46 protein-coding genes and 1 tRNA gene (1 of these 47 cut by a window edge) are annotated in these 51,774 nt (G+C 40.5%); 23 read left to right on the plus strand and 24 right to left on the minus strand.

Translation table 11 applies throughout. From position 1 onward, the window contains the following. Positions 1-486 carry the 5' portion of an aspartate kinase gene (locus BFP77_RS05170; RefSeq protein ID WP_099572987.1) on the minus strand. The gene continues 174 nt to the left of window position 1, outside the view, so 486 of the gene's 660 nt are visible here — the first part of the coding sequence; its start codon is at positions 484-486; the stop codon falls past the left edge of the window. Between the two features lie 85 nt (positions 487-571). After that, positions 572-931 (minus strand): YraN family protein, encoded by a 360-nt coding sequence (locus BFP77_RS05175; protein ID WP_099572988.1) that lies wholly within the window; start codon positions 929-931, stop codon positions 572-574. A 189-nt stretch (positions 932-1,120) separates the two neighbouring features. Here BFP77_RS05175 and BFP77_RS05180 point away from each other — a divergent pair, with 189 nt between their 5' ends. The 5 genes from BFP77_RS05180 to BFP77_RS05200 all read left to right on the plus strand — a co-directional run bounded on the left by BFP77_RS05180 (position 1,121) and on the right by BFP77_RS05200 (position 10,991). After that, complete coding sequence (locus tag BFP77_RS05180) at positions 1,121-2,614, plus strand: DUF1800 domain-containing protein (RefSeq protein WP_099572989.1); 1,494 nt, start codon at positions 1,121-1,123, stop codon at positions 2,612-2,614. An 11-nt stretch (positions 2,615-2,625) separates the two neighbouring features. After that, positions 2,626-4,335, plus strand: a complete 1,710-nt coding sequence (locus tag BFP77_RS05185; protein WP_099572990.1) for a DUF1501 domain-containing protein — start codon at positions 2,626-2,628, stop codon at positions 4,333-4,335. A gap of 177 nt (positions 4,336-4,512) precedes the next feature. Beyond that, complete coding sequence (gene metG / locus BFP77_RS05190) at positions 4,513-6,651, plus strand: methionine--tRNA ligase (RefSeq protein WP_099572991.1); 2,139 nt, start codon at positions 4,513-4,515, stop codon at positions 6,649-6,651. A gap of 225 nt (positions 6,652-6,876) precedes the next feature. After that, a complete protein-coding gene (locus BFP77_RS05195; protein WP_099572992.1) occupies positions 6,877-8,826 on the plus strand; it encodes an ATP-binding protein in 1,950 nt (649 codons plus the stop codon). A gap of 32 nt (positions 8,827-8,858) precedes the next feature. Then, positions 8,859-10,991, plus strand: coding sequence for a Tex family protein (locus tag BFP77_RS05200; protein WP_099572993.1), 2,133 nt, complete (start codon positions 8,859-8,861; stop codon positions 10,989-10,991). Here BFP77_RS05200 and BFP77_RS05205 read toward each other — a convergent pair. After that, a complete protein-coding gene (locus BFP77_RS05205) occupies positions 10,988-11,941 on the minus strand; it encodes an L-threonylcarbamoyladenylate synthase (protein WP_099572994.1) in 954 nt (317 codons plus the stop codon). The genes BFP77_RS05200 and BFP77_RS05205 overlap by 4 nt on opposite strands. A gap of 42 nt (positions 11,942-11,983) precedes the next feature. On the opposite strand from BFP77_RS05205, the gene BFP77_RS05210 reads away from it, so the two are divergent. Continuing rightward, positions 11,984-12,886, plus strand: a complete 903-nt coding sequence (locus BFP77_RS05210; protein WP_099572995.1) for a histone deacetylase family protein — start codon at positions 11,984-11,986, stop codon at positions 12,884-12,886. 115 nt (positions 12,887-13,001) lie between these two features. Beyond that, positions 13,002-13,838, plus strand: coding sequence for a phosphatase PAP2 family protein (locus BFP77_RS05215; RefSeq protein ID WP_257212875.1), 837 nt, complete (start codon positions 13,002-13,004; stop codon positions 13,836-13,838). Between the two features lie 14 nt (positions 13,839-13,852). On the opposite strand, the gene BFP77_RS05220 is transcribed toward BFP77_RS05215, so the two are convergent. Continuing rightward, complete coding sequence (locus BFP77_RS05220) at positions 13,853-15,511, minus strand: solute:sodium symporter family transporter (protein WP_099573031.1); 1,659 nt, start codon at positions 15,509-15,511, stop codon at positions 13,853-13,855. A gap of 564 nt (positions 15,512-16,075) precedes the next feature. Here BFP77_RS05220 and BFP77_RS05225 point away from each other — a divergent pair. Then, complete coding sequence (locus BFP77_RS05225; protein ID WP_099572996.1) at positions 16,076-17,218, plus strand: gliding motility-associated C-terminal domain-containing protein; 1,143 nt, start codon at positions 16,076-16,078, stop codon at positions 17,216-17,218. A gap of 62 nt (positions 17,219-17,280) precedes the next feature. Here BFP77_RS05225 and BFP77_RS05230 read toward each other — a convergent pair whose 3' ends face one another. Continuing rightward, positions 17,281-17,613, minus strand: coding sequence for a single-stranded DNA-binding protein (locus tag BFP77_RS05230; protein WP_099572997.1), 333 nt, complete (start codon positions 17,611-17,613; stop codon positions 17,281-17,283). Between the two features lie 330 nt (positions 17,614-17,943). After that, the gene (locus BFP77_RS05235; RefSeq protein WP_099572998.1) at positions 17,944-18,171 is read right to left on the minus strand and encodes a hypothetical protein; all 228 of its coding nucleotides are present in this window, start codon (positions 18,169-18,171) and stop codon (positions 17,944-17,946) included. A 202-nt stretch (positions 18,172-18,373) separates the two neighbouring features. On the opposite strand from BFP77_RS05235, the gene BFP77_RS05240 reads away from it, so the two are divergent. The 10 genes from BFP77_RS05240 to BFP77_RS05280 all read left to right on the plus strand — a co-directional run bounded on the left by BFP77_RS05240 (position 18,374) and on the right by BFP77_RS05280 (position 28,304). Then, on the plus strand, positions 18,374-19,258 hold the full coding sequence (locus BFP77_RS05240) for a sugar phosphate isomerase/epimerase family protein (RefSeq protein WP_099572999.1): 885 nt from the start codon (positions 18,374-18,376) through the stop codon (positions 19,256-19,258). Position 19,259: 1 nt separating this feature from the next. Beyond that, on the plus strand, positions 19,260-20,423 hold the full coding sequence (locus BFP77_RS05245; protein WP_099573000.1) for a mandelate racemase/muconate lactonizing enzyme family protein: 1,164 nt from the start codon (positions 19,260-19,262) through the stop codon (positions 20,421-20,423). Positions 20,424-20,427: 4 nt separating this feature from the next. Then, on the plus strand, positions 20,428-20,916 hold the full coding sequence (locus BFP77_RS05250; RefSeq protein ID WP_099573001.1) for a VOC family protein: 489 nt from the start codon (positions 20,428-20,430) through the stop codon (positions 20,914-20,916). Then, the gene (locus BFP77_RS05255) at positions 20,917-21,888 is read left to right on the plus strand and encodes a 2-hydroxyacid dehydrogenase (protein ID WP_099573002.1); all 972 of its coding nucleotides are present in this window, start codon (positions 20,917-20,919) and stop codon (positions 21,886-21,888) included. A gap of 67 nt (positions 21,889-21,955) precedes the next feature. After that, positions 21,956-23,512, plus strand: a complete 1,557-nt coding sequence (locus BFP77_RS05260) for a M20/M25/M40 family metallo-hydrolase (RefSeq protein WP_099573003.1) — start codon at positions 21,956-21,958, stop codon at positions 23,510-23,512. A 107-nt stretch (positions 23,513-23,619) separates the two neighbouring features. Beyond that, the gene (locus BFP77_RS05265; RefSeq protein WP_099573004.1) at positions 23,620-26,769 is read left to right on the plus strand and encodes a WD40/YVTN/BNR-like repeat-containing protein; all 3,150 of its coding nucleotides are present in this window, start codon (positions 23,620-23,622) and stop codon (positions 26,767-26,769) included. Positions 26,770-26,787: 18 nt separating this feature from the next. Further along, positions 26,788-27,015 carry a pentapeptide repeat-containing protein gene (locus BFP77_RS17280; protein ID WP_257212876.1) on the plus strand — a complete coding sequence of 76 codons (228 nt, stop codon included), beginning with the start codon at positions 26,788-26,790 and terminating at the stop codon, positions 27,013-27,015. 32 nt (positions 27,016-27,047) lie between these two features. Beyond that, complete coding sequence (locus tag BFP77_RS17285) at positions 27,048-27,359, plus strand: pentapeptide repeat-containing protein (protein ID WP_257212877.1); 312 nt, start codon at positions 27,048-27,050, stop codon at positions 27,357-27,359. Positions 27,360-27,461: 102 nt separating this feature from the next. Beyond that, complete coding sequence (locus BFP77_RS05275) at positions 27,462-27,953, plus strand: DUF6265 family protein (RefSeq protein ID WP_099573005.1); 492 nt, start codon at positions 27,462-27,464, stop codon at positions 27,951-27,953. Beyond that, entirely contained in the window at positions 27,954-28,304 is a 351-nt protein-coding gene (locus BFP77_RS05280) for a hypothetical protein (protein ID WP_099573006.1), read from the plus strand. Between the two features lie 213 nt (positions 28,305-28,517). Here BFP77_RS05280 and BFP77_RS05285 read toward each other — a convergent pair whose 3' ends face one another. Continuing rightward, positions 28,518-28,982, minus strand: a complete 465-nt coding sequence (locus BFP77_RS05285) for a CBS domain-containing protein (RefSeq protein WP_099573007.1) — start codon at positions 28,980-28,982, stop codon at positions 28,518-28,520. Positions 28,983-29,119: 137 nt separating this feature from the next. On the opposite strand from BFP77_RS05285, the gene BFP77_RS05290 reads away from it, so the two are divergent. The 3 genes from BFP77_RS05290 to BFP77_RS05300 all read left to right on the plus strand — a co-directional run bounded on the left by BFP77_RS05290 (position 29,120) and on the right by BFP77_RS05300 (position 31,263). Then, positions 29,120-29,935: an SDR family oxidoreductase gene (locus BFP77_RS05290; RefSeq protein ID WP_099573008.1), complete on the plus strand. Its 816-nt coding sequence runs from the start codon at positions 29,120-29,122 to the stop codon at positions 29,933-29,935. 120 nt (positions 29,936-30,055) lie between these two features. Continuing rightward, positions 30,056-30,430: a hypothetical protein gene (locus BFP77_RS05295; RefSeq protein WP_099573009.1), complete on the plus strand. Its 375-nt coding sequence runs from the start codon at positions 30,056-30,058 to the stop codon at positions 30,428-30,430. 128 nt (positions 30,431-30,558) lie between these two features. Further along, complete coding sequence (locus BFP77_RS05300) at positions 30,559-31,263, plus strand: hypothetical protein (RefSeq protein ID WP_099573010.1); 705 nt, start codon at positions 30,559-30,561, stop codon at positions 31,261-31,263. A 45-nt stretch (positions 31,264-31,308) separates the two neighbouring features. Here the strand turns inward: BFP77_RS05300 and BFP77_RS05305 are convergent, their stop codons facing one another. Next, a complete protein-coding gene (locus BFP77_RS05305; protein ID WP_099573011.1) occupies positions 31,309-31,800 on the minus strand; it encodes a nuclear transport factor 2 family protein in 492 nt (163 codons plus the stop codon). Further along, positions 31,787-32,287: a hypothetical protein gene (locus BFP77_RS05310; RefSeq protein ID WP_099573012.1), complete on the minus strand. Its 501-nt coding sequence runs from the start codon at positions 32,285-32,287 to the stop codon at positions 31,787-31,789. The genes BFP77_RS05305 and BFP77_RS05310 overlap by 14 nt, the downstream gene beginning before the upstream one ends. A 65-nt stretch (positions 32,288-32,352) precedes the next feature. On the opposite strand from BFP77_RS05310, the gene BFP77_RS05315 reads away from it, so the two are divergent. After that, positions 32,353-33,294, plus strand: a complete 942-nt coding sequence (locus tag BFP77_RS05315) for an NAD-dependent epimerase/dehydratase family protein (protein WP_099573013.1) — start codon at positions 32,353-32,355, stop codon at positions 33,292-33,294. Between the two features lie 18 nt (positions 33,295-33,312). On the opposite strand, the gene BFP77_RS05320 is transcribed toward BFP77_RS05315, so the two are convergent. The 9 genes from BFP77_RS05320 to BFP77_RS05360 form a co-directional block, all read right to left on the minus strand. Beyond that, positions 33,313-34,173, minus strand: coding sequence for a sigma-70 family RNA polymerase sigma factor (locus BFP77_RS05320; protein WP_099573014.1), 861 nt, complete (start codon positions 34,171-34,173; stop codon positions 33,313-33,315). A gap of 476 nt (positions 34,174-34,649) precedes the next feature. Further along, entirely contained in the window at positions 34,650-36,020 is a 1,371-nt protein-coding gene (rimK, locus tag BFP77_RS05325; RefSeq protein WP_099573015.1) for a 30S ribosomal protein S6--L-glutamate ligase, read from the minus strand. A 5-nt stretch (positions 36,021-36,025) separates the two neighbouring features. Next, entirely contained in the window at positions 36,026-37,552 is a 1,527-nt protein-coding gene (locus BFP77_RS05330) for a bifunctional GNAT family N-acetyltransferase/carbon-nitrogen hydrolase family protein (RefSeq protein WP_099573016.1), read from the minus strand. 76 nt (positions 37,553-37,628) lie between these two features. Next, positions 37,629-37,952, minus strand: a complete 324-nt coding sequence (locus tag BFP77_RS05335) for a hypothetical protein (protein ID WP_099573017.1) — start codon at positions 37,950-37,952, stop codon at positions 37,629-37,631. Positions 37,953-37,954: 2 nt separating this feature from the next. Continuing rightward, positions 37,955-38,929, minus strand: a complete 975-nt coding sequence (locus BFP77_RS05340; protein ID WP_099573018.1) for a deoxyhypusine synthase family protein — start codon at positions 38,927-38,929, stop codon at positions 37,955-37,957. Beyond that, a complete protein-coding gene (gene speB, locus BFP77_RS05345) occupies positions 38,919-39,857 on the minus strand; it encodes an agmatinase (protein WP_099573019.1) in 939 nt (312 codons plus the stop codon). The genes BFP77_RS05340 and speB overlap by 11 nt, the downstream gene beginning before the upstream one ends. 160 nt (positions 39,858-40,017) lie before the next feature. After that, a complete protein-coding gene (locus BFP77_RS05350) occupies positions 40,018-41,466 on the minus strand; it encodes an arginine decarboxylase (protein ID WP_099573020.1) in 1,449 nt (482 codons plus the stop codon). A gap of 458 nt (positions 41,467-41,924) precedes the next feature. Beyond that, positions 41,925-41,996, minus strand: a tRNA-Arg gene (locus tag BFP77_RS05355). A gap of 252 nt (positions 41,997-42,248) precedes the next feature. Then, complete coding sequence (locus tag BFP77_RS05360; protein WP_099573021.1) at positions 42,249-42,827, minus strand: RidA family protein; 579 nt, start codon at positions 42,825-42,827, stop codon at positions 42,249-42,251. 162 nt (positions 42,828-42,989) lie between these two features. On the opposite strand from BFP77_RS05360, the gene BFP77_RS05365 reads away from it, so the two are divergent. Then, positions 42,990-44,222, plus strand: coding sequence for an MFS transporter (locus tag BFP77_RS05365; RefSeq protein ID WP_099573022.1), 1,233 nt, complete (start codon positions 42,990-42,992; stop codon positions 44,220-44,222). A 74-nt stretch (positions 44,223-44,296) separates the two neighbouring features. On the opposite strand, the gene scpA is transcribed toward BFP77_RS05365, so the two are convergent. The 6 genes from scpA to BFP77_RS17105 form a co-directional block, all read right to left on the minus strand. Continuing rightward, on the minus strand, positions 44,297-46,453 hold the full coding sequence (gene scpA, locus BFP77_RS05370) for a methylmalonyl-CoA mutase (protein ID WP_099573023.1): 2,157 nt from the start codon (positions 46,451-46,453) through the stop codon (positions 44,297-44,299). Further along, positions 46,446-47,822 carry a methylmalonyl-CoA mutase subunit beta gene (locus tag BFP77_RS05375; RefSeq protein WP_099573024.1) on the minus strand — a complete coding sequence of 459 codons (1,377 nt, stop codon included), beginning with the start codon at positions 47,820-47,822 and terminating at the stop codon, positions 46,446-46,448. The genes scpA and BFP77_RS05375 overlap by 8 nt, the downstream gene beginning before the upstream one ends. 182 nt (positions 47,823-48,004) lie before the next feature. Further along, positions 48,005-49,546 (minus strand): acyl-CoA carboxylase subunit beta, encoded by a 1,542-nt coding sequence (locus BFP77_RS05380; protein ID WP_099573025.1) that lies wholly within the window; start codon positions 49,544-49,546, stop codon positions 48,005-48,007. 19 nt (positions 49,547-49,565) lie between these two features. Then, positions 49,566-51,038 (minus strand): acetyl-CoA carboxylase biotin carboxylase subunit, encoded by a 1,473-nt coding sequence (accC, locus tag BFP77_RS05385; protein WP_099573032.1) that lies wholly within the window; start codon positions 51,036-51,038, stop codon positions 49,566-49,568. A gap of 10 nt (positions 51,039-51,048) precedes the next feature. Continuing rightward, complete coding sequence (locus BFP77_RS05390; protein ID WP_099573026.1) at positions 51,049-51,528, minus strand: acetyl-CoA carboxylase biotin carboxyl carrier protein subunit; 480 nt, start codon at positions 51,526-51,528, stop codon at positions 51,049-51,051. A 155-nt stretch (positions 51,529-51,683) separates the two neighbouring features. Then, positions 51,684-51,774: ATP-binding protein (locus BFP77_RS17105; protein WP_218963455.1), on the minus strand; the 91-nt coding region annotated here is incomplete at its 5' end.

Genomic DNA, 51,774 nt, shown 5'->3' on the forward strand with positions numbered 1-51,774 from the left:
TAGCTTTACCGTAATAGAAGAAAGATCTTCTGCCTTTTGCGTACATTTTTCTTCTTGGAACAATTCCTCAACGGTATTGTCCATAATGTTACTGATGACAATATTGATTTCATTTACTCCTCTTGAAGAGGTGTAGAATACATCTTGATTGTTGTTGATCTCCTCTAAAAGTTTTGCCTGTTGCACCAAAATATTGTCCGAGGCCAGAAAGGTATAATCCGTTAAAGAAGATCGCACCGTAATCTCGCCTATATTCTTAAGTACCTTTAGAATCTTATGGGTAGCGCGGAATTCTAAATCATCAGACAGCCGCTTTAAAGCCATTACGATAGCGCCGTTACGAATGTCTTTTCCAAGTTCCTCTTCAATTTCCGGCTTAACGATACGGGATAATGAGGTAAGATTTATAATACCCTGTGCCAGAGCACTTTGAAGAAATGGTTTTTTCTTAATATACTGTTCTACGACAGATGATATTGTTTTCATAATAGTTAGATTGTGGACAAATATAACAACTTGTTACAAATAAAACAAAATGTTTTTAAATCTATTCTAGTACTTCGGTAGGTGTTCAAAAATGATAGAATGCTGATTCTAGGTGCTCCAATTCAAATTGCTTCCTGTTCTTCAGAATAGTGATTATATCAAATCTGACCTCCACATCCAAATCTGTTTCGGTAACATAGTGGTCTGCAGCCATGACCAATAATTTTATCTTTTTCGGGGTCACGGTATCCGCAATATTCTCAATAAAATCCGAGCTACGAGATCGTACCTCAACAATGGCCAAAATATCACCTTTACGAGCAATGATATCTATCTCGGCCTTAAGGCATCTATAGTTCTTATAGTAAATTTGATATCCCTTTTTTTTGAGATAATCAACGGCAATCTTTTCCCCTTCTTTTCCAAACTCATTATGTTTTCCCATAAAATTGCATCAAAATTGTGTAGTTCATCGAAAATATAGACTCTTGAGCGTATTTTTTAAATCTAGCGCTTACTTTTAGGGTGTCAGTTAACGAAAATACTAGGATTCGTATACTATCCCAAATTTCGTTACGTTGAATAGAAGCCCCAACTCTATGAACGTAATTTACTAACGCTTTTCAATAAGACTATGGAATATTTCATTAATTGTAATACTTCTACTCTTGCAGCCTACAACGCTCCCTTAGACCAACTAAGAGCATCGCATTTGTATAGAAGGTTAGGATTCAGTGCATCCGTGGATACCATAAACCAAGCCGTTGGCCAAAATGCAGGTACGCTTGTTGACGCTTTGGTGGACGAAGCATTAAATATGGCTCCCTTACCCGCCCCTGCTTGGGCAGACTGGACGAATGCAAACTATCCTGAAGACGATGATGTCCGAAGGCAACTACGCAACCAACAACGAACAGAATTTGGATTAGACTACGCCAATGGTCTGCTGAACAATAATCTAAGAGATCGCTTAAGTTTTTTTTGGAGTAATCATTTTGTCACAGAACTGGATGTCTACAATTGTAACTCTTTCTTGTATTACTATGTAAATTGTCTACAACGAAACGCAATCGGTAATTTTAGAACCTTTACCAGTGAAATTGGGCTCACGAGCGCCATGCTTTACTATTTAGATGGTGTTTTCAATAATGGCAACAACCCCAATGAAAACTATGCCCGTGAACTTTATGAGCTTTTCACTTTAGGTGAAGGTAATGGTTACACGGAAGAAGACGTTATAGAAACAGCAAAAGCTTTGACCGGTTATGTTGAGCGGGGAGAAGTAGGTTGTACTCAGGTTACCTTCAGAGCGGACCGCCACGATGCCGGTCCTAAAACGATTTTAGGGCAGACCGGAAATTGGGGTTATGACGATGTTATAAATATCCTTTTTCAGCAAAGACCCAATGAAATAGCAGAGTTCGTATGCAGAAAACTTTATGAATTCTTTGTACATCCAGATTCCAAGGACGAAGCTAATAATGCACAGACCATTATAGATGGTATGGCGGCAACATTTCTTGCCAACGACTTTGAAATAGCTCCTGTACTAAGACAACTTTTTATAAGCGAGCACTTTTTTGATGATGAGGCCATCGGTGTGATCATTAAAAGTCCGTTCGATTTTTATTTCAATACCTTAAAGGAAACAAGCTTTGCCTATACGGATGCCACCGTTCTTGAAATGGCAAACTATAGTAGGTTACTAAGCCAAGAATTATTTGATCCGGTAGATGTTGCCGGTTGGCAAAGAGACCGGTCCTGGATCAACACCAATTTCATTATTGGCCGTTGGTTAACTATTGAAAGTATACTTGAGGCTTTTTATCAAGCTGATAACGAACAATTCAGGTCATTAGGATTAGCCATTTCCGGCAATGTTGGGTTAACCAGCAACAATCCAGATGAAGTATCTAGGCTTATCATAGATTTTATGCTACCCAAAGGTCTTTTGGACGAGGGTGAGTATCAAAAAGCCTATGCCATTTTCAGAAGTGATGTAGAAGACGTTTACTATGAAGGCGGCAATCAAGAATCATGGACATTGGCCACTTGGCCTGCGGCTCCATTCCAAGTCTATCTATTATTGCAATATTTAGCAAGACAACCTGAGTTTCAATTAAAATAACACCTACTACTATGTGCGGTATAAATCATAATTCTCCCCATAAAGGCTTAGAACACGATGGCCATGATCACGAACACCAATATTGGAGCAGACGTTCCTTTTTACAAGCATTGGGCATAGCCGGTTCCGGTTCCATGATGCTCGGTGCCAATATCCTTACGGCTTCTGCGCCATCTGCCCTATCTGCAGGCATCGCGGCAGCGGAAACAGATAATATTTTAATCCTAATTCGTCTTTCCGGAGGAAACGATGGGCTAAGTACGGTTATTCCCATAGAACAGTACGATGCTTATGCCAATGCAAGACCCAATATTTATATTCCAGAAAGTAAAGTTTTAAAACTTACCGATGAATTTGGGGTACCCTCTTACATGAGTGCTTTGGAACCCATGTGGGGCGAAGGCCAATTTAAGGCCGTTCACGGGGTTGGTTATGAAGGTCAGAGTCTTTCCCACTTTACAGGCTCAGACATTTTTGCCAATACGGATTTGGCCACGACAGGTTTCAGCGGATTGAACACCGGCTGGATGGGTAGGCATTTTGAAAATATTTATCCCGATTATCTAGTAAATCCACCAGCAGCACCAGCAGCCATACAAATAGGGCAGTTCGGTAGCTTGGTTTTTCAAGGAGAAGAGACCAACTATGCGTTCGTAACCTCGAATATTAACCAATTAGAGGAGATTGCCGAATCCGGTGTGGTATATGGACTGGACGATTCCTTGTTCAACGATTGTATGTATGGGGACCAGCTTAAGTTTTTAAGAGGTGTTGCCAATACCACGTACGAGTATTCCGGTTTAATCCATGAAGCCTACGAGAGAGGTGAAGCACTTGGTTGCGGCGTAGAGTATCAGGACAACAGTTTTGCTAGACAATTATCGGTTATTTCAAAATTGATTAAAGGTAATTTAGGCACAAAGGTGTATATGATTTCTATGGGTGGTTTTGATACCCATGGTAACCAACCCTTGGCCCATGAACGATTAATGTCTAACCTATCCATAGCTATCAACAGTTTCTATGAAGATTTAGCCTGTACACAACAAGATGATAAAGTGCTAAGTATGACATTCTCCGAATTTGGGCGTAGAATTTTTGAAAACGGCTCTAACGGTACTGATCACGGAAAGGCCGCACCAACCTTATTTTTTGGTTCAGGACTTAATGGAAGTGCTTTTGTGGGTGACCATCCTACTCTAGAAGACCCGGACGGTAGAGGAAACTTGGAATATACCATGGACTTTAGAGATTTGTATGCGACTGTTCTGGCAGAATGGCTCTGTGTGGATATCCCCTTGGTAGAACAACATTTATTGAACCACACCTATGCCCCGGTAAACCTTGGCTTTAACTGTAGCGGTGTAGATTTTCCGGATATTGTGTATAACGATGACCCGGTGACCCCTCCTACTCCACCAGCAGAAGAGCCTGAAGTAGGTAGTGAAGAAATAGCAACTGCTATTGTACACAAACCTTTTTATCCTTCTGAAGGTGCACCGCACATTTATTTAGAAATGCCATTTACCGCACAGGTAGATATCCAATTATACAATATTCTTGGACAACACGTAGGAACTGTCTTTAACGAGATGATGTTAGAGGGCTCCACAGAAATTAACATACGAGAGCGCATGCCCAAGCAACTATCAACTGGTAAGTACATTTATCGTATAAGTGTACAGAATCAAAAGATGAGTAAATCAGTTATGGTCGCTTAATCTGTTTCCCCACTATGCAACTTGACCTTCGGTAGTATTTTTTACAAACCGAAGGTTTTTCTTTTTTACCCGTCACAGTTCATTCTATTTTCCTAAAAAAAGAACACCTTTATTGATGAAGTATATCATACAAGTTCTTACAACAATTTCAGTATTTTTGTGGCTTAATAAAATGAGATGTCCACGATAGAGTCACCCAAGAGATATACTATTACCGCAGCCCTACCGTATACCAACGGACCCATACATATAGGGCACTTAGCCGGCGTTTATGTTCCAGCGGATATTTACGCCCGTTATTTACGTATTACGGGGAAAGATGTTGTCTTTATTTCCGGTAGTGATGAGCACGGTGTGGCCATTTCTATGAAAGCAAAAAAAGAAGGTATATCGCCAAAGGAGGTAGTAGATAAATACCATGCCATTATTAAAAAATCTTTTGCGGATTTTGGAATCACCTTTGATAACTATTCAAGGACCTCGGCACCCATACATCATAAAACTGCTTCCGATTTTTTTAAAAAGCTCTATGAACAAGGAGATTTTATCGAGGAGAAAACCGCACAATTATATGATGGCGAAGCAAAACAGTTTTTGGCCGATCGCTTTGTAGCGGGTACCTGTCCCAGATGTGGAAATGAAGAGGCCTATGGAGACCAGTGTGAAAATTGCGGGTCTACCTTGAACGCTACGGATTTAATCAATCCTAAATCTACTATAACCGGCACCGTTCCCACAACCAAAGAAACAACGCATTGGTTCTTACCCCTGGATAAGCACGAAGATTTCCTGCGAAAATGGATTTTAGAAGGTCACAAGAACGATTGGAAACCTAATGTTTATGGTCAATGTAAATCATGGATAGACGGCGGACTCGAACCTAGAGCGGTAACACGCGATTTGGATTGGGGAATTCCCGTACCGGTAAAAGGTGGGGAAGGAAAAGTATTATACGTTTGGTTCGATGCTCCTATCGGCTATATTTCTTCTACAAAGGAATGGGCTGAACGAGAAGGTAAAGATTGGGAACCCTATTGGAAAGATAAGGATACCAAACTCCTACATTTTATAGGCAAGGACAATATTGTTTTTCACTGTATTATTTTCCCTGCTATTTTAAAGGCGCATGGTGATTATATTCTTCCAGATAATGTTCCGGCCAATGAATTTTTGAACCTGGAAGGCAACAAACTATCCACCTCTAAAAATTGGGCAGTTTGGTTGCATGAATATTTGGTTGATTTTCCGGAAATGCAAGACGTATTACGGTACACCTTAACGGCAAACGCCCCGGAAACCAAGGATAATGACTTTACTTGGAAAGATTTCCAGGCTAGGAACAATAACGAACTTGTGGCCATATTCGGGAACTTTATAAACCGTGTGGCCGTACTTACACATAAATATTACGGTGGAGAAGTGCCTACTCCCGATAATTTTGCAAAAGTTGACAGTGAAACCCTAGAACAGCTTCGCAAATATCCCGAAATAATTTCCAGTTCTCTTGAACGGTATCGCTTTAGGGAAGCCGGGCAAGAATTAATGAACTTAGCACGTTTGGGAAATAAGTATTTAGCGGACGAGGAACCCTGGAAAGTTATAAAGCAAGATGAGGAAAGAGTAAAGACCATCATGTTCGTAGCGCTACAGCTTGCTACAGGTTTAGCCATTTTAAGTGAACCTTTTTTACCGTTTACTTCTACAAAACTAAAATTAATGCTGAATATCGCTTCGACTACGTTCAGCGACCACAAAACTCAATTGGAGACTGAGCCTGGCCGAAGTCACAATTGGTCAGAAGTTTCATCCAAAGAAACCCTCTTACCCCCAGCCCACCAAATCAACAAAGCCGAATTGCTTTTCAGAAAAATAGAAGACCAAGAAATTCAAGTTCAGCTAGACAAATTAGAGGCCACGAAAAAAATTAATACTTCGACTTCGCTCAGTACAATCTCCAATGCCAACAAAGAACTTATGCCACAAAAAGATACCATACAATTCGATGATTTTACAAAACTAGACCTGCGCGTAGGCACCATCGTTGAAGCTGAAAAGATGGCCAAGGCCAAGAAACTGCTGGTTCTTAAGGTAGATACCGGTTTAGATACTAGGACAATAGTATCCGGCATTGCCGAAAGTTTTACGCCAGAAGAAGTTATGGGTAAAAAAGTAGCTGTACTGGTCAATCTAGCGCCACGTGCGTTACGTGGTGTAGATAGTGAAGGCATGATTCTGATGACCGAAAATGCTGAGGGCAAATTGGTCTTTGTAAATCCAGATGAGAAAGGTGTTGGTAATGGTGAGGGGATAAATTAATGGTATCATTTAGCTTTAAAACCAAGTGACTCCATGCCCTTCTAAGTAAGACTGGGAACGATATTCAAATTTTTGATATACAATAATCCTTCCCAAAGAAGTGTTGGTCTAAAGAATGTATACTTATACTTATCATTTTGTATCTTGTAGATTATGTTGTGACCACAACCCCTTAATTTGGAACGTATACGGAACCATGAGAAGTATTTCTTAAGAAAAACTCAAATGAAAAGCCACACGAAAAGTTATAAGGTATCAGAAAATACTATTGATTATGCTCACGTTGAACGTAATTGGGAATATAAAGACCTACCTCGAATTTTCAACGCACTAACAGATGTCATGTCCCAAGGTTTGGCACGATGTCAAATCATTTGCGACGAAGATAATATTCCCATGGACTATCGCATCATCGAAGTAAATCCGGCTTACGAAAAACATACTGGTATTCGAAGGGAGTTTGCCATAGGGAAAACATTTCGTGAAATCGACCCTAATGCCGAAAATTCATGGATAAGTGCTTATGGAAGGGTTGCATTGACACAAGTGCCAGAAACTATTGAAGGTTATAATAGGTATACGAATCGTTATTACAGATCAACCGCTTATTCCAGCAAAAGAGGCGAATTCATGATGCTTTTTGAAGATATAACGGAACACATTAAGCTACTAGAGGCCAACAAATTGTTAAAGAAAAGTGAGAAACTAAAATATGACGTACTCAATAACCTCAGCGATGGTTTTCAATATTGTAAAATACTTTATAACAAAAAAAATGAGCCCTATGATTTTAAAATATTAGAGGTTAACAAAGTATATGAGCTACAGACCAAATTAAAAGCAAAGGATGTCATCGGGAAAACTATGGCAGAAGCATTTCCTAATTTAGACGCCTCGTGGATGTCCACTTTCATAAAGGTAGCATTAACAGGAGAACCTAATGTTTCGGTCTATTACAACGATTACAACAACAAATATTACGAAATTTCATCGTTTTGTCCCAAACCCGGTGAACTTGCATTTTTTGCAAAAGACATAACAACCAAAGAGCAAGAGCGCATAAATCTGGAAATGGCCTATAAGAATGTTGAGGAAAGCGAAAAACTAAAATCAGCATTTCTTGCTAATATGTCTCATGAAATTAGAACACCTCTTAATGCTATTCTAGGGTTTTCTGAACTACTAAGCGACAAAACATTAAAGGTTGAAGACCACAACAGATGCTTAGAACACATAAAAAATTCTGGAAATAAACTATTAACGATAATTTCCGATATTCTTGATATATCAAAATTAGAATCTCAACAACAAAAACTAAATTACACAACTAAAAATTTAAATAAGTTGATCGATGGGCTAAAAGAGCAATTTGAAATCATCAATCAAAATAAAGACATTAAGCTGATAACGTATAAAACTCTAGGAGATAACTCTAGTTACATAAGTACAGATGCTACAAGACTAGAGCAGATATTATCAAATCTAATAGAGAATGCCTACAAGTATGCACATTCCCCATCGATAGAATTTGGATATCGAATAAATCAAGAATACTTAGAGTTCTATGTAACTGATTCGGGAAAAGGTATTGACCCGAATAATCAGAAGTTAATTTTTGAGCGGTTTAGACAGATTAATGACACTAATGAAATAAGTTACGGTAGTGGCCTAGGTATCCCTATCGCCGCAGGGTTCGTTAAACTTTTCGGCGGGGACATATGGTTAGATTCCACATTGGGAATGGGAAGCACGTTCCATTTTAAAATACCCTATTTACCTATTCTTAAAGAACATCCAACTCACGAGAAATATACCATTCTAATAGCTGAAGACGAAGAAGCTAATTTTTTTCTTTTGGAAATGTGGCTCTCCGAATTTTGTGAAGTTCTGCATGCTAAGAATGGAAAAGAAGCTATTAGTATCTTTCTAAAGAACACCAGCGTCGATTTAATACTTATGGATATTAAAATGCCTGTTCTAGATGGCATTTCTGCTACAAAGGAGATAAGAACACACAATAATCATATTCCGATAATTGCTCAAAGTGCTTTTGTAATGCAAGAAGAGACAGCGCAAATACTTACTGCAGGTTGTAATGAAATACTTTCAAAACCAATAGGTAAACAAAAAATTCAAGAAGTACTGAATAAGTACCTTCCCGAAATTAAATTTTAATAAGAGCCGAAAAGCTATCCATACAACCCCGAATGCAATTAACTCCTTTTATTCTTCAACACACCCAACTCCCTGAAAAATCAATTCAAAATACAGTAGCACTTCTAAATCAGGATTGTACCATTCCGTTTATCTCCCGCTACCGAAAAGAGGCAACTGGTGGGTTGGATGAAGTGCAGATAGGTGATATTGTAAAGTATAAGAATGAATTTGAAGTATTACAGAAACGGAAATCCACTATTCTTAAGGCCATTGAAGAACAAGGTGTCCTAACCGCAGAACTAAAATCAAAAATTGAATCATGCGCCAATCTCACTAATCTGGAAGATTTGTACCTGCCGTTCAAAAAAAGCAAAAAAACAAAGGCAGAAGTTGCCCGTAAGAACGGATTGAACCCCTTGGCCAAAATTATTATGGCCCAACGTACCGAAGAGTTGGAATATTTGGCAGGTAAGTACTTAAATGCAGAAGTGCAAAACGAGGATGTAGCCTTAGAAGGAGCAAGACATATTATTGCAGAGTGGGTCAATGAACGTACCGATATCAGAAATCAACTACGACGGCAATTAGAACGCTTTGCCATGATTACGACCAAAGTTGTCGCTAAACAAAAAGATCAGGAAAAAGCACAGAAGTACCGGGATTACTTTGATTGGAGCGAAGCTTTAAATCGTTGTCCATCTCACCGATTCCTAGCTATTTCCCGCGCGGAATCGGAAAAATACATCCGTATTAAAATTGAGATTGACGACGATCGGGCATTGAAACGTATACAGCAACGCATCATTAAAAATGATACTACCGAAAGTGCGGAGCAGATTAAAATGGCTATATCAGATGCCTATAAAAGGCTCTTATTTCCCTCACTAAGTGCTGAATTATTAAAAAAGGCCAAGGAAAAAGCAGACAGCAATGCTATAGAGGTATTCGCTAAAAATTTAAGACAACTTTTACTGAGCCCCCCACTAGGTGAAAAGCGAATTTTAGCGATTGACCCTGGTTTTAGAACAGGTTGTAAAATAGTTTGCTTAGACCAACAGGGAAACTTGGTGCACAATGAAACGATTTACCCGCACGCCCCGCAAAACGATGTGTCTGGAAGTATTAAAAAACTAAGCTCTTTGGCCAATGCCTATAAAATTGAAGCCATTGCCATTGGCAACGGAACGGCCTCCAGAGAAACAGAAGGGTTGGTTAAAAAGGTGGTGTTCAAAGATCCGATTGAAGTCTTTGTGGTGAGCGAGGCTGGAGCATCCATATATTCTGCCTCTAAAATTGCTCGGGATGAATTTCCCAACTATGATGTCACCGTAAGAGGTGCAGTTTCCATTGGTCGTAGGCTAGCAGACCCTCTAGGGGAACTGGTTAAAATAGACCCCAAATCTATTGGCATAGGTCAATATCAGCACGATGTGGACCAAACCAAGTTAAAGACATCCCTGGACCGCGTGGTGGAAAGCTGTGTTAATTCAGTAGGTGTTAATATCAATACCGCCAGTGTTCCATTATTGAGTTATGTTAGTGGAATAGGTCCAAAATTAGCAGAAAACATAGTTGCGTACCGAACTGAAAATGGTGCTTTTCCTTCACGGAACGAAATTAAAAAAGTTGCCCGTTTAGGCGGTAAAGCTTTTGAACAAGGCGCGGGATTTCTTCGTATTAAAGACGGGGAAAATCCGTTGGACGATTCTGCAGTGCATCCGGAAAGCTATACCATTGTACAACAAATGGCAAAAGATAGGGGAATATCCCTATCTGATTTAATCGGAAACAAAAGGGAACTCAAAGAAATAGATTTACGGCAGTATTGTTCTGAAGAAGCAGGTTTACCTACATTACAGGATATTGTAGAAGAACTGGAGAAACCCGGTTTGGACAAAAGGGAAAAGGCGAAGGTTTTTTCTTTTGATCAAAACATAAAATCCATAGGTGATCTGCAAGACGGGCAATTGCTCCCAGGTATTGTCAACAATATTACCAATTTTGGATGTTTTGTAGATATCGGCATTAAGGAAAGTGGCCTTATTCACGTATCTAATTTAGCGGATACTTTTGTAAAGGATGTGAACGCTCATGTTCACTTGAACCAGCAACTTATTGTAAAAGTATTATCCGTAGATATTCCCAGAAAAAGAATACAGCTGGCAATGCATAAGAAAACTTAGTATGCCGCCCGTTCCAGACGGTCGTTAATACTCCTCCCTAAACCTTCTTCCGGAAATTTCTCTGCGACAATGAAATCCAGTTCCATCTGATCCAGCTCATGTAAAGCGGAAAAAAGGTTTTTTGCGGCTATAGCAAGATCGCCTTCTTGTGAAAGTACTCTCAGCGCTTCAACCCTTTCATAATTCGAGCAAAAAGAAATGACACCCACTTTAAAGCCTATATATTCTTCAACTGTTTCAGCCACACTGCTACTAATGATTAGTTTAGTCTTTGGAGCATAGTGCTTTGCCAACATTCCCGGAGCCACTGGCGCTTTATCTTCTTTAGTAACCAATTGAACTTTACCGACGATAGCTTCGATAGCCTCAACGGAAATCCCCCCTTTTCGATATATGATAGGCGTTTCTCCCTTGAATCCTACAATGGTAGATTCTAAACCCACTTCGCAAGGTCCGCCATCTAAAATAGCCGGTAGCTTCGTTCCAAAATAAGAGAACACATGTTCCGCAGAAGTAGGACTAACTCTGGTGGACGGATTTGCACTGGGTGCCGCGATGGGAAAAGGCAGCCCCTTTAACAATGCTAAGGTCTTTGGGTGATTTGGCATACGGATACCCACCGTAGGTTTGCCTGCCGTAATCGTATCGGAAACTTTCGCCGTCTTGGGCAAAATAAGCGTTAGTGAGCCCGGCCAAAAAGCTCGTGCCAGTCTTAGGGCGTTTTCGGGAATATCCCTCGCCAAAAAAGACAATTGCTCTAAGCTATGAATATGAACTATTAAAGGATTGAACATAGGTCTACCCTTCATTTCAAAAATACGTGCTATAGCTCCTATATCCATGATGCTCGCTGCTAACCCATAAACCGTCTCCGTGGGTATGGCCACCAATTCGCCTGTTTTTAAAAGCTTTTGACAAAAGGCAATATCTGTAGTAATTGAAGTACGCATTGTTACAAAGGTAGTGCAGGTTTTTGGTATTTTTGTGCTGCTATGTTAAGAATTGCGTTTCACCCTATTTACAAACATCCGTTACCGGAAGGACATCGGTTTCCCATGCTTAAGTACGATTTGCTTCCCAAACAACTCCTCTATGAAGGTACTTGTGAGAAAACCAATTTTTTTGAACCAGAAATACCGAACGATAAGCATATTGTTGCGGTGCACGACCCGGAATACTTCTACGATTTATTGAACATTAAAATTCCACCCAAAGAAGCCCGAAAAATAGGTTTTCCCCTCACGGAGGATTTGGTAGAGCGTGAGCGAATCATTGCGGACGGAACCATGAAAGCCTGTGAGTACGCCATACAATTCGGAATTGCCATGAATATTGCCGGTGGCACGCATCATGCCTATACCGATAAAGGGGAAGCCTTCTGTATGCTAAATGACCAAGCTATAGGGGCTAGATACTTACAATCAAAAGGGTTGGCAAGGAAAATACTAATTGTCGATTTGGATGTACATCAAGGTAACGGGACAGCTGAAATCTTTGCAAATGACGCCTCCGTTTTCACCTTTTCCATACATGGGGCAGGTAATTATCCCTTTAAAAAGGAGTATTCAGATTTGGACATTCCTTTGGAAAAAGGAACAACGGATAACACATATTTATCTATTTTGAAAAAAACCCTTCCAAAACTTATTAACGAACAACAACCGGATTTTATATTTTACCTATGTGGCGTAGACGTTATTGAAACGGACAAATTAGGGACATTAAGTTTAACCGTTGAAGGTTGCAAGGAAAGAGACCGCTTTGTCCTAGAAACCTGCCACAGGCTTCAAATACCCGTGCAATGTAGTATGGGTGGTGGCTACTCTCCTGACATTAAGGTTATTGTTGATGCCCATGCCAATACATTTAGGTTAGCGCAAGGAATTTATTTTTGACAAAATTTCTATCTTAACCTTCAGCGATGAATAATAGATTGAGCTAACTTTCCAATCGTTAGAAATAATAGTTTTTTGTTTATTTTTTTAATTTACGAGTTCTAAAAACAGCATTTTGAAAAATTCCATATTAGTATTCTTCATTCTATTTTCCTTCACTTGTTTGGCTCAAAGCACTTCTAAAGATTCTGTTGAAACCAGATGGCAAATGTTTACCTATGACATAGGAAACGTGTTTAAAGGCATAGGCTATTCCTACAGCAGACCGCTACATTGGACTGGGAAAGGTTGGGCCACTTTTGGTTATACGATGGGAGGTACTGGTATTTCCTATTTAGTGGACACCCCTACCAGCAAATATTTCAGAGGTATTAAAGAAGACGTACCCAATGTTATTCGCGATTACGGATTCAACTATGGAAGTCCAGAGAATAATTATATGGTCACAGGTGCCGTTTATCTTACAGGTTTAATCAGTAAAAATGAAAAATTAAGACGAACAGGGGCGCTCTTAATTTCGTCGGCCTCCTCAGCGGGACTTTTACAGCAGATACTAAAATCCGCAGTAGGTAGGGCAAGACCCTTAAGCGGTAAAAATAAAGATACCTATAGACCACTATGGGCGGGTGATAGAGAATTTCATTCCTTTCCGTCAGGCCATACCATTTTAGCAATGACCAATGCTCATGCCATAGCCAAACAATTTAAAAATGGTTGGGTGAAAACGGGAATCTATACGCTTGGTTCTATTCCGGCCATATCAAGGCTATGGGAGGGTAAACATTGGCTCTCCGATGTAGTTCTAGGTGTGGCTATCAGTATTTTTACCGTGGAATCGATAGACCGCTATTTAGACTCTAAATACGACCAAAAATATAATGACAATGCCAAAAAACTAAGTTGGAACCTTAACTTTGGACCGGGCCAAGTAGGGTTACATCTAGAATTCTAAAAAACGACCTTCTCCTAAAAAATCAGATAGGTACTTAGAACCAACAACGCGACCAAAATACCAACGACCGTAGCATACTTCCAAGGCGTAGTATCGATTACTTTAGTCACCTCTGGCACATACTCCTCAGTTTTTGGTTTAACAGCACCAATAATGAGCATAATAATAATGTTAACCACGAACAGTATTCCCATGATGTGGAGAAAATGAGGATAAGCTTCAGCCTTTATAATTGCTAATTGGCCCGCATCTGTAATGCCATTCTCAGCTGCCTTGGCCATAGCTGAATCAATCATTGCGGGACCCAATCCTAACAGACTGATCAAATACATAATCACCCCACCAATTAAAACAACCTTAGCACCTAAGGCTGGTACCTTTTTGGTCAAAATTCCTATAACGACGACGGCTAAAATAGGCACACTTAAACTTCCTAACGCCTGCTGTATATAAGAGAACAAACCATCTGGAGCATAACGTATAAATGGGGCTATGGACATTGAGATAACCGCCAATGCCAAACCGAAACGTTTTCCTGCTTTTACTGTCTGTAATTCGCTTGCTTCAGGGTTGAAAAACTTTTTATACAGATCAAAACCGAATAAGGTAGCGCTACTGTTCAAAAGACTATTGAACGAACTTAATATAGCACCAAATAAAACTGCGGCGAAGAATCCTAACAATCCACCTGGAAGCACCCTTCTAACCAGCTCTGGATAGGAGGCGTCCGCATCGTTTAACTCAGACCCGAACATATTAAAAGCGATAATACCTGGTAACACCACGATAACAGGAATCAAGAATTTCACAAATGCCGCTAGCAACATCCCTTTTTGACCTTCGGCTAAGCTTTTCGCTCCAAAGACACGTTGCAAAATAGCTTGGTTCGTACCCCAGTAATACATCTGCGCAATCATCATTCCCGTAAAAATAGTCCCTACAGGTATGGAAGAAGTAATATCGCCGGTGACATCAAATTTATCCTGATTGTCTACCCATAACTTGGACAAACCTCCAGCGATACTATTGTCATCACTAATCATAACCAATCCAAAGTAAGGTATAGCCAGACCACCAACCAACAAACCTATAGCATTGACCAAATCTGACACGGCTACCGCTTTTAGACCACCATATATTGCGTATATAATTCCTATTAAACCAATACTCCAAACACATATCCAATAAGCGGCCGTCTCCGAAACTCCCAAAGCATCGGGCAATTCGAACATGGTGATAAAAGCCTTAGAACCTGCATAAAGAATGGTCGGTAATAACACAATACCAAATGCGATTAAAAATAATATGGATAGAATGGCCTTGGTGTTTTCGTCAAAACGACCCTGTATAAATTCAGGAATGGTGGTAATACCCTTTTTCATATACTTGGGCAGAAACCAGATAGCTGTAATCACCATGGCTATAGCGGCAAGTGTTTCCCAAGCCATCACGAGTATTCCCTCAGAAAATGCCTGACCGTTTAAACCCACTATTTGTTCTGCCGAAAGATTGGTCAATAACAAGGAACCTGCAATAGTCAAGGCACCCAAACTCCTTCCACCGAGGAAATATCCGTCTGCGGTACTTTCATTGGTGTTTCTTGTAGCGTACCAAGCGATAATCGCTACCAATAGTGTAAATCCAATAAAAGAGAAAATAGATAAGTAATCCATGAGGGTTGAATTGGTTAATTGGTTAACACGCTCTGTAACTGCACTAATTTGCAGCATATACATAGAAGCGAAGGGTCTAATATAATACATCCAAGAGTAGAACACCAATTTTGCCGTAAATTAATACTCCCCCAGTTCGAGCTGACTAGAATTACTTTGGAAACTGAATAGACCTAAGTATTACAGGTGTTCTATGCCTGAAACAAAACTTAGACCTCATTTTCTACCATAAGAGATTTTCCTTTAAAAAAAGCTGTGATTTTTAACTGAATTACGTTGAATATCCTAACGGGCGTTAGCAGCCTCTTCCACAATAACCGCATCGGGTATAGCAAGTGCCTTTAAAAATGGTACGGGTCGGTACACCCTTACCTTTGCAACTGCAAGAACCAACAGTAATTATCCTATACAATTATCCGTTCTGGAAACTGCACTTAATGATATCAAAATTTATGTAACGGCACAGACTACTACAGCATTTTCCGTCGCCATTGTACAGACTATGGCGACCACCAACTATGTAGACAAACCCTTCTTTTTTACCGTTTTAGATTATTAATAAAGATGAAAAAGAATCTCTTTTTATTTTTAATTGTCCTATTTGCTTTGTGTTCTTTACGTTCGCAGACCATTAGAAATGTTGGAGATACCGAAATCCATAACAACGGTCAACTGGGTTTTTTCTCCTCGGTGGTTAACAACGGTTCTCTAATAAGCTATTCTGGTCTATTGGGAATTTATGGAGAAAAAAGCCTTTCTTTCTCCGGCAGTAGCACTCCAAATATTTATGATATGGAAGTTGCCCACGAAGAAGGTGTCTTTCTAAATATTCCTATAACCGTAAACAATAACATGAACTATATCTACGGGGATATTAGAACGGACAAATACAATTCCAATACATATTTGGAGCTAACGGCGGACGCTTTTTACGAGGGTGCATCGGATTTTTCCAAAATAGATGGCTATGCCCAAAGCGTAGTTAGTGGCGATTATATATTTCCTGTAGGTGATGAATTTTACTTAAGACCCTTGGCTGTAAACACATCACCTCAAAACTCCACCCTAAAATGTGCCTATTTTTTTGAGAATCCATTAGACGTCTACCTGGAACATAACGACTCTAAAAATGAGATTGTCGCAATTAGCACAAATGAATTCTGGAAGTTAGAAGGAAGTTCATCAGTATCAATAACCCTAAGTTGGAACGATAGGAGCGCTATCGCGGAACTAACTTCGAATACGCAATTTCTTACTATTGTGGCCTATCATAAAGAAACCAATGAATGGCAAGATCTGGGTTCGTTGGAAACCACAGGTAGTATCAATGAGGGATTTGTGACATCTGATAATTTTATCCCCAACGACTATGAGGCAATTTCTTTTGGTACAGTGGGTACTGCCGCTCCCCTATCTCACAAAGGTTATCATTATATCGTTAAGCCTAATAATGATGGCATTAACGATTTTCTATATATTCCAGAATTGGAGGAATACGAAAGTAATACCATGCAAATATTTGATAGGAACGGTCTCAAAGTATTTGAAACCGAAAACTACACCAATGAATTTAAGGGAACAACTTCTACAAGTATCGCAGCTTTTAATCGGGATACCGGACTGCCATCTGGCATATATTTTTATTTAATACACCTTAACAATAAAGAACTTACCCTACAAGGTTTCTTGTACCTGCAGAGAGAATAGCTGCAACATAAAGACCCCGCAAGACTATGAAAAGTCCACGGGGTCTTACGGTGACTATGATATTATTTACCCAACATCAAAAGCTCGTTACAACGAACCTCGGTAATATATCGTTTTTCTCCCTCTTTGGTCTCATAGGAGCGATGTGTTAATTTCCCCTCTACGGCCACCTGCTTTCCTTTGGTCAGGTAATTTTCTACGATTTCTGCAGTTTTACCCCAGGCGACCACATTATGCCATTGCGTGTCGTCTACCTTTTCTCCTTTATTGTTTTTATAGCTTTCTGTTGTGGCTATGGAAAATTTTGCCAATTTGGCTCCACCATCAAGATTTACAATTTCTGGGTCCTGACCCAAATTTCCAATCAACTGTACTTTGTTTTTAAGTGCGTTCATAATAATTTATTTTATCGTTAAACAGTTAATACTTAATACTGAAATCGCTTCAGTATCTTTTTAATTCATCCTGTAATAAGTTGTGAATTACACGCTTTATCATTTGGACACTGCAAACATAGAACGAGACTTAAAAGTTATACGGTTACAAAATACTTACTTTCGTTTGTAATCATTTGTAGTCGTTTGAAAACTTTTATATTACCGATTATTAGGTAATTATATATAAATTGGGCGGATTAAATAAAATAGTTTAGCGAACTACTGGAACGTAATTTTTGGCATCTATCACTTTTGTAAGACTAGGTTGAAAAGTAAATTTCTAATTTTTCAATTAACCCGATAAAGATTCCTTCCGAATTTGAAAAGAAAATAGACCACGACCCATAAAACTACTTGGAACAGTAGTGTTCCTGTGAAAACGCCCCAAGAACGTGCTTGACCGGAATTTAATGCTTCAGTAAATTCAGCGGCAACAGTAGGTAGGGTAAAAATGAGACGCCCTATCAGACCAATGCTTATTATAATTATCAGAATTCCCAATAGCTTTTTCATCATGTCCTTTATTTTTCTCCTTGTGATAAATATATTACTTTTTCAAACCTATATCACCTCATAGAACCCTAAATTTAAAATATGGCTGAAAAACCTAGTTATAGTTTTCTGTTAGGCTTCATTACGCTAGAATAGAAAGCCGCCTAGATATTTTCATTTTTTTCAATTATCTTACTGTTTATTAACAGCTAACCACCTAACATAAATGAAATTAGCCATACACAATTGGATGCGTGCCGAGCCTTTGGAAAGCACCATAACCCGGATTGCAGCAATGGGGTACACTCACCTTGAAATTCAGGGTACTCCAGAAAACTATAATACCAAAGAAGTAAAAGCCTTGCTAGATAAACATGGCATACAATGTTGGGGTTCCGTTACCTTAATGCTAGAAGAGCGTAATATGTTGGCCAAGGATGTGGCACAACGCCAAATGTCCGTACAATATGTGTTGGATTTGGCCAAGATGGTCAAAGAATTGGGCGGTTCCGTGATTTCCCTTGTTCCGGCTACTGTGGGTAAAATAATTCCCGATGCACGACCGGAAGAAGAATGGGAATGGGCTATAGCGGGTATCAAGGAAGTGTATGCCTATACGGAGGCCAATGACCTACGTATAGGTATTGAGCCCATTAATAGGTTTGAAACCTACTTTATTAATCGCGGAGCACAAGCCTTGGCACTGGCAGAAGCGGTAGGTCCCAATTGCGGGGTTTGCTTGGATACCTTTCATATGAACCTGGAAGAGGAGGACATGTTCGACACCATGAAAAAAGTGGGGAGCCGTCTTGTGAATTTTCATGTTGCGGACAACAACCGTATGGCGCCCGGTATGGGCCATTTAGACTGGATGCGGATTATGAGCACCTTGAAGGAAATACAGTATGATGGCGTATTATCGGTAGAGTTCTGTGCGCCCATGGACCGCACTCCTGCCAATCCCTATCCAAATTCCATAGACACGGCACCGGTTGGGCTAAGTGATGAACAACTGAAATTTTTGCAAGACCATGGCAGCTCAGCGGTAACGGAAGAATTCTATTCCATGCTGACGAAAAAATCCATCGACACCTTAAAACCTTTGCTATAATATGAAAATCACCAATGTAGAAGCCTTTTGGTTACGGTGTCCCATTCCGAAGGAAAAACAGCATTTCTCCGATTACGGCTTACTCACTAATTTTGATATGACCCTTGTGGTCGTAACCACGGATTCCGGGCTACAAGGGTTTGGAGAAGCAAAGGCCGCAGTAGGTTCATCGGGTTCTTGTGCGAGCATCGTAAGTTGTATTGAAAATGAAATTAAACCCATATTAATAGGGAAAGATGCACGACATATCTCACGAATCTGGGAACACATTTATAACGGAACGCGCGACCATTATGCCTTATCCAGAGGTCGCAAATTTCCAATTTTAGGGAGACGGGGATTGACCGTTTCTGCCATGAGCGGTATTGACACGGCTTTGTGGGACTTAAAGGGGAAAGCTCTAGGAGTGCCTGTAGTGGAATTGTTAGGCGGAAGTTGCCGAGAACAAATGCCTGCCTATGCCAGTGGTGGGTGGGCAAAGGCAGATGCTATTGGGGAACAATTGTTAAGCTACACTTCAAAGGGGTTTTCAGGCGTAAAGATGCGTGTAGGAATTATGGACGAGACCGTGCAGGCGAGTATCACAAGAGTGAAAGCGGCACGAGAGGCCTTACCGGACCATATCAAATTAATGACCGATGCACATGGTACCTTTAGCGTACCCGAAGCCAAACAGTTTTGCAGAGGTGTAGCAGATTGTAATCTCTACTGGTTTGAAGAACCCCTCAGCCCCGATAATAGAGCAGGTACGGCAGAAGTCAGGGCCAGTACGGATATTCCTATAGCCGCTGGCGAAAGTGAATACACGGCATTTGATGTTAGGGATATGATAGCGCAAAGAGCTTTAGATGTCATTCAACCAGATTGTGCCATCATTGGTGGTATTACGGAAGCCATGCGCGTAGCACAACTGGCACACACGTACCAGTTGGAGCTGGCACCGCATTGTTGGGGTTCTGCTTTCTCCTTCATGGCCGGGGTATCTGTTGCTTTCGCATCACCATCCGCTAACGTTATTGAATTCTCCCTAGGGGGTAATCCTATGATGTACGATTTAGTACAAGAACAGATAGCGGTAGATGCTAATGGAATGCTCTCTGAACCAGATAAGCCTGGTTTGGGTTTAACCCCTAACTGGGCTTTTGTAAAGGAATTTAAACAATAGAATCATGGCGCGAGCGGTAAAAATAAATCATGTAGCCCTAGTGGTAAGTAATTTAGAGGAAGCCTGTAAATTTTACGAATATGAGTTGGGACTGGAACCTATACCTGCCTTCTTGTTCGACTATCCCACAGCTTTTTTCAAGTTCAATGAAGAACAGCAATTACACCTTACGGAATGGGAGGACGCCTATTCCTTTAGAGGTCATATCTGTGTTCAGGTAGATGACATAAATACCCTATTCTTTAGAATGAAGGAATTGGGAATTATTGATATTGAACCATGGGGAAACGTGCGTCAGTTACCTGACGGGGCCATACAAATGTTCGTCCGGGACCCATCGGGAAATTTAGTAGAGCTATCCTCTGACCCTGAAGCCCATATTGACCCTAGGATTTTTAAGGATGAACTTTTTAAACCAGGCATCTATGTCTCTGGCCGAAATGATTTTAGAGGATACAAATCCAAGGACGCCACCTTATATCATAAAGAATAAATGCCTAAAACCATTATACTCTTAGAAACCGTGGCCAAGGAAGCAATGCAGCTTTTGGAGGAGGCTCCGGATATGAATATCATTACCGGTTTTGATGAAGTATCACTTCAAAAAAATATAGCCAATACTACCATAGATGCCATCATCACCCGTGGCAAGGGTCAAGTACGGGAGAAATTATTGAACCAACTCCCCCATTTAAAAGTCATTTCGCGTTGCGGTGTTGGTTTGGACAATATCGATGTTGCCGCAGCCACGAAAAAGGGCATAAAAGTAGTGAACGCTCCAAATTCCAATGCCAATACCATTGCCGAACATACAATTTCGCTACTACTTATGTTACAGAGAAATCTTTATGATGCCATCACCATGGTAAAAGAAGGTCGTTGGAACGAAAGAGGAACTTACGTAGGTGATGAAATTCATGGTAAAACACTAGGAATTCTAGGTCTTGGAAATATTGGCAAAAAGGTAGCTCGTATTGCGGATGCCATGGGAATGAACATTATCTATTGGAGCGCTCAAAAAGAGGATGTCCCCTACCCTTTTTTAAGCCTAGAAGAAGTTTTAAAGAATTCCGACGCACTTAGCCTTCATCTGCCCCTTACGACGGAAACAGAACACTTAATTAATGAGAAAGCTTTGGCAAAAATGAAAACCACAGCCCTACTTATAAATACGGCAAGAGGTAAAATCATTGACCAAGAGGCACTCTCCAAAGCGTTGGCGAATAAAAAGATAGGTGGTTTTGCCTCGGATGTTTTAGCAGTTGAACCTCCAGAAACTAAAGAATCGTTACTTCAATATCCAAATACTTTGATTACGGCACACGTAGGTAGTCTTACGGCAACTACCTATACTCAAATGTGTGTGATGACGGTTGAAAATACTTTGAAAATCTTGAGAGGGGAAGCACCTGCACCCAATTGCATCTTTAATCGCAATGAACTTGGTCTTTCTCAAAAATCTTAAAAGAAAATAACTACGCTTTTATTCTTTTATTCCTTAACTTGAAATCATTCGACCAACACACTAGAAAATGAAAAAAAGACTACCCGTGCTGTTTCTTATCGTACTATTTATTAGCAACTATACTATCGCACAATCTATGGCGGAAATAGTATCCGCTATTGAAAAAGAAGCTAACGAAAATTCACAATTAGAACAATTAGCCTATGAACTAATGGACGTAAACGGTCCTAGACTGGTCGGTACACCACAAATGAAGACCGCGCACGATTGGGCAGTAAACACCTATAAGAAATGGGGTATTATGGCTGAAAATCAAGCATGGGGAAAATGGCGCGGATGGGAACGCGGTATTACCCATGTAGATATGGTTTCTCCGAGAATTGCTTCTTTACATGCCACCCAATTGGCCTGGAACCCAAGTACGGGAAAAAATGGCGTAACGGCCTCTTTGATTACACTGCCTACGGTATCCGATTCCTTAGCCTTCGTAAAATGGCTACCGAACGTAAAGGGTAAAATTGTGATGGTGAGCATGCTGCAACCTACAGGAAGGCCGAATTATAACTGGGAAGAATTCGCCACGCCGGAATCCTTTGAAAAAATGAAAACGGAGCGTGATGCCAAGGAAAAAGCATGGCGCGAAAATTTTAGAAATACAGGATATACCAGTAGAAATATCAACGCTGCGTTAGAAAAAGCAGGAGCGGTGGGTATTGCGCAATCCAGATGGTCCGAAGGGTTTGGAGCCAATAAGATTTTCAGTGCTGGAACCGATAAGATTCCAGTGGTAGACTTATCCTTGGAAGATTACGGCATGCTCTACAGGATGGCAGTGAAAGGTGCCAACCCAAAAATCAAAATCGTAGCGGAATCCAAAGAACTCGGAGAAGTACCCACCTTCAATACCATTGCAACCATTCCCGGAACTGAATTTCCGGATGAATACGTAATACTCTCCGCCCACTTTGATTCTTGGGACGGAGCAACCGGCGCCACCGATAACGGAACGGGTACTATAACCATGCTGGAGGCCGCACGTATTCTTAAAAAGGTGTACCCTAACCCAAAACGCACTATCCTTATAGGACATTGGGGAAGTGAGGAGCAGGGTTTGAACGGTTCACGGGCCTTTGTAGAGGATAATCCAAAAATCGTTGACGGGTTACAAGCCCTTTTTAATCAAGATAATGGTACGGGCCGTGTTGTTCGCTTATCTGGTCAGGGGTTTCTGCACGCATATGATTATTTAGGAAGATGGTTGGAAGCTGTACCAGAAGACATCAAAAAACACATAGAAACTACTTTCCCAGGAACTCCAGGCGGCGGTGGTTCTGATTATGCTTCATTCGTAGCGGCAGGAGCACCCGGATTTTCCTTAAGTTCCTTGAGCTGGAGTTATTGGAACTATACATGGCACACGAATCTGGACACCTATGATAAAATTGTATTCGACGATGTACGAAACAATGCCATTTTAACGGCCATACTAACTTATATGGCCAGTGAAGACCCTGAAAAGACATCCCGCGAAAAAGCCACTTTGATCGGCACAAGCCGCAGAACCGGTGAGCCGCTTTCGTGGCCAACACAAAGAAGTCCCAATAGAAAAGGGGGCTTGGATTAATGAAAAGTAATGACCTCAGAATCTATAGAAGTAGAGACCCTTTAAGTCCTGAGACATCTGAATTCCGCCTAACGTAGCGTAAACAATAATAACTATCAAACCAACCAATGAAAACAGTACACTATCTTCTCATTGCGGTATTCATCTTACCGCTATCCCTACAAGCACAACGCAGAAAAAACAGAAAAGCCGCTCCTTACGTAAAGGTTGAAGATTCTACTTTTCATGGCTTAAAATGGAGAAACATAGGCCCCTTTAGAGGAGGGCGGAGCGTAGCCTCCTCTGGAGTTGTAGGCCAACCTATGACCTATTACAATGGTACAGTTGGCGGCGGTATCTGGAAAACAACGGATGATGGTATTACTTGGAAAAACGTTTCGGATGGATTTCTGAAAACAGGAACCGTCGGTTCTATTGCTGTTTCCGAAACCAATCCGAATATTGTCATTGCAGGTATGGGAGAGCACGCCGCCCGCGGGGTCATGACCTCTATGGGAGACGGTGTCTACAAATCTACGGATGCCGGAAAATCCTGGTCGCATATTGGTCTGGACGAAACTAGACACATCTCCGATGTCATTATCCACCCCACGAATCCTGATATCATTTTCGTTGCGGCGCAGGGTGCTCAATACGGCCCAAGTGCGCAACGTGGTATCTATAGATCATTAGATGGCGGAAACACTTGGGAAAATGTACTATTTGTGGATAATAGTACGGGAGCATCAAGCTTGACAATGGATATGAAAAACCCGTTAATCCTCTATGCCGCCATGTGGCAACATCGCCGATATCCTTGGCTAATGGAGTCGGGCGGAAAAAGTTCTGGATTATATAAATCCACTGACGGTGGCACCACGTGGAAACGTTTAAAAGAAGGGCTTCCTAAAGAATTTGGAAAAGCGGGTATATCCGTCTCTCGGGCAAATCCTGAATTTGTTTTTGCTGTAATAGAGGCCGAAGGTGACAAAGGTGGCGTTTATCGTTCCGATGACGCTGGAAAAAAATGGACCCAAGTTAATAAGGACCGCATCAATATTGCCCGTTCTTGGTACTATATGGAGATTTTTGCTGATACGCAGGATGAAAACGTAGTTTATGTGTTGAACGCTCCCGTTACCAAATCCATAGACGGTGGTAAATCATTTACCCCGTTACCCACTCCTCATGGCGATAATCACCATTTATGGATACATCCACATGATAATCAGAAGATGATCAACTCTAACGACGGTGGTTCCAATGTTTCCAATAACGGGGGAAAAAGTTGGAGCACACAACAAAATCAGAATACCGCACAATTCTATAGAGTGATTACGGATAACTTGATGCCCTATAACGTCTACGGAGGTCAACAGGACAACTCTACGGTTGCCATTGCATCACGGACCAATGATGCGGGAATCGATTGGAAAGACTGGTATGCCGTTGCAGGCGGCGAAAGTGCTTTTTTAGCTTTTGACCCGGATAATCCGGAAATCATTTATGGAGGAACCTATCAAGGAAACATTGACAAATGGGATGCCGCTACGCGGGAATCTAAACCCATTAAAGAATATCCCGAATTGGGATTAAGTATAGCTCCTAAAGATGCTAAATACCGCTACAATTGGAACGCTCCAATAATTACATCCCCACACAATAGAAAAACAATTTACCACGCGGGTAACGTGGTCTTCAAATCTACGGATGAAGGACAAATCTGGACACCAATTAGTCCAGATTTAACTAAGAACGAAAAAGACAAACATGGCGCAGGTGGAGGTCCTTTTACCAATGAGGCCGCCGGAGGGGAAAACTACAATACGCTAACCTATCTTGTGGAGTCTGTACATGAAGAGGGCGTCTTATGGGCGGGTAGTGATGATGGGCTATTGCACTTGACACAAGATGGCGGTAAAACATGGAAAAATGTTACACCTATAGGCATCAAAGATGGTATTGTTAATTCTATTGAGGTATCACCACATGATGCGGCAACAGCCTATGTTGTAGTCATGCGTTATAAATCTATGGACCTGAATTCCTATATTTTCAAGACCTGGGATTATGGTAATACCTGGACGAAAATTACTAATGGTATTGACGGGGAACATACCTTTACCAGAGTAGTGCGCGAAGACCGCAAACAAAAAGGCCTGTTATATGCGGGTACCGAAACAGGACTGTTTATTTCATTGAACGATGGGGCCAATTGGCAACCATTTCAGTTAAACTTGCCCATAGTTCCCATTAATGACCTAACCATTCAGGACAATGATTTGGTAGTAGCTACCGCAGGACGTGCTTTTTGGATTCTAGATGATGTTGCCGCAATACAGCAGATACAATCACCCAAACAGGGAATAAGTCTATTTCAGCCAAAGGATACGCATCTATTTTTTGGTGGTTCTAGCGATAAACCAAGACCAGGCTTGGGAGATAACCCAAAAAGTGGTGTCACGTTCGACTATTATTTGAAGCAGCAAATGGATAGCACGGAACTTAAATTAGAGGTGCTACAAAATGGCAAACTCATAAGGACCGTTACCAACCAAAAACCAAAAGATTTTAAATCTTGGCCAGGAGGACCTGCAAAACCGCAACTACTACCTTCAAAAGCAGGGTATAACCGATTTACTTGGGATTTTAAGAGAGATGTGCTTCCGAGCGTTAATAAAGTCTTCACTTTTGGTGGACTCGACGGTTCAACGGTAGGACCTGGCTCCTATACCTTACGGCTAAGTTCAGAAGCCCACAGTGCTGAAACTACCGTAACTATTTTACCGAATCCTAAGGTCAAAGGAAATATGGCCGATTATAAGGAGCAACAACAAATGCTGACTACAATTGAAAATACCGTAAAGGAAATACATGTAGCGGTCAATAGTATGCGTACTGCTAAATCGCAACTTTCGCAATATACAAAACTCTTGAAAGATAGGGATGAAGCTAAGGCCTTACTAGAAAAGGGCGATTCGATTACGAAACGCATTACCACATGGGAAGAGCACTTAATACAACCCAAACAAAAGACCTTTCAGGACGTCATCAATTTCCCCAATCAATTAAATGCGCAATTACTTCATTTAAGGGGCTACGTTGACGTTGCGGAGCCTAAGGTTACAGAGGGGGCAAAACAAAGGCTAAAAGACCTTTTGAGTGAATGGAGTAGTTACAGCACGGAACATAAAGCCATTGTTAATGGAGAGATGGAAGCCTTTAACGACCTGTATCAAGAATTGGGAATACCCGCTATCATCATACCAAAAGATTAGAACGTCATAAACTAGGAAATGACCACTTTTATTTCAGATGAATCCTTTAAAGGTTTAGATTTTTCCCTACAGCGTTTGCCCAAGGCCGACTATGAAAACTGCATATTCGAAAGTTGTAATTTTTCTGACGATTATCTGGACAATCAAAACTTTATGGAATGTTCTTTTTTGGAATGTAACCTTAGTAATACTAATGTTGCCAATACCCAATTCAAGGAAGTGTTTTTGACCATTGTAAAATCATAGGCGTTAAATTTGAAGATGCATCGGATTTTTTAATGGATTTTACTTTTGAGCATTGTGCTTTACAACTCTCCTCTTTTAGGACTCTAAACCTTAAAAAGACGCGATTTTTAAATTGTAAACTAAACGAAGTAGATTTTACAAAGACAGATTTGACAGCATCCGTTTTCGAGAAATGCGATTTAGAGGGGGCTACCTTTGAACATACTATCCTAGAAAAAGTGGATTTTACTACAGCATTCAATTTTAACATTGACCCTGAAATTAATCGTCTGAAAAACGCCGCATTTACTTTAAAGGAGCTTCCCAAGCTATTAAGAAAATACCAACTTCAAATTAAGGACTAATGCTAAACAAGGTGCATCTTACAGCTATTATTTGCTCGAATTATGAAAATAACACTATTCGTTTGTAATCGGATAATTTGTACCTTGTGGCAAAGTACACGTATGAAACCGATAGTAATCCTGTTCTTATTTGTAGGAGGCATCGCTAATAGTCAAAATACCATGTCCTTAAAAGCGGACACTACTGCTCCCAAAGCCACCATTGCGGAGGCAGCATGGATGACAGGCCATTGGAAAGGAGAGGCCTTTGGAGGAATAACAGAAGAAATTTGGAGTCCACCAAGTGCCGGTTCTATGATGTTCGTATTCAGATTGATAGTTGATGGTGAAGTTAATTTCTATGAAATTGGTCATATTCGAGAGGTAGATAACACCTTAGCCTTTGAGTTGAAACATTTTGACAAGGAATTAAAGGGATGGGAAGAGAAAGAAGAAGTACAACGATTTAAGTTGATTAAAATAGCCAATAACCGTCTCTATTTTGATGGGTTTACTTTTGAAAGACTAGGTCATGACGAAATAAACATTTACGGCCTAATTCACCAAGATGACGGTTCGGTGGCAGAGGTTAAGTTCAACTACAAAAGACAGTAAATGAAGAAAAAGTGTTTGGAATGTGGAACGGAGATTATTGGGCGCATAGATAAGAAATTCTGTAACGATTATTGCCGTAATGCCTATAACAACAAAGTAAATAAGGATAGTAAGAACCTTATACGCAACATTAATAATAGGTTACGCAAAAACTATCGGGTTTTGGACAGTTTTAAACTAACGGACGGCAAAACCAAGACCACGCGAACACGTTTATTGGACAAAGGATTCGATTTTGATTTCATCACCAATCTCTACACTACCAAAAAAGGTACAACCTATTATTTTGTGTATGATTTGGGCTACTTGCCTCTGGATAATGATTACTATATGATTGTGAAAAGAGAATAACAAGCCTTACATCCCATGATTTGCGTCCACTGGTCAACTCTAAAATAACATTTTACGCAACGTTATCGCCACATTATTGCAGAATAGTATCTGTACAGCCAAACCTAAACTAGTTATGCTGAAATTTATTATTTTGTGACCAACTATTTAGAATGGAAAATGCTTGAATTATCTAGTGCATTGTGTTTCCCCTTTTGGGGATTAAGGAACTTTCTATTTCCAATTGTGACCGCTTAATTTCAAAGCGGCTATAACGATATCCTTGCGGCTTATCTGCCCTACAAGCAGACCGTTCTTCATTACTGGTAATCGGCGTCTGTTGTGCTTGTCAAAAATGCCTGCAGCATCAAAGATAGAGATATCATGAGGTATCGTTTCTACATTTTTGGTCATGTATCGTTCCACGCTTTTGTCCAATATAGGCTGATTAAAATAGCGACTTTCGGAAATCTGCTTCATGCAATCCGCCTCGGAGATGATACCCACTAAAAATCCATTATTGTCCAAAACGGGACCCCCTGAAATATGGTGCTTTGCAAACTGCTCCATAACCGCGAGAATGGATTGATCAGGACTAAAGGTCACTAGTTTGGTCGTCATATAATCAGAGACCAAAATAGGCGCTTCGAATTCTTTTTTTACGATCTTGCGTATCCCTTGAAAGCTCTTAATTCCCATGGCATTTTGTTTAAAGGTTGATTCCTAAAGATAGAAAAAAATTATGGATTTCTTAGAAATAATCGTTGTATGACTTATGTTATTCAAGGTTTTAAGTTTTTTAATGCGAAATTCGTGAACTAAAAAATAGAATTCTTTTGACAAAGCAAACAATAGGAATACTTGGAATTGGTTGGTTAGGACTGCCGTTGGCAAAAGAATTTATCGCCGATGGGTATACGGTAAAGGGCACTACCACATCCCTGGCTAAAATAGATAATGTAAGAGCGGCGGGCATCAAACCTTATCAGATTAAACTTTCGGAGCATCATATTACCGGAGAAATAGAGGATTTCCTTAAGGACCTTAATTATCTGATCATTAACGTGCCTCCGGGATTAAGAGGAACAGGTCCAAAGGAAAGCTATGTAAAAAAAATGCAATTGCTACATCTGGAAATACAAAAAGCCTCAGTAAAACACGTCATTTTTGTGAGTAGCACGGCTGTTTACGGTAATACCACCGGGGACGTCGACGAAGAAACTATACCACAGCCTATTTCTGAATCTGGTATACAATTATTAACATCAGAGAACTTATTCAGAAAAGATTCATCCTTAAATACGACCATTCTCCGTTTCGCCGGATTGATAGGACCTTCAAGACATCCTGTTACCATTTTATCCACAAAAAAGAACTTAAAAGATGGCAATGCCCCTGTAAACCTCATTCATCTAGATGATTGTATCGGTATTATTAAAAGCATCATATTGGAAGATCAATGGGACACAGTGCTTAATGGAGTCCACCCAGAACATCCCTCGAAGAGAGATTATTATACTAGAATTGCTAAAACAAGAGACCTAAAAATACCTGACTATCAATTAGTTAAAAATAAAAAGTATAAGAAAATCGTGACTTGTAGGTCTTTTCTTATTAAGAGGGGGTCGTTTTTCACCTCGCTATATGATTAGTTTACCACAAGATTTTAGTAATTCACAACAATTGCTCCCAACCAATGTTAACATATTGTTGATTACTAGATAGTTATCGATGAAATACATACCTTTATATCTCATTAAAAACAAAATGTTATGGAAAAATCAAAAATACGGGAGAAGGTTTTAATGGAATTGGATAACCTCATCTCCGTGAGTTGTAAAGACCCAAAAAGATATAAGAAATTTAATCGCTTGCATATAGCTCTTTTAAAAAAGCACTATAATGCAGCAGATGTTACTATTGATTATCATAGAAACAGGGTAGAGATGGATATTATTCTGGACGATAAAATGTTTCAAGCATCGCAGGTAAACGTTAACGTTCCTACTTTGTACACCAATTTACTTTTTCTTAATCTTAAAAAGTTCCTGAAATCCTGTATAGATAAAGACCCTAAAAGCCTTGGTTTCTATGCGCAAATTCTCCGTTCTTTTCATCAAAAGGAAAATCAGTACACATTGGCTTAAATCCTATTCAAATCACATAACAAAAAGGGTATCTCTTGGTGCCCTTTTTTCTTTACCATATTTAATGCTTTCCTTAACAGGTTCTTAGGGAATATTTTAATAGTTTAGCGGACCAAAATTGACAAACAATGAAAAAATTACTTTTTGCGCTTGTACTTATCATTAGTTTTAATGGGATAGCTCAAACCAAAACCGAATTACAAAAGCATTATGAAGCATTTTATGATGAAATGCGATTACAGGGAGATATAGATGGTGTTATTAACGCCTTAACACATCTTAATATTCTTTCTCCGTCCAAAGAGCGAAAAGATACCTTAGCTTATATCTATGCTAACGACAACAGGCATTTACAAGCCTTAAACACCATTGGTATAGAAAAACTGGATACAGATTCAGATTTAGCAGTTCAGGTGAAGGCCATATCCCTAAAGGCATTGAATCAACCAAAAAGAGCTTTAGAACAGTTTGAGGTTTTGAACAAGAGAACTCCCAATGCTTATTTGGCCTATGAGCTGGCAGACTTAAAAATACAATTAGGAGATAATGCAGGTGCATCTACCAATGTAGATTATGGTTTGGCGAATGCCAAGGACGACATGAAGTATGCTTTTTACGAAAGACAACAACCCTACGAAGTACCTTTAAAAGCCGCTTTTCTTCACTTAAAGGCCTTGATAAAGTTTAATCAAAACAAAGAAGATATAGATGGGGCTATCGCCATATTGGATGAGGCACTTAAAATTGACCCTAATTTTAACCTGGCCAGTTTAAGCAAGCAAGCACTCGCATCTAGAAAAGAGGCACCAGCGGAAACTGGAACAAAGCAATAAACTCAATTTTTTTATTTAAAAAGGGTGAACGAACGTTCACCCTTTTTAATTTCTAGATAACTTTGTCAATAAGGCGTTATCGGTGTCTTTTTTGATGGCAATAAGTTCGCCTACATGCTCATTAGGAACCGCGATAGAAAGGACATAGTGTGCAATTTTCCATCCATTGGTGGTCTTTTTTAGAACTCCGGAACCTCTACACAATTTCATTTGTGTATCCAACAACTCGTCGAACCAAGCAATGTCTTGCGTTTCATTGAGGTGAATGTTGCGCTCAACCGCTGTAAAGCTCCACGCCTTACCTTTATCAAAATGAGGTTTTGAATACGCTTTGAACGCTGGAATATCCCAATGCTCCGTAGCGTCCGTTCCAATAAATACGGCATCGGTGGTCATTAAGTCAAAATACGTATCGAACGCTGCATTACCGGCAGCTTCGTGCCATGCCTCCAAAGTGCTGTCTATTGCTTCTTTGGTGTTGTCCTGTGCGAACGCAAGGCAACCTATGAAGAATACTAAAACGCTAATTTTTTTCATCTGAAAATAAATCTTCCGGCAAATTACTGTTTACCACAATATTGAAATGTTCCCGTAAATCATTAAAGGCACCTATCATCTCCTTTATGGAAGTTTCCGGGTTTTGTCTGTATTCCAAGTCGCCCTTAATTTTTAAGATATAGGTTTTCAACACTTTTTGACGACCACGTACCTGAGGTATATCAAATTGTGCGGGATAGGTGGAACTTTCCCAAAGTTTTTGTGATTCCACCAGCCCCTCTATGGTCAACACAAAATCTTCGCGATATTCCGTTTCATACAACCTATCAAAATTAGCTTCAAAAGCATTGTAGGGTTGCCAGCCCTTTAAAATCCCCTGGGCTTTGGCATTTACATTAGTTTTTTTTGGCAACTGAGAAACATCAACCGACCAACCAGCATCTTGAAGCTCCGCGTCTCCAGCGGCAGAGTCCTTACAAGAACTTACCAGCACCATGAAACAAATAAGCAAGAAGGTTTTTCGCATTAAACGAAGGTACAAATTTTAAGAAAAGGTATCTTTACACAAGTACTGTTTTAACCTCATTTTAAATGCAAAAATATATCTTAATCATCGGTGCCTGCGGGCAAATAGGAACGGAACTCACATTTACCTTACGCTCTAAATACGACAATGACCATGTCATTGCCAGTGATATTAGAGAAGGTAGTGAAAGTCTTATGGCTTCTGGTCCTTTTGAAATTCTGGATGCTACGGATTACGACGCTTTAGAAGAGGTAATAGCATATTATGAAATTAGTGAAGTCTACCTTATGGCGGCCATGTTAAGTGCCACTGCAGAGAAATTTCCGATGAGGGCATGGAACCTGAATATGAATTCCCTTTTTAACGTGCTAAATCTAGGGAAGGAAAAGAAAATAGATAAAATCTTTTGGCCTTCCAGCATTGCCGTTTTTGGTCCCAACACTCCAAAAACAGATACCCCTCAGAATACCATAATGGAGCCTAGCACGGTATACGGAATAAGCAAACAAAGTGGGGAGCGCTGGTGCGAGTATTATTTTAACAAGTTCAACGTAGATGTGCGAAGCATACGTTATCCTGGCTTAATTAGTTGGAAAACCATGCCCGGAGGAGGCACCACGGATTATGCCGTGGAAATTTACCACAAGGCTCTTGCCAAAGGCTCCTATACCTGCTTTCTTAAGGAAGATACCGCGTTGCCCATGATGTTCATGGATGATGCCATTAGAGCTACACTACAGATAATGGATTCAGCACCAAAAGCCATAAAAGTCCGCTCTTCGTATAATTTATCCGCCATGAGTTTTACTCCGGCGCAGATGGCCAAAAGTATTCAAGAGCAACTCCCGGATTTTAAAATGGAGTACGAACCGGACTTTAGACAGGCCATTGCAGATTCATGGCCCAGTAGTATAGATGACACGAACGCTCAACAAGATTGGAATTGGAACGCCGAATTTGATTTAGAGAAAACTACGGAAGAGATGTTGTCAAATTTAAGTAGCTAACCGTGGGTTCGTAAAACACTACAGGTAAGCCCTTAGGACTTTATTTCTGGATTTATTCCTTAACAAGCGTATCGCTTTTTCCTTAATTTGTCTGACCCTTTCCCTTGTTAAATCGAATATTTCCCCTATTTCATTGAGGCTCATCGGATGACGCTCGCCAATACCAAAATAAAGACGCACAATGTCCTGCTCCCTATCGGGTAACGTATCCAATGCCAAATCAATATCGGTTGAAAGGGAATCTTGCATCACCTTTTGGTCCGGACTTGTGGCATTTTTTGATTTCATCACATGGTACAGACTAGACGTTTCTCCTTCACGCAAAGGTGCATCCATAGAAATATGTCTTCCAGAATTTTTCGTTGCACCCTTAACCTTAGATACACTGATATCCAATTCACCTGCAATCTCCTCGGCAGATGGTTGGCGTTGATATTTCTGCTCTAAGTTAGAATGTACTTTATATATTTTACTGATAGTTCCTATTTTGTTCAAAGGCAAGCGCACCACTCTGGACTGTTCGGATATGGCCTGTAGGATAGATTGTCGTATCCACCACACTGCATACGAAATGAATTTGAACCCACGGGTCTCGTCAAAACGTTTGGCCGCTTTGACCAATCCGAAATTTCCTTCGTTAATCAGGTCTGAAAGGCGCAATCCCCTACCTTGATATTGCTTTGCGGCGGAAACCACAAAACGTAAATTAGCATTCACCAATTTATTCAAAGCCACTTGATCACCTTCCCGTATTCTAATCGCTAGTTCCACCTCTTCCTCTGCTGTTATCATATCTAATTTAGATATTTCCTGAAAATACTTTTCTAAAGATTTGGAATCCCTGTTGGTAATCTGCTTTGTGATTTTTAATTGGCGCATATATTTATTTTGGTTTACTATTCTCCTTTAATCTATCATTATATACCAGAAATACAAGTAATTGACGTATTTTTTAGCTTTTTTGTGCAAAAACGGACAATTATCGTGTAAAAATTCATCGCGAAGCTATCGCTGGAGGCCCATACACCCGCTTCCTAAAAAAGGATGCTATAATAACGGTAATCTTCATGGAAGATGCTCATAAGGCTACGTTGAAGATTATGGGGTCAGAACCGGGGACATAAAAATCCACTTTTCACAAAATTTATAGTCCATGCGTCTTGCTCCTGCCGAAATGGCCAAAAGAATGCAAGAAAAAGTTCTCTCATTTCAAAAGACATATGAGCCCAATTTTAGACAGGCTATTACAAATGCTTGACCCTGCGATATAAAAACCACTCATGCACAGCTAGATTGAGACTGGCAAGCAGCCATTGATCTAACCAGAACGACTAAAGAGGTTTTGGAGAATTAGGTCAATTACTAAATTTCAACTTCTTCTCGATAGCTACGATCATCTCATTGGCAATATCCTTACCTGTTGCGTTTTCTATACCTTCCAATCCGGGAGAGGAGTTTACCTCTAATAAAAGGGGACCTTTATTAGACCGGATAATATCTACCCCCGCAACTGCCAAATCCAAAATTTTAGCGGCTTTTATGGCTAATTTCTTTTCCTCTGAAGTTATTTTAATGATAGAAGCCTTTCCTCCTTGATGGATATTGGCCCTGAATTCGCCTTTTTGCGCCTGTCGTTGCATACTGGCGACAACTTTACCATTGACCACAAAACACCGGATGTCCTGTCCATTAGCTTCCTTAATGAATTCTTGTACCAAAATATTGGTATTTACACTTTTAAAAGCATTGATAACACTTTCAGCTGCTTTATTGGTCTCTGCCAATACCACACCTTTACCCTGCGTACTCTCCAACAGTTTTATGATCAAAGGGGCACCATTGACCATCTTTATCAGGTCTTTGGTATCCATAGGGGACTTGGCAAAACCGGTAATAGGAATATGAATATCATTTTTGGAAAATAATTGGGAAGCGAACAGCTTATCGCGAGACTGTGTAATGGCCTCAGCGGAATTCTGACAATAAGCACCCAAGTTATTGAACTGACGTATCAAGGCACAACCGTAGAAAGTTACCGACGGTTTTATGCGTGGTATGACCGCATCGAAATCGGTAAGTATATTACCCCCTCTATACCGTATTTCGGGAGACTGGGCATCTAATTTCATATAGGCCAGCTCTACGTTCAAAAATTGAATCTCGTGCCCGCGTGCCTCTGCGGCCTCCATAATTCTCTTATTACTGTATAAATTAGGGTTGCTAGCCAGCAAAGCTATTTTTAACCCTGTTTTTTCCTTTTTGAAAGGAGCGTACTTGCACGCTATCTCTTCATTGGAAAAATCCTGTACCACATAGTTTAATGCAGGGTTTACGATGTAGCGCTCGGTCAACGCTTCTCTTCCCAATAACATGCGGAACTCCATGGTATCTCTGTTGGCCAAGGTCAATTCAATCTCAAAAGTGTCCTTCCCTATGGTTACCGGTGTCTTAACCACCAAGCGCTCTTCCGAAATACCTGAAGAACTCTTTACCATACGGCGATCTACCAAACGTGCCTCACATGGAATGGCGATACTTCTGTTTTCTTGAAGCGGATTCACTTCAAAACGCACCCATTCTTGGGTACCCTTGGTAATGACCTTTAAGTTGGTCGCCTGTATAGATGAGGTTTTTGCACCCGAATCTACTCTGGCCTTAATGGCAGGAACACCAAGACCTTCAAAAACACACCACTCTTCACTACCAATTATTTTTAAATCGTTCAAAATCTTTATTTTTTTCTAAGTTCAAAGATATCGGTTCTACGGTCCTTTAGGTTTCTTACCGCACCGAATTGATTCAATTCCCGTAACAAGTCGATATCCACATCGGCGATCAGTATCATTTCGGTATTTGGCGTTGCCTCGGCCTTAATCCCGTTAGTGGGAAATGAAAAATCGCAGGGCGTAAAGACCATGGATTGCGCAAATTGGATATCCATATTCTGCACGTTGGGCAAATTACCCACACTACCGGCAATGGCTACGTAACATTCGTTCTCTATTGCCCTTGCCTGCGCACAGTACCTTACCCTAGAATACCCGTTTTGTGTATCCGTCAGAAAGGGTACAAAAAGAATGTCCATCCCCTCATCTGCCAGAAGACGACTTAATTCTGGAAATTCGGAATCATAACAAATAAGCACTCCAATTTTACCACAGTCCGTATCAAATGCCTTCAGTTGCATACCCCCTTGCATGCCCCAAACTTTAGCCTCATCTGGGGTAACGTGCAACTTTTCGTAACGCTCCATACTTCCATCTCGTCTGCATAGATAACCCACATTATAGAGTCTCCCATTAATCATTTCCGGCATGCTTCCCGTGATGATATTGATGTTATAGGAAATGGAAAATTCCGAGAACTTCTGTACGATAGCTTCGGTATGTTTAGCAAGCTCCCGTATGGCATCCGGCGTGGACAAATGGTTGTCCTTTGCCATTAGTGGAGCGTTAAAAAACTCCGGGAAAAGTGCAAAATCCGAGCGGTATCCGGAGACCGCATCCACAAAATACTCTGCCTGCTGCAACAGCTCCTCTAAATCTTTATAAGGACGCATTTGCCACTGTATTAACCCTAAGCGAATTACCGTCTTTTTAGTGGCAGCCTTTTTAGATGGTTTTTGATAGTAAATATTGTCCCACTCCATTAGAATGGCAAACTCTCCAGATGCCAAATCTCCATCTAAATAGCCTTTCATCACTTTTGCCGGATGAAAATCGTTGCTGATTTGAAAATTGAGTACGGGGTCTTGTATCTCTTTACGACGCACCTTGGCGATATATTCTTTTGGGGTCAACGCTTCTGCATAGATATGATAATTGGGCATACGACCACCAAAAACAATGCTCTTAAGGTTTAGCTTCTCACAGAGTTCCTTTCTATAATCATACAACCTACGGCCCAATCGTAAGCCTCTGAACTCTGGCTTTATAAAAACCTCGATACCGTAGAGCACATCTCCATCGGGATCATGAGTCTTAAAAGAATAATTACCCGTTATCTGTTCGTAGGTGTGATTATCATTGAACTTATCGTAATCTACGATTATGGAAAGGGCCACACCGGCCAATTGTCCGTTAATCTTAATAACAACTTGGCCATCAGGAAACTTCTTTATCAGGGCTTCTATATGTTTTTCTTTCCAGTAAGCCCCGGGCATATTGGAGTATGCCGATATCATTGCGGTTTTTAATTCCTGATAATCGTCCAGGTCTAAAAACTTTAATTCAATATTTTCTATATGTTCTATTTTCATACTTCTTTGCATAAAAAAATGGGATTTTCGCTATGAAAATCCCGTGGTATATTTTTAATTAGAAATTCAGTGAAATTTATTCGTCGTCATCTCCGTCTACCATGTCCTTAGGGTCTGGTTCCACCACTGCCTCAGGGTCGTCATCCTCAAAATCCTCATAATCCGACTCATCGTAATTTTCCATGGTATATTCCAGTTTCTCACTGATTTTTACCAAGTATTTAGTGTCATGGGTTAAAACCTCTACCGCCTCTACACGCTCACCATGAGCATTTCTGAAGGAAATGATATCCCTATCATCATAACCGTCCGGGTAACGTGCCACGGTGAGTTTCAGCACTTCTGGCGTCAACTTTTTAAAGTCAACGATTACTTTTTTTAAATGTGCGTGTTTATCCATAATTATAAATCTAAAAGATAAGCAAAAATTAAAGGTGCTACAATAGTGGCATCACTTTCAATGATAAACTTTGGTGTATCAATATCCAGTTTTCCCCATGTAATTTTTTCGTTAGGAACGGCTCCCGAGTAAGAGCCATAACTCGTTGTACTATCACTTATCTGACAAAAATAACTCCAGAACGGTGTGTCCGTACGTTCCATATCCTGATAGAGCATGGGAACTACACAGATTGGGAAATCTCCTGCGATACCACCTCCAATTTGAAAGAATCCGATTCCATTGGATGAATTATCCGTATACCAATCCGCTAAGAAGGTCATATACTCTATTCCCGATTTCATGGTGCTGGCCTTCAGGTCTCCCTTTAGGACATAGGAAGCAAAAATATTCCCCATGGTACTGTCTTCCCAACCGGGACAAACGATAGGCAGGTTTTTTTCCGCAGCGGCATACATCCAAGAATCTTTAAGGTCTATTTCATAGTGTTCTTCCAAAACACCGGAAAGCAACAGTTTGTACATATACTCGTGTGGCAGATAACGTTCTCCCTTTGCTTCTGCATCCATCCAAATTTTTACAATATGTTCCTGTATTCTTCTAAACGCCTCTTCCTCTGGAATGCAGGTATCCGTTACACGGTTTAATCCTTTCTCTAGCAAATCCCATTCATCTTGAGGCGTTAAATCGCGATAATTGGGAACACGTTTGTAATGTGAATGTGCTACCAAATTCATAATATCCTCCTCTAAATTGGCACCGGTACATGAAATTATCTGGACTTTATCCTTGCGGATCATCTCCGCAAAAATCTTGCCCAGTTCCGCCGTACTCATGGCACCGGCCAAGGAAACCAACATTTTAGCCCCATTGTTCAACTGCTCCTCATAGCCTTTGGCTGCGTCTACTAAAGCTGCTGCGTTAAAGTGTAGGTAGTATTTTTCGATAAAATTTGAAATCGCTCCTTTAGTCTTCATCATCTTGAAATTTTAATCCGTTATTGGATTTATAATCCACATCGTAAGTATTATCATAGTCTTCGTCTATGTCCTGTCCCATAAATTTATAGCTCAACATTTTATAATAAAGTTTTGCAGCCAGAAAATCCGAAGACTTATCTACTTTATTCGGACATAGTTCAACGATATCAAAACCGACTACATTTTTCTCTTCAAAAACCTGTTTTAAAAAATCCAGTGTTTCGTACCATAATAAGCCTCCTGGCTCGGGAGTTCCTGTAGAAGGAAGTATTGAAGGGTCTAAAGCATCCAAGTCAAAAGTAATGAATACGGTATCCGACATGGCCTCTACAACCTTGTCCATCCAATATTCATCCGTAACCATATCATGGGCAAAGAATGTCTTTTCCGCATCCATAAAGGTTTTCTCGATAGCGTCCATAGAGCGTATTCCTACCTGAACCAAATTGGTGTTTTGGCTCGCCTCGTGCACGGCACAAGCATGGTTATACGCCGTACCATCATAGGACTCACGTAAATCTGCGTGAGCATCGATATGCAGTACCGTAAGATTATCAAAACATTCATTAAAAGCTCTAATGCTCCCTATAGAAATAGAATGCTCGCCACCGAATAGGGTTACGAATTTATTTCGTTTTATATATTCCTTGGTGGTTTTATGCACCGCATTTACCATAGCTTCCGGGGAAGTGTTCTCCGTAATAGCCTCTGTCAAATGTATGCCTTGCCGGTATACTTCCGACTCCGTCTCAATATCATAGAGTTCCATGTTCTCCGAGGCTTCTAAGAAAGCTTCCGGACCCTTGTCAGCTCCTTTCCCCCAAGTACTTGTCCCGTCGTAAGGAACAGGGATTAAAACCACCTTTGCGGTTTCCAGTTGCGCGAATTCGTCAGCGATACCTGCGTAATTCTTTGTTGATTTCATTGTAATGTTCGTTATTTTTTAATTTGATAAAATATATTTTTTCTGTAATCTTTTAGATTGCAATATTGTTTTCTACACCTCCCTTAATCCCTCCTTTTTATGGGAAAAACCTATAAATCGAAGCTTATTAAAAAGCTATCTGTTGCTCAATACACAGGTCCTAATGTACTTCATCCTGAAGCTCTTCTAGCCTATCCTGTTTTACTTCAAGACTGGAACCGTATCCCAATATTTTGAGTAAATCTTCTGCTTTTTGTTGTGGATTGAACAAAGTGGTCATTAGATTGCCCTCCTCGTCCCTATCAATTAAAACATGCTTTGGTTGCGGAATTAGACAGTGTTGTAAGCCTCCATAACCCCCTATAGTTTCTTGGTACGCCCCGGTATTGAAAAATCCGATATACAAAGGTTTGTCCCGCTTGTATTTAGGTAAATAAATAGCGTTCATGTTTTGTTCACTATTGTAATAATCATCACTATCACAAGTAAGTCCACCCAGAAGCACACGCTCATATTCATCGTTCCAGCGGTTAATGGGCAGCATGATAAAACGTTTATTTATGGCCCAAGTATCTGGCAGGGTAGTGATGAAGGAGGAATCTATCATATTCCATTTTTCCCTATCGTTCTGTTGTTTTTGATACAGAATTTCATAGATGGCGCCACCACTTTCCCCAACTGTAAAGCTTCCAAATTCCGTAAAAATGTTAGGTACAGGTACCTCGGCTTCTGCACAGGTAATATTAATTTGATTAATAATTTCATCGACCATATATTCATAATCATAATCGAACGCCAAACTGTTTTTTATGGGGAAACCTCCACCAATGTTTAAGCTGTCCAAAGACGGACAAACCTTTTTCAACTTTACGTATACTTTTAAACATTTGACTAGTTCGTTCCAATAATAGGCGTTATCGCGAATACCGGTATTAATGAAAAAATGAAGCATTTTAAGCTCTACTTTATCGTTATTCTTAATTTGACCTTCATAAAAAGGAACAATGTTTTTATAACCAATGCCCAAGCGAGAGGTATAAAACTCGAATTTCGGTTCTTCTTCCGATGCAATCCTAATACCTACTTGAAAATCGTCCTTAATAACATCAGAGAGTAAATCTATCTCCTCGTAATTATCTATAATGGGGATACAATTCCGATGGCCATTGTTGATCAGTCTTCCTATGTTCTCAATGTATTGGGCTCTTTTAAAACCGTTGCAAAGTACATAGGTATCGTCCTTAATCTTCCCTACATTTTTGAGTTCTTCCACAATATTAATGTCAAAAGCCGATGAAGTCTCAATATGAATCGTGTTTTTCAGTGCCTCATGTAACACATGCTGAAAATGAGAGCTTTTTGTACAGTAACAATACTTGTACGTACCCTTATAGTCGTATTTATCAATAGCTTTCTTGAACCAATGTTGGGCTCTTTGAATATTCTCCGATATTTTTGGCAGATAGGTAAATTTTAGAGGACTCCCGTACTGCGCGATTAATTTTTTTAAATCGATTCCATGAAAGTGCAGGTGCTCTCCTTCTAAAGTAAATTCTTCTTGAGGGAAATCATAGGTTTGCTCTATGAGGTCAATATATTTGGTATTCATGCTATATAAATAATTACGCTTTAAAATTAGGTAAAATTAAAAATGGAAAGTGTTGCTAGACATTAATAAAATGTAAGCAAAATGAATATCAAATGATGATTTGCTCCTGAGTAGTAGGAATAAAAAAGTAGTTGTGCTGTGGCCGCACAATCGGTGAGTTTAAAACGGAAGTAAGCTTTAAAATTCGGTCGCTCATCTTATAAGCTACTTTAAGGTTTGACTTCCTAATCCCCCAAAGCCCGAACATATAAACATTACATGTCATGTTCAGCTAAATGCTAAATACAAAGTAGCGCATGGCTATTTTGAGCATGCAAATGAAAACATTTTTTTTGAAAAAGAAGTCTTTTTTGATAAAATAATTTTTAAAATTAAGTTACTTACAATCAGTAAGTTAGAGAATTATTTTTAGATTAATTGAAAATGGCGGTAAAAAACTTATGTTTAAAATTTAATTGTAGCCTCGGCAAGAATCGAACTTGCATCTAAAGTTTAGGAAACTTCTATTCTATCCATTGAACTACGAGGCCAAAAAATCAAATGCGCTAAATTAGGGTTTTTCAGGTATTCTATAAAAGTCTCAAAGAACTAATTCCCACTATTCTTCAACCCAAGGGAAATCTTGAATCATAGTTTTTAAGAGAAAATGAACTGTTATGGAAGGATTAAATCAATACGTAGCTTCTGTGCAATCCCGTAATACGTTCTAGAAGAAAATAGTTTATAGTTTTAAGACAAGGCTCGGGGCATTTTTAGTCTCGATTTTCGAGTAGAATTTCCTGTTACTCATACACCTCAACAATCATCTCTACCTCAACAGCCATATTACCAGGTAACGAACCCATACCTACCGCAGCTCGTGCATGTTTACCCGCATCACCAAAGACAGCGACCATAAGGTCAGAATAGCCATTAACAACCTTGGAATGTTCCTTGAAATCTGGTATTGCATTGACCATACCTTTTACCTTGACTACTCTTTTAACTTTGTTCAGATTCCCTAATTCCGACTTTAAGACGGACAGTTGATTAATAGCGACCTCCTGAGCGGCCTTATAGCCCTCTTCTACGCCTAAGTCCTCACCCAATTTACCAATAATGTTTTCGCCATTGGCTTGCTTAGGTCCTTTCCCGGCCAAGAAAATTAGATTTCCCGTTCGTACGGCATGTACATAATTAGCAACAGGCGTTCCTTGATCTCTTAGTGTAATATTGAGCTCCCCAAGTTTGGCCTCTGGATTATAATCAGCGGGAACCGTTTCTATCGGATTCTCAACGGTTTTCTGTTCTAATTCGTTATTGGGTTCGGCTCCACAGGACAAAAGAAGTAATAGAAAAGCACCTAGCATCACGTTTTTCATGTTACATTACTGTTTATAAGATTATAAATACATATTCATCATAAAAATATGATAATATGTTAACCTTATACGGTGAAGGATAGGATTTAGCTAAAAAATACTAAAAACTATTTCATTTTTATTAGATTAGCATATTAACCAAACCAATAAAATTAATTGAATATGGAAAATTCTAAGGTAAATGCGAATAGGCTTTTTTACGGTAGCTGTTTCGCATTAATAACGACAGCGTTCTCTTTTGCTATTGCAGCTGGAATTTTAGACCAACTTAAAACTGAATTAGAATTAACGGCAAGTCAGACCGGTCTTATCACATCGATGTGGTTTTTAGGTTTTCCCATTTCCATGGTAGTTGGCGGATTAATCTATCATAAGGTAGGTGGAAAAGCTATTATGCAATTTGCATTCTTTGCGCATGCCGTTGGTATCTTATTACTCCTATTTTCCGGTAATTATATCGGTTTATTAATTGCCAACCTTTTGATAGGCTTGGGTAATGGTTGTACCGAGGCTGCTTGTAATCCAATGATTGCGGACGCTTATCAAGGTACTAGAATGAGTAAGATGTTAAACCGTTTTCATATGTGGTTTCCAGGAGGTATTGCCATAGGGAGTCTACTCTCGGGTTTTATGACCGATTATGGAATCACAGGGCAAAGTCAGATGTGGCTGCTCCTGATTCCAACACTAATTTATGCGTATATGTTTTTTGGACAGGATTGGCCAAAAGCTAAGATACAGGAAGCTGCGGCCATTGGCGTTAATTTGAGGTCTATGATTACTCCCTTGTTCTTATTCATTGGAGTTTGTATGGCCTTGACAGCAATTACCGAATTTGGACCTAATCAATGGGTAGGGCTTATCCTTGCAAAAAGTGGAGCACAACCCACCTTAATATTGGCCTTAACCGCTGGTTTAATGGCCGTAGCCCGCTATTTTGGTGGTGATATGGTGAAACGTTTTGACCAAACTGGTGTATTATTGGGTTCCGCAATTTTAGCAACTATCGGGATATATCTTTTTAGCACGCAAACAGGGGCAATGGCCTATGTTGCCGCTATAATCTTTGCCCTTGGTATTGCCTACTTTTGGCCCAATATGATTGGTTTAGTAGCTACTAAAGTTCCTAAGAGTGGTGCTTTGGGCATGTCTATCATTGGTGCTATCGGTATGTTCGCCAATTCCATTTTTCAGCCCATTATAGGAGGTTGGATTGATTCTGACAAAGCGGATGCGGTTGCCCAAGGTTTGACAGGGGACGAACTGGAATTAGTATCTGGACAAGCAACTTTAGGAACCATGGTACTTTTTCCGGGCATATTAATCGTTCTGTTTACCATACTATATTTCTGGCTAAAGAATAAAAAAAGTGAGGTAGAAGTGGCAACTGCCTAAACAATCTCCAAAGTATAAAAAATGCCCAAACAGTTTTCTGTTTGGGCATTTGCATTTCAATTGTTTACTATCTTCTATTCCATCAGAAGCTCCAATATCTCAATAGCGGCATCACTGATTTTTGTGCCAGGTCCAAATATCGCAGCGGCTCCGGAATCCAATAAAAAGGGATAGTCCTGTTTAGGGACAACGCCGCCAACAATGACCATAATATCTTCCCGGCCATACTTTTTTAATTCTGCTATTACAGCTGGCACTAAGGTTTTATGCCCTGCTGCCAAGGAGGATACGCCTAAAATATGCACATCGTTCTCCACGGCCTGTTTAGCGGCTTCCTGCGGTGTTTGAAACAATGGCCCTATATCTACGTCAAAACCGAGGTCGGCATATCCCGTAGCGACTACCTTAGCGCCACGGTCATGACCGTCCTGACCCATTTTGGCAATCATAATACGCGGCCTACGGCCATCTTGTTCCGCAAATTTATCGGCAAGCTCTTGTGCCTTCTTAAAACTACTGTCGTTTTTTATCTCCTTGGAATACACTCCTGTAAATGATTTTATTTCTGCCTTGTGACGCCCAAAAGCAACTTCCAAGGCATCACTGATTTCTCCTAGGGTTGCCCTAAGTCTGGCCGCTTCTACCGCTAAAGCTAATAAATTATCGGAAGCTCCGTTACCAATCATCTTTGTTTTGGCCGCCTCTGTTAGCTTCTGCAGGCAAACTTCTACTTCTTTGCTATCCCTATCTCGCTTTATAGCATTTAATCTTTCGACTTGCTCCTTACGAACCGCTTGGTTGTCTACTTCCAGTATCTGTAACTCGTCCTCTTCTTCTAGTCTGTATTTGTTTACGCCCACAAGTACATCCTGTTCGCTGTCCAATCGTGCCTGTTTTCTGGCGGCCGCTTCCTCGATACGCATCTTGGGGATTCCGGCTTCAATGGCTTTGGTCATACCGCCCAAATCTTCTACCTCTTCCATAAGCTCCCAAGCTTTCTCAGCCAACTCATTCGTTAAGGTCTCCACATAATAACTTCCAGCCCAAGGATCTACAGTCTTGGTTATCTTGGTTTCTTCTTGTAAGTATATCTGGGTCTCACGGGCAATTCGGGCAGAAAAATCCGTTGGTAGGGCTATGGCCTCATCCAAGGCATTGGTATGTAAACTCTGCGTACCTCCAAAAACAGCTGCCGCTGCTTCAATGGTAGTTCGCGCCACATTATTAAACGGGTCTTGTTCCGTAAGACTCCAGCCACTAGTCTGGCAATGCGTTCGCAAGGCAAGTGATTTTTGATTTTGAGGATTGAACTGCTTCACCAGTTTTGCCCACAACATACGCGCAGCGCGCAGCTTGGCTATTTCCGTAAAATGATTCATGCCAATACCCCAAAAAAAGGAAAGTCTGGGTGCAAAATCATCAATTTTTAAACCGGCTTTAATTCCGGTTCGGATGTATTCCAGTCCGTCCGCTAGGGTATAGGCCAGTTCTATATGCGCAGGCGCACCTGCTTCATGCATGTGGTACCCCGAGATACTAATGCTATTGAACTTAGGCATAAACTGACTCGTATATTCAAAAATATCGGCCACCAGTTGCATGGAAGGTTCTGGTGGATAGATATAGGTGTTGCGCACCATAAACTCTTTTAAAATATCGTTCTGTATAGTGCCTGCCAATAAAGCTTTGGACACGCCTTGCTCTTCCGCAGCAACAATATAAAAGGCCATTATGGGCAATACCGCACCGTTCATGGTCATGGAAACCGACATCTTATCCAAAGGAATTCCATCGAACAAGATTTTCATATCCTCTACGGAGTCGATTGCAACACCTGCTTTTCCCACATCGCCCACCACGCGCTCATGGTCACTATCATATCCCCGATGGGTAGGCAAATCAAAAGCAACGGATAAACCCTTTTGTCCGCCTTTCAGATTTCTTCTATAAAATGCATTGCTCTCTTGAGCCGTAGAAAACCCAGCATATTGGCGAATGGTCCAAGGCCTTCTAACGTACATTGTAGAATAGGGCCCACGCAAATAAGGTGGGATTCCTGCTGCAAAATTTAGATGCTCCAAAGACGCTATGTCCGACTCGGAATAAGTCTTTTTTAGTTCGATATTTTCTGCAGTAACATACCCCGTACTGCCATCTGAGGTAGCATTAGTTTTTTTTGCAGTTACCGCCAAAGAATTTAAACTAAGATTGTCCAGGCTTTTTCTACTCATCCTTCAATCTATTTTGTTCCATGGTTTCTGCTAAACGCTTTTCTATTATTGGTACCAGCAACGTTTTTCTTGCGTTGGTTTTCACAAAAGGATAAAGCTCTAGGTTTTCTTTCATGGTATCCGTCTCATTCTGGAACTTGTTCGTCCCCACCAAAACTTCTTCTTGTGCATTAAAACGTTCCTGCTGTTTGTTGGCAGACTTTTTAATTTTTCCTTGGATAGTATGATTTTTAAGCTGTTTTAAGAATCCGCCGCCCTTCTCAATAGACTTTAACAGTGACAAGCTTTTTTCTGCCAGCTGCTCAGTCAAAGATGCTATATAATAGGACCCGTCCGATGCATTGCTTACTTTATCGAAATAGCTTTCCTCTTTTAAGAGTAACAATTGATTCAGGGCAATACGCTCCCCAAAATCGTTGGATTTATTATATAGTGCATCATAAGGCATATTAATAACCGTATTGGCACCTCCTAATACGGCGGACATACATTCCGTGGTGGTCCGCAGCATGTTTACATTATAATCGTAAAGTGTTTTATTTCTTTTAGAAGGATAGGCAACAATATGACAATCTAACTTCATGTCATAAACCGAAATTAAATTTTCCCACAGCACTCGTAACGCTTGTAGTTTGGCTATTTCAAAGAAATAGTTACCTCCAACAGCTACCTTAAAAACCAAGGATTTAATCTGGTTACCGCTACCACTGTGATCTATATGGTTTAAATACTCATTGGCATGTGCCATGGCATAGCCCAATTGCTGTACCATTGTAGCTCCAGAATTTTCATACAAGGAAACATCCACGCTTAGGATGTGCTTAGCTTTTCTTTTTAGCATCAAATCCAAGCATCGATGGTCTTTTTCTAGACTAGTGTACCAATTTCCCGTACGTGCTAAATTGCCTATGATGTCCACATTAAAATAAATGGCACCTTCATGACCCTTGGCAACATCCAAAACTGACTGTATATAAGGCTCCGAAAGAAACTGCATTTCTAAATAAACAGAAGTCAGTTTTAGGTCAATATTCTTCAACAACACTGAACTATCAATCGTTTCCGATGGAATAATAAACTGTATCCGTTCTGCACCGTTCTGCAGTACTTTAATGGCTTTCTTATTGGCCATTGCCGCATTACCAGCATAAATTTCCTGTCCGATAGACCATCCATGTTCAGGCAAAGGTATTTCCGAAAAGATATCCGACATGGAGTCCTGATGGTAAAAGGGTTTTACCTTAATCCCTTCCGGAGATTCCCAAACCAAGGTGTCGTTATAATCCGCCCCTTTAAGATCGTACTGTATTTTCTGTTTCCAGGCCTTTTCGGAGACTTCTTCAAATTCGGTAAATAGTTTTTGCTTCATAATTAGTTTTGCCATACAAGGCATCAAAATATATGCTTTTTTTACTCATTGTCACTTCTACCGTTGCGATAAAATCAGAATCTATCGAGAACCTTATAAGCACCTAGGCTTCTCCATACTATTTTTGGGTTTGCTTCGCTACACACAAAAATCACTCGAAGTGACCTCAAGCCATTACCATTTTACAACGGAATATTCCCATGTTTTTTCTTTGGCAAATGCGCCACCTTACTTTCTAACAAGCTAAACGCTTTGATCAATTTTCTACGCGTATTCTTAGGAAGAATCACCTCATCTATAAATCCTCTTTCCGCAGCACTATAAGGGTTAGCAAATTTATTCGCATATTCCTTTTCCTTTTCAGCCAATTTCGCTTCGGAATCTGCTGCATTGGCAATTTCTTTCTTGAATATGATTTCACTAGCTCCCTTAGCTCCCATTACCGCAATTTCCGCCCCTGGCCAAGCATAGTTCATATCCGCACCAATGTGTTTGGAGTTCATCACATCATAAGCCCCGCCATAGGCCTTTCTAGTAATTACCGTTATTTTTGGTACCGTAGCCTCGCTCAAAGCATATAGCAACTTAGCACCGTTGGTTATAATGCCGTCCCATTCTTGGTCGGTTCCGGGTAAAAAGCCCGGTACATCTACCAGTACCAATAAAGGAATATTAAAACAGTCACAGAAACGCGTAAAACGAGCAGCTTTTTTAGAGGCATCCACATCCAAAACACCGGCCAGACTATTGGGCTGGTTGGCTACAACACCTACGCTTCTGCCACCTATTCTTGAAAAACCTACTACAATGTTTTCTGCATAATGCTTGTGGATTTCAAAGAACGAATCTTCATCGATGATTCCTTTGATAACCAGCCGCATATCATAAGGCTGATTCGGATTTTCGGGCACAATATGTTCCAACTCATCCCGAATCTCATTTCCGAATTCCATAGGGATTAACTCCGGTAATTCTTCACAATTTTGTGGCATGTAGGATAGCATTGTCTTTATTTGAGCAATACATTCCATATCGTTGACCGCTGTCAAATGTGTTACGCCAGACTTCGTGGCATGGGTTATTGCACCTCCCAATTCTTCCGAAGTAACCTCCTCATTGGTTACCGTTTTTACCACGTTGGGCCCGGTAACGAACATATAGCTAGAATTTTCTGCCATTAAGGTGAAATCCGTCATAGCCGGAGAGTATACCGCTCCACCTGCACAAGGTCCCATAATTCCTGATATTTGAGGAATGACTCCGGATGCCATCACATTTTTATGAAAGATATCCGCATAGCCTCCCAGGGAACGCACTCCTTCCTGTATACGGGCGCCACCACTATCATTGAGTCCGATCATGGGCACACCGATTTTAAGGGCCATATCCATCACCTTGCATATTTTCTCCGCGTGCGTTTCTGAAAGCGCTCCGCCAAATACTGTAAAATCCTGTGCAAAGACACAAACCTGTCGCCCGTTGATTGTTCCGTACCCCGTGACCACTCCATCACCGTAGAACTTCTGTTTGTCCATACCAAAATCGGTGGTTCTATGGGTAACCAGGGCACCCATTTCTTCAAAAGAACCCTCGTCCATTAGAAAATGGATACGCTCTCTTGCCGTTAACTTACCCTTTGCATGTTGTTTTTTGATGCGTTCTTCTCCACCGCCCGTTTTAGCAGCTGCTAATTTGGCTTCTAGGTTTTTTATTTTATCGCTCATATTTCACTTTTACCTTCTATTAGCTTCTATTCTGTTTCCAATCTTGGGATGCGGCCCTATGCACTTTCAACTTTACTTTCTGTTCCAAATAAAGTTGTAAACCAACCATAGCAGCAATTTTCTTTTCATCATCATATTTAGCCTTCAATGCTTCCGGACTGTAATGGTGTTGCACAAAATGGGTATCAAAATCGCCCGATTTAAACGCATCGTGCTCACAAACAAATTTTCCAAAAGACAAAGTGGTTGCTACGCCTTCAACGCGGTAGCTATCAATAGCCTGCACCATTAACTGTATGGCCTCTTCCCTCGTCTTTCCGTAGGTAATCAGTTTTGAGATCATAGGGTCGTAATACATGGGAACCGTCATCCCCTCTTCAAAGCCGTCATCTACGCGAATCCCGTCACCAGTTGGTGTTTTGTAGGTGGATAAGGTACCGATACTCGGCATAAAATTCTCTAGCGGGTCTTCTGCGTATACCCGTACTTCTAAGGCATGTCCTTTTATAGTTAAATCAGATTGTTTAAATGCTAGTGCTTCTCCCCTTGCAATTTTTATCTGCTGCTCCACTAAATCCAACCCGGTGATCAATTCTGTTACGGGGTGTTCTACTTGCAGACGCGTATTCATTTCCAAGAAATAGAACTTTTTGTTTTCGTCCAGTAAAAACTCCACCGTTCCTGCGCCTACATAATCACATGCTTTCGCCACACGGACAGCGGCCGCTCCCATCGCGGTCCGAATCTCTGGTGTTAATACGCAAGAAGGGGCTTCCTCCACAACTTTTTGATGCCTGCGTTGCACACTGCATTCCCGTTCAAAAAGATGAACTACATTCCCGTGCGTATCCGCTAAAACCTGAATCTCTATATGCCTTGGAGAACCTACATATTTTTCTATAAAAACGGCCCCGTCCCCAAAAGCGGAAACGGCCTCACTAATGGCCCGATCCATTTGCTCGGGAAGTTCTTTCAGGTAATGAACTACCCGCATCCCCTTACCACCACCTCCTGCCGCGGCCTTTATAAGAATAGGAAAGCCTATTTCTTTAGCCACTTTTTTTGCCAGGTCTTTATCCGTAATGGCTTCTTCTATGCCTGGCACCATAGGAATATCGTAGGATTTTACCGCTTCCTTGGCCGCTAGTTTATTGCCCATGATTTCAATAGCATGTGGTCTGGGACCAATAAACGTTATTCCGTTCTCTTCCACTAGCTTTGCGAAAACGGCATTTTCACTTAAAAATCCGTATCCTGGGTGTATGCCATCCGCTCCAGTCCGTTTTGCAGCGGCTATCACTTTCTCCATAACTAAATAAGATTCGGAAGAAGGAGCTTTGCCTAATAAAACCGCCTCATCGGCAAACTTTACATGGGGCGCATTACGATCGGCATCCGAATATACGGCCACCGTTTTTATCCCCATCTTACGAATGGTCTTCATGACTCGTAACGCAATTTCACCCCGATTAGCAACTAGTATTTTTTGCATCTTTTTCAGTTTATTCCATTTCAATGATCAGTTGTCCTTTATCCACACTATCTCCAACGGTTACTTCAATGGATTTAATAGTGCCTGCTCCTTGGGCCAGAATTTGGTTCTCCATTTTCATAGCGGAAAGGACCAATAATGGCGTACCTTCTTCAATCTCTTGTCCGGCTTCCACCAACACATCCATAATAAGACCTGGCATCGGTGCTTTGATGTTCTTTGCCTTTTGTGAAGCTCCAGATAATAATCCCATCTTGTCGACCAACTGGTCATAATTATCCTTTATACTCAACCGATACGTATTTCCGTTGATTAGGAGACTTACTGTTCTATCGGTGAAATTAACATCTACTAACTCTACATGATAGGCCTTCCCGTTGTCTAAGAGATGGTAGGTTTTGTCCGTTAGCGTTTGTATGTCCAATGCGGCAACATCTTGAGCACTAAGGCTAAACTCCGCATCGTCTACCATTATGAGGTATTTTTCCATCGTATTTTATTAAGTCGATTTTAAGGCTAGTATCTTTTCGTCTTTGAATATGCTAACCCACTAAGTGGATGAGCCTGTCAAAGTGAACCACGTGCGCCGGATGAAAGTGAGCATAGCAAACTAAGTGCTCAAAGTCGATTCCTTTGTAGTTAAATTTACTGTTTATTTTTTAGTTTTTTTCGCATTGATTCTCCCTTTATATCGATTCTTTGTGCTGTGTGAACGAGTCTATCTAAAATAGCATCG

Source organism: Maribacter sp. 4U21, assembly GCF_002742365.1.
Taxonomy (GTDB): Bacteria; Bacteroidota; Bacteroidia; order Flavobacteriales; family Flavobacteriaceae; genus Maribacter.

Excerpts from the sequence above, each read along its gene's own strand:
- BFP77_RS05175 (WP_099572988.1), bottom strand. The coding sequence starts at position 931 with ATGGGAAAACATAATGAGTTTGGAAAAGAAGGGGAAAAGATTGCCGTT.
- BFP77_RS05180 (WP_099572989.1), top strand. The coding sequence starts at position 1,121 with ATGGAATATTTCATTAATTGTAATACTTCTACTCTTGCAGCCTACAAC.
- BFP77_RS05185 (WP_099572990.1), top strand. The coding sequence starts at position 2,626 with ATGTGCGGTATAAATCATAATTCTCCCCATAAAGGCTTAGAACACGAT.
- metG (WP_099572991.1), top strand. The coding sequence starts at position 4,513 with ATGTCCACGATAGAGTCACCCAAGAGATATACTATTACCGCAGCCCTA.
- BFP77_RS05195 (WP_099572992.1), top strand. The coding sequence starts at position 6,877 with ATGAAAAGCCACACGAAAAGTTATAAGGTATCAGAAAATACTATTGAT.
- BFP77_RS05200 (WP_099572993.1), top strand. The coding sequence starts at position 8,859 with ATGCAATTAACTCCTTTTATTCTTCAACACACCCAACTCCCTGAAAAA.
- BFP77_RS05205 (WP_099572994.1), bottom strand. The coding sequence starts at position 11,941 with ATGCGTACTTCAATTACTACAGATATTGCCTTTTGTCAAAAGCTTTTA.
- BFP77_RS05210 (WP_099572995.1), top strand. The coding sequence starts at position 11,984 with ATGTTAAGAATTGCGTTTCACCCTATTTACAAACATCCGTTACCGGAA.
- BFP77_RS05220 (WP_099573031.1), bottom strand. The coding sequence starts at position 15,511 with ATGGATTACTTATCTATTTTCTCTTTTATTGGATTTACACTATTGGTA.
- BFP77_RS05225 (WP_099572996.1), top strand. The coding sequence starts at position 16,076 with ATGAAAAAGAATCTCTTTTTATTTTTAATTGTCCTATTTGCTTTGTGT.
- BFP77_RS05230 (WP_099572997.1), bottom strand. The coding sequence starts at position 17,613 with ATGAACGCACTTAAAAACAAAGTACAGTTGATTGGAAATTTGGGTCAG.
- BFP77_RS05235 (WP_099572998.1), bottom strand. The coding sequence starts at position 18,171 with ATGATGAAAAAGCTATTGGGAATTCTGATAATTATAATAAGCATTGGT.
- BFP77_RS05240 (WP_099572999.1), top strand. The coding sequence starts at position 18,374 with ATGAAATTAGCCATACACAATTGGATGCGTGCCGAGCCTTTGGAAAGC.
- BFP77_RS05245 (WP_099573000.1), top strand. The coding sequence starts at position 19,260 with ATGAAAATCACCAATGTAGAAGCCTTTTGGTTACGGTGTCCCATTCCG.
- BFP77_RS05250 (WP_099573001.1), top strand. The coding sequence starts at position 20,428 with ATGGCGCGAGCGGTAAAAATAAATCATGTAGCCCTAGTGGTAAGTAAT.
- BFP77_RS05255 (WP_099573002.1), top strand. The coding sequence starts at position 20,917 with ATGCCTAAAACCATTATACTCTTAGAAACCGTGGCCAAGGAAGCAATG.
- BFP77_RS05260 (WP_099573003.1), top strand. The coding sequence starts at position 21,956 with ATGAAAAAAAGACTACCCGTGCTGTTTCTTATCGTACTATTTATTAGC.
- BFP77_RS05265 (WP_099573004.1), top strand. The coding sequence starts at position 23,620 with ATGAAAACAGTACACTATCTTCTCATTGCGGTATTCATCTTACCGCTA.
- BFP77_RS17280 (WP_257212876.1), top strand. The coding sequence starts at position 26,788 with ATGACCACTTTTATTTCAGATGAATCCTTTAAAGGTTTAGATTTTTCC.
- BFP77_RS17285 (WP_257212877.1), top strand. The coding sequence starts at position 27,048 with ATGGATTTTACTTTTGAGCATTGTGCTTTACAACTCTCCTCTTTTAGG.
- BFP77_RS05275 (WP_099573005.1), top strand. The coding sequence starts at position 27,462 with ATGAAACCGATAGTAATCCTGTTCTTATTTGTAGGAGGCATCGCTAAT.
- BFP77_RS05280 (WP_099573006.1), top strand. The coding sequence starts at position 27,954 with ATGAAGAAAAAGTGTTTGGAATGTGGAACGGAGATTATTGGGCGCATA.
- BFP77_RS05285 (WP_099573007.1), bottom strand. The coding sequence starts at position 28,982 with ATGGGAATTAAGAGCTTTCAAGGGATACGCAAGATCGTAAAAAAAGAA.
- BFP77_RS05295 (WP_099573009.1), top strand. The coding sequence starts at position 30,056 with ATGGAAAAATCAAAAATACGGGAGAAGGTTTTAATGGAATTGGATAAC.
- BFP77_RS05300 (WP_099573010.1), top strand. The coding sequence starts at position 30,559 with ATGAAAAAATTACTTTTTGCGCTTGTACTTATCATTAGTTTTAATGGG.
- BFP77_RS05305 (WP_099573011.1), bottom strand. The coding sequence starts at position 31,800 with ATGAAAAAAATTAGCGTTTTAGTATTCTTCATAGGTTGCCTTGCGTTC.
- BFP77_RS05310 (WP_099573012.1), bottom strand. The coding sequence starts at position 32,287 with ATGCGAAAAACCTTCTTGCTTATTTGTTTCATGGTGCTGGTAAGTTCT.
- BFP77_RS05315 (WP_099573013.1), top strand. The coding sequence starts at position 32,353 with ATGCAAAAATATATCTTAATCATCGGTGCCTGCGGGCAAATAGGAACG.
- BFP77_RS05320 (WP_099573014.1), bottom strand. The coding sequence starts at position 34,173 with ATGCGCCAATTAAAAATCACAAAGCAGATTACCAACAGGGATTCCAAA.
- BFP77_RS05330 (WP_099573016.1), bottom strand. The coding sequence starts at position 37,552 with ATGAAAATAGAACATATAGAAAATATTGAATTAAAGTTTTTAGACCTG.
- BFP77_RS05335 (WP_099573017.1), bottom strand. The coding sequence starts at position 37,952 with ATGGATAAACACGCACATTTAAAAAAAGTAATCGTTGACTTTAAAAAG.
- BFP77_RS05340 (WP_099573018.1), bottom strand. The coding sequence starts at position 38,929 with ATGAAGACTAAAGGAGCGATTTCAAATTTTATCGAAAAATACTACCTA.
- speB (WP_099573019.1), bottom strand. The coding sequence starts at position 39,857 with ATGAAATCAACAAAGAATTACGCAGGTATCGCTGACGAATTCGCGCAA.
- BFP77_RS05350 (WP_099573020.1), bottom strand. The coding sequence starts at position 41,466 with ATGAATACCAAATATATTGACCTCATAGAGCAAACCTATGATTTCCCT.
- BFP77_RS05360 (WP_099573021.1), bottom strand. The coding sequence starts at position 42,827 with ATGAAAAACGTGATGCTAGGTGCTTTTCTATTACTTCTTTTGTCCTGT.
- BFP77_RS05365 (WP_099573022.1), top strand. The coding sequence starts at position 42,990 with ATGGAAAATTCTAAGGTAAATGCGAATAGGCTTTTTTACGGTAGCTGT.
- scpA (WP_099573023.1), bottom strand. The coding sequence starts at position 46,453 with ATGAGTAGAAAAAGCCTGGACAATCTTAGTTTAAATTCTTTGGCGGTA.
- BFP77_RS05375 (WP_099573024.1), bottom strand. The coding sequence starts at position 47,822 with ATGAAGCAAAAACTATTTACCGAATTTGAAGAAGTCTCCGAAAAGGCC.
- BFP77_RS05380 (WP_099573025.1), bottom strand. The coding sequence starts at position 49,546 with ATGAGCGATAAAATAAAAAACCTAGAAGCCAAATTAGCAGCTGCTAAA.
- accC (WP_099573032.1), bottom strand. The coding sequence starts at position 51,038 with ATGCAAAAAATACTAGTTGCTAATCGGGGTGAAATTGCGTTACGAGTC.
- BFP77_RS05390 (WP_099573026.1), bottom strand. The coding sequence starts at position 51,528 with ATGGAAAAATACCTCATAATGGTAGACGATGCGGAGTTTAGCCTTAGT.